The organism is Streptomyces bungoensis (assembly GCF_001514215.1).
GTDB lineage: Bacteria > Actinomycetota > Actinomycetes > Streptomycetales > Streptomycetaceae > Streptomyces > Streptomyces bungoensis.
Map to the genome: position 1 here is coordinate 157710 of NZ_KQ948855.1, position 57671 is coordinate 215380.

General features: G+C 74.1%; 46 protein-coding genes, 1 pseudogene and 1 riboswitch. Of the genes and pseudogenes, 18 read left to right on the forward strand and 29 right to left on the reverse strand.

Annotation, left to right across the window (positions count from 1 at the left end; translation table 11 throughout):
- Positions 1-268: 268 nt before the first annotated feature.
- Entirely contained in the window at positions 269-1657 is a 1389-nt protein-coding gene (gene pdxR / locus AQJ66_RS13220) for a MocR-like pyridoxine biosynthesis transcription factor PdxR (RefSeq protein WP_061920489.1), read from the reverse strand.
- Between the two features lie 46 nt (positions 1658-1703).
- Between pdxR and AQJ66_RS13225 the strand changes: the two genes are divergently transcribed.
- From AQJ66_RS13225 to AQJ66_RS13235, 3 genes are read left to right on the forward strand one after another with little or no spacing between them, the layout of a single operon-like run.
- A complete protein-coding gene (locus AQJ66_RS13225; RefSeq protein ID WP_061920491.1) occupies positions 1704-2204 on the forward strand; it encodes a carboxymuconolactone decarboxylase family protein in 501 nt (166 codons plus the stop codon).
- Positions 2201-2674 carry a carboxymuconolactone decarboxylase family protein gene (locus AQJ66_RS13230; protein ID WP_244162815.1) on the forward strand — a complete coding sequence of 158 codons (474 nt, stop codon included), beginning with the start codon at positions 2201-2203 and terminating at the stop codon, positions 2672-2674. The genes AQJ66_RS13225 and AQJ66_RS13230 overlap by 4 nt, the downstream gene beginning before the upstream one ends.
- On the forward strand, positions 2671-3390 hold the full coding sequence (locus AQJ66_RS13235; RefSeq protein WP_061920493.1) for an isocitrate lyase/PEP mutase family protein: 720 nt from the start codon (positions 2671-2673) through the stop codon (positions 3388-3390). Before AQJ66_RS13230 ends, AQJ66_RS13235 begins: the two co-directional genes overlap by 4 nt.
- Before the next feature lie 6 nt (positions 3391-3396).
- Here AQJ66_RS13235 and AQJ66_RS13240 read toward each other — a convergent pair whose 3' ends face one another.
- From AQJ66_RS13240 to AQJ66_RS13285, 10 genes are all read right to left on the reverse strand, one after another.
- On the reverse strand, positions 3397-4344 hold the full coding sequence (locus tag AQJ66_RS13240) for an ABC transporter substrate-binding protein (RefSeq protein WP_061920495.1): 948 nt from the start codon (positions 4342-4344) through the stop codon (positions 3397-3399).
- A 1-nt stretch (position 4345) separates the two neighbouring features.
- Entirely contained in the window at positions 4346-6292 is a 1947-nt protein-coding gene (locus tag AQJ66_RS13245; protein ID WP_061920497.1) for an ABC transporter permease, read from the reverse strand.
- Positions 6292-7572, reverse strand: coding sequence for a quaternary amine ABC transporter ATP-binding protein (locus tag AQJ66_RS13250; RefSeq protein WP_061920499.1), 1281 nt, complete (start codon positions 7570-7572; stop codon positions 6292-6294). The genes AQJ66_RS13245 and AQJ66_RS13250 overlap by 1 nt, the downstream gene beginning before the upstream one ends.
- A complete protein-coding gene (locus AQJ66_RS13255) occupies positions 7569-9101 on the reverse strand; it encodes a GMC family oxidoreductase (RefSeq protein WP_061920501.1) in 1533 nt (510 codons plus the stop codon). The genes AQJ66_RS13250 and AQJ66_RS13255 overlap by 4 nt, the downstream gene beginning before the upstream one ends.
- Positions 9102-9281: 180 nt before the next feature.
- Positions 9282-10802, reverse strand: a complete 1521-nt coding sequence (locus AQJ66_RS13260) for an aldehyde dehydrogenase family protein (RefSeq protein ID WP_061920503.1) — start codon at positions 10800-10802, stop codon at positions 9282-9284.
- 774 nt (positions 10803-11576) lie between these two features.
- Positions 11577-12536: a hypothetical protein gene (locus tag AQJ66_RS13265; RefSeq protein WP_061920504.1), complete on the reverse strand. Its 960-nt coding sequence runs from the start codon at positions 12534-12536 to the stop codon at positions 11577-11579.
- Positions 12537-12665: 129 nt separating this feature from the next.
- Positions 12666-13655, reverse strand: a complete 990-nt coding sequence (locus AQJ66_RS13270; RefSeq protein WP_061920506.1) for a malate dehydrogenase — start codon at positions 13653-13655, stop codon at positions 12666-12668.
- A 365-nt stretch (positions 13656-14020) separates the two neighbouring features.
- Positions 14021-15208: a DUF2690 domain-containing protein gene (locus AQJ66_RS13275; protein ID WP_061920508.1), complete on the reverse strand. Its 1188-nt coding sequence runs from the start codon at positions 15206-15208 to the stop codon at positions 14021-14023.
- Between the two features lie 444 nt (positions 15209-15652).
- A complete protein-coding gene (locus AQJ66_RS13280; protein ID WP_061920510.1) occupies positions 15653-16126 on the reverse strand; it encodes a DUF3017 domain-containing protein in 474 nt (157 codons plus the stop codon).
- The gene (locus AQJ66_RS13285) at positions 16116-16970 is read right to left on the reverse strand and encodes a bifunctional methylenetetrahydrofolate dehydrogenase/methenyltetrahydrofolate cyclohydrolase (RefSeq protein WP_061920512.1); all 855 of its coding nucleotides are present in this window, start codon (positions 16968-16970) and stop codon (positions 16116-16118) included. The genes AQJ66_RS13280 and AQJ66_RS13285 overlap by 11 nt, the downstream gene beginning before the upstream one ends.
- 264 nt (positions 16971-17234) lie before the next feature.
- On the opposite strand from AQJ66_RS13285, the gene AQJ66_RS13290 reads away from it, so the two are divergent.
- A complete protein-coding gene (locus AQJ66_RS13290) occupies positions 17235-17852 on the forward strand; it encodes an RDD family protein (RefSeq protein WP_061920515.1) in 618 nt (205 codons plus the stop codon).
- A 108-nt stretch (positions 17853-17960) separates the two neighbouring features.
- On the opposite strand, the gene purH is transcribed toward AQJ66_RS13290, so the two are convergent.
- On the reverse strand, positions 17961-19541 hold the full coding sequence (gene purH / locus AQJ66_RS13295; protein WP_061920516.1) for a bifunctional phosphoribosylaminoimidazolecarboxamide formyltransferase/IMP cyclohydrolase: 1581 nt from the start codon (positions 19539-19541) through the stop codon (positions 17961-17963).
- The gene (gene purN / locus AQJ66_RS13300) at positions 19538-20176 is read right to left on the reverse strand and encodes a phosphoribosylglycinamide formyltransferase (protein WP_061920518.1); all 639 of its coding nucleotides are present in this window, start codon (positions 20174-20176) and stop codon (positions 19538-19540) included. Before purN ends, purH begins: the two co-directional genes overlap by 4 nt.
- A gap of 291 nt (positions 20177-20467) precedes the next feature.
- Between purN and AQJ66_RS13305 the strand changes: the two genes are divergently transcribed.
- Entirely contained in the window at positions 20468-21259 is a 792-nt protein-coding gene (locus AQJ66_RS13305; protein ID WP_061920521.1) for a hypothetical protein, read from the forward strand.
- Positions 21260-21376: 117 nt separating this feature from the next.
- Here AQJ66_RS13305 and AQJ66_RS13310 read toward each other — a convergent pair whose 3' ends face one another.
- The gene (locus AQJ66_RS13310; RefSeq protein WP_079060223.1) at positions 21377-23071 is read right to left on the reverse strand and encodes a cell division protein PerM; all 1695 of its coding nucleotides are present in this window, start codon (positions 23069-23071) and stop codon (positions 21377-21379) included.
- Positions 23072-23184: 113 nt separating this feature from the next.
- Between AQJ66_RS13310 and AQJ66_RS13315 the strand changes: the two are divergent.
- Positions 23185-24051 (forward strand): annotated as a pseudogene (locus AQJ66_RS13315) (RNA polymerase sigma factor); the annotation flags it as partial.
- Between the two features lie 73 nt (positions 24052-24124).
- Here the strand turns inward: AQJ66_RS13315 and sucD are convergent.
- The 7 genes from sucD to AQJ66_RS13350 all read right to left on the reverse strand — a co-directional run bounded on the left by sucD (position 24125) and on the right by AQJ66_RS13350 (position 34569).
- The gene (gene sucD, locus AQJ66_RS13320) at positions 24125-25009 is read right to left on the reverse strand and encodes a succinate--CoA ligase subunit alpha (protein ID WP_061920525.1); all 885 of its coding nucleotides are present in this window, start codon (positions 25007-25009) and stop codon (positions 24125-24127) included.
- Between the two features lie 27 nt (positions 25010-25036).
- The gene (sucC, locus tag AQJ66_RS13325) at positions 25037-26218 is read right to left on the reverse strand and encodes an ADP-forming succinate--CoA ligase subunit beta (protein WP_061920526.1); all 1182 of its coding nucleotides are present in this window, start codon (positions 26216-26218) and stop codon (positions 25037-25039) included.
- 433 nt (positions 26219-26651) lie between these two features.
- On the reverse strand, positions 26652-28727 hold the full coding sequence (locus AQJ66_RS13330; protein WP_061920528.1) for a hypothetical protein: 2076 nt from the start codon (positions 28725-28727) through the stop codon (positions 26652-26654).
- 140 nt (positions 28728-28867) lie between these two features.
- Entirely contained in the window at positions 28868-29707 is an 840-nt protein-coding gene (locus AQJ66_RS13335) for a hypothetical protein (RefSeq protein ID WP_159052559.1), read from the reverse strand.
- Between the two features lie 163 nt (positions 29708-29870).
- Positions 29871-31061: a VWA domain-containing protein gene (locus tag AQJ66_RS13340; RefSeq protein WP_244162816.1), complete on the reverse strand. Its 1191-nt coding sequence runs from the start codon at positions 31059-31061 to the stop codon at positions 29871-29873.
- The gene (locus AQJ66_RS13345; RefSeq protein ID WP_061920531.1) at positions 31058-33454 is read right to left on the reverse strand and encodes a DUF5682 family protein; all 2397 of its coding nucleotides are present in this window, start codon (positions 33452-33454) and stop codon (positions 31058-31060) included. The genes AQJ66_RS13340 and AQJ66_RS13345 overlap by 4 nt, the downstream gene beginning before the upstream one ends.
- Positions 33451-34569 (reverse strand): ATP-binding protein, encoded by a 1119-nt coding sequence (locus AQJ66_RS13350; RefSeq protein WP_061920532.1) that lies wholly within the window; start codon positions 34567-34569, stop codon positions 33451-33453. The genes AQJ66_RS13345 and AQJ66_RS13350 overlap by 4 nt, the downstream gene beginning before the upstream one ends.
- 133 nt (positions 34570-34702) lie before the next feature.
- Here AQJ66_RS13350 and AQJ66_RS13355 point away from each other — a divergent pair, with 133 nt between their 5' ends.
- Together AQJ66_RS13355 and AQJ66_RS13360 are read left to right on the forward strand one after the other, a co-directional pair.
- Entirely contained in the window at positions 34703-36073 is a 1371-nt protein-coding gene (locus AQJ66_RS13355; protein WP_061920533.1) for an SWIM zinc finger family protein, read from the forward strand.
- A gap of 106 nt (positions 36074-36179) precedes the next feature.
- Positions 36180-37808 (forward strand): DUF5691 domain-containing protein, encoded by a 1629-nt coding sequence (locus AQJ66_RS13360; protein WP_061920534.1) that lies wholly within the window; start codon positions 36180-36182, stop codon positions 37806-37808.
- Positions 37809-37900: 92 nt separating this feature from the next.
- Here the strand turns inward: AQJ66_RS13360 and icmB are convergent, their stop codons facing one another.
- Positions 37901-38317: a coenzyme B12-dependent isobutyryl CoA mutase small subunit gene (gene icmB / locus AQJ66_RS13365; RefSeq protein ID WP_061920535.1), complete on the reverse strand. Its 417-nt coding sequence runs from the start codon at positions 38315-38317 to the stop codon at positions 37901-37903.
- A 222-nt stretch (positions 38318-38539) separates the two neighbouring features.
- On the opposite strand from icmB, the gene AQJ66_RS13370 reads away from it, so the two are divergent.
- Together AQJ66_RS13370 and AQJ66_RS13375 are read left to right on the forward strand one after the other, a co-directional pair.
- A complete protein-coding gene (locus AQJ66_RS13370; RefSeq protein WP_061920536.1) occupies positions 38540-39391 on the forward strand; it encodes an esterase/lipase family protein in 852 nt (283 codons plus the stop codon).
- A 241-nt stretch (positions 39392-39632) separates the two neighbouring features.
- Positions 39633-41090, forward strand: coding sequence for a M23 family metallopeptidase (locus AQJ66_RS13375; protein WP_061920539.1), 1458 nt, complete (start codon positions 39633-39635; stop codon positions 41088-41090).
- 55 nt (positions 41091-41145) lie between these two features.
- Here the strand turns inward: AQJ66_RS13375 and pcrA are convergent, their stop codons facing one another.
- Positions 41146-43629, reverse strand: coding sequence for a DNA helicase PcrA (pcrA, locus tag AQJ66_RS13380; protein WP_061920541.1), 2484 nt, complete (start codon positions 43627-43629; stop codon positions 41146-41148).
- Between the two features lie 261 nt (positions 43630-43890).
- A riboswitch (cyclic di-AMP (ydaO/yuaA leader) is annotated at positions 43891-44060 on the forward strand.
- Positions 44061-44068: 8 nt separating this feature from the next.
- Between pcrA and AQJ66_RS13385 the strand changes: the two genes are divergently transcribed.
- Together AQJ66_RS13385 and AQJ66_RS13390 are read left to right on the forward strand one after the other, a co-directional pair.
- Positions 44069-45199: an NlpC/P60 family protein gene (locus AQJ66_RS13385; protein ID WP_061920543.1), complete on the forward strand. Its 1131-nt coding sequence runs from the start codon at positions 44069-44071 to the stop codon at positions 45197-45199.
- 79 nt (positions 45200-45278) lie between these two features.
- The gene (locus tag AQJ66_RS13390) at positions 45279-46247 is read left to right on the forward strand and encodes a tellurite resistance/C4-dicarboxylate transporter family protein (RefSeq protein WP_061920545.1); all 969 of its coding nucleotides are present in this window, start codon (positions 45279-45281) and stop codon (positions 46245-46247) included.
- A 27-nt stretch (positions 46248-46274) separates the two neighbouring features.
- Here AQJ66_RS13390 and AQJ66_RS13395 read toward each other — a convergent pair whose 3' ends face one another.
- A complete protein-coding gene (locus AQJ66_RS13395; RefSeq protein WP_061920546.1) occupies positions 46275-46628 on the reverse strand; it encodes a hypothetical protein in 354 nt (117 codons plus the stop codon).
- Between the two features lie 430 nt (positions 46629-47058).
- Here AQJ66_RS13395 and AQJ66_RS13400 point away from each other — a divergent pair, with 430 nt between their 5' ends.
- Positions 47059-48123: a C40 family peptidase gene (locus AQJ66_RS13400; RefSeq protein ID WP_061920894.1), complete on the forward strand. Its 1065-nt coding sequence runs from the start codon at positions 47059-47061 to the stop codon at positions 48121-48123.
- Positions 48124-48130: 7 nt separating this feature from the next.
- Here AQJ66_RS13400 and AQJ66_RS13405 read toward each other — a convergent pair whose 3' ends face one another.
- Both AQJ66_RS13405 and AQJ66_RS13410 read right to left on the reverse strand, forming a co-directional pair.
- A complete protein-coding gene (locus AQJ66_RS13405; protein WP_061920548.1) occupies positions 48131-48862 on the reverse strand; it encodes a LuxR C-terminal-related transcriptional regulator in 732 nt (243 codons plus the stop codon).
- Entirely contained in the window at positions 48859-50148 is a 1290-nt protein-coding gene (locus AQJ66_RS13410; protein ID WP_061920896.1) for an ATP-binding protein, read from the reverse strand. The genes AQJ66_RS13405 and AQJ66_RS13410 overlap by 4 nt, the downstream gene beginning before the upstream one ends.
- 220 nt (positions 50149-50368) lie before the next feature.
- Here AQJ66_RS13410 and AQJ66_RS13415 point away from each other — a divergent pair, with 220 nt between their 5' ends.
- Together AQJ66_RS13415 and AQJ66_RS13420 are read left to right on the forward strand one after the other, a co-directional pair.
- Positions 50369-51802: a PspC domain-containing protein gene (locus tag AQJ66_RS13415; protein ID WP_061920550.1), complete on the forward strand. Its 1434-nt coding sequence runs from the start codon at positions 50369-50371 to the stop codon at positions 51800-51802.
- Positions 51789-52016, forward strand: coding sequence for a hypothetical protein (locus AQJ66_RS13420; RefSeq protein ID WP_061920552.1), 228 nt, complete (start codon positions 51789-51791; stop codon positions 52014-52016). Before AQJ66_RS13415 ends, AQJ66_RS13420 begins: the two co-directional genes overlap by 14 nt.
- A gap of 46 nt (positions 52017-52062) precedes the next feature.
- Here the strand turns inward: AQJ66_RS13420 and AQJ66_RS13425 are convergent, their stop codons facing one another.
- Entirely contained in the window at positions 52063-52593 is a 531-nt protein-coding gene (locus AQJ66_RS13425; protein ID WP_061920554.1) for a DoxX family membrane protein, read from the reverse strand.
- Between the two features lie 269 nt (positions 52594-52862).
- Between AQJ66_RS13425 and AQJ66_RS13430 the strand changes: the two genes are divergently transcribed.
- Positions 52863-53750: a DUF4429 domain-containing protein gene (locus tag AQJ66_RS13430; RefSeq protein WP_061920556.1), complete on the forward strand. Its 888-nt coding sequence runs from the start codon at positions 52863-52865 to the stop codon at positions 53748-53750.
- 6 nt (positions 53751-53756) lie between these two features.
- Here the strand turns inward: AQJ66_RS13430 and AQJ66_RS13435 are convergent, their stop codons facing one another.
- Positions 53757-54551, reverse strand: a complete 795-nt coding sequence (locus tag AQJ66_RS13435; RefSeq protein WP_061920558.1) for a class II aldolase/adducin family protein — start codon at positions 54549-54551, stop codon at positions 53757-53759.
- 140 nt (positions 54552-54691) lie between these two features.
- Between AQJ66_RS13435 and AQJ66_RS13440 the strand changes: the two genes are divergently transcribed.
- Positions 54692-55207, forward strand: coding sequence for a pyridoxamine 5'-phosphate oxidase family protein (locus AQJ66_RS13440; protein WP_061920559.1), 516 nt, complete (start codon positions 54692-54694; stop codon positions 55205-55207).
- 3 nt (positions 55208-55210) lie between these two features.
- Here the strand turns inward: AQJ66_RS13440 and guaA are convergent, their stop codons facing one another.
- Positions 55211-56791, reverse strand: coding sequence for a glutamine-hydrolyzing GMP synthase (guaA, locus tag AQJ66_RS13445; protein ID WP_061920560.1), 1581 nt, complete (start codon positions 56789-56791; stop codon positions 55211-55213).
- A gap of 294 nt (positions 56792-57085) precedes the next feature.
- On the opposite strand from guaA, the gene AQJ66_RS13450 reads away from it, so the two are divergent.
- The gene (locus AQJ66_RS13450) at positions 57086-57343 is read left to right on the forward strand and encodes a chorismate mutase (RefSeq protein WP_061920562.1); all 258 of its coding nucleotides are present in this window, start codon (positions 57086-57088) and stop codon (positions 57341-57343) included.
- Positions 57344-57671 lie beyond the last annotated feature (328 nt).

Genomic DNA, 57671 nt, shown 5'->3' on the forward strand with positions numbered 1-57671 from the left:
GCGCGGCTCCCCTCCGCCCTCGCGTGACCGCTGGAACTGCGGCGGGGAGGAGGAGCGGGAAGGGCAGGGGCGTGCCTTGTTCCGCGCCGCGCCGCCCCTGCACTGCACCCCCGCTTGCCCGCCCCCGCTGTCCGAGCCGGACGGCCCGTGAGCCCCGCCCCCGTTGGCTCCCGGCTCCCCCCTCAAGCCACCCTCGCGTCACCGCCGCCACTCCGGTGGAGACGAGGCGGCGCGGGATGCAGGGAGGAGCGCAATTCCCGGCCCTCCCTCACGGCAGGACCCGGCACAGTGCCTCCAGGGCTCCCGTCCAGGCGCCGTCCGGGGGTGTTCCGTAGCCGACGACCAGGGCGTCCAGTGGGTCGGTGGCGGCCTCGGGGTGGCGGTGGAGGGACAGGCCGTGCAGGGCCAGGCCCTGCCAGGCGGCCGCCTGGACCACCGGTTGTTCGGTGCCGGGCGGCAGTCGCAGCACCGCGTGGAGGCCGGCCGCGATGCCGGTGACCCGGACGTCCGGCGCGCGGTCGGCCACGGCCGCCGCCAGGGCGTCCCGGCGGCGGCGGTAGCGCAGGCGGGCGGCGCGGACGTGGCGGTCGTAGGCGCCGGACGCCATGAACTCGGCCAGGGTGAGCTGGTCTAGGACGCCCACCGTGTCGGCGTGGCCCTTGGCCGCGGTCGCCTCCTCCACCAGGGACGGCGGGAGCACCATCCAGCCCAGGCGCAGTCCGGGGGCGAGGGACTTGCTGGCGGTGCCGAGGTGGACGACCCGGTCGGGGTCCAGGCCCTGGAGGGCGCCGACGGGCTGGCGGTCGTAGCGGAACTCCCCGTCGTAGTCGTCCTCCAGGACCAGCCCGCCGGTGCGCCGCGCCCAGTCGACGACGGCCGTCCGCCGGTCGGGGTGCAGCGCGGTGCCCATCGGGAACTGGTGGGCGGCGGTGAGCAGGACGGCGCCCTCGCTACCCAACGGACGGGTGTCCGTGCCCAGTTCGTCGTACGGGAGGGCCGGGGTGGCTAGGCCCGCGTCGCGCAGGAGCGCCCGGTGGACGTCCAGGCCGTAGGACTCCACGGCCACCGTGCGCACCCCGCGGGCCCGCAGCACCGTGCCGAGGATCCGCAGGGCGTGGGAGAAGCCCGCGGTGACGACGATCGCCTCGGGGTCGGTGCGCACCCCCCGGGCGCGGGCCAGGTAGCCCGCGAGGGCGGCGCGCAGCTCGGGGCGGCCGCGCGGGTCGCCGTAGCCGAGCGCCTGGAAGGGCGCGCCCGCCAGCGCGCGGCGGGCGGCCTTGAGCCACTCGGCGCGGGGGAAGGAGGCGAGGTCGGGGATGCCCGCGACGAGGCTGTAGGTGGGGCCGCCCGGTGCGCGGCGCCGGGGGGCGGCGGCCGCGGGCGGGGGCACGGCGCGCTCGGCCACCCGGGTCCCGGAGCCCTGGCGGGCGGTGAGCCAGCCCTCGGCGACCAGGTCGGCGTAGGCCTCGGCGACGGTGTTGCGGGCGATGCCGAGGTCGGCGGCCAGGGCGCGGGAGGAGGGCAGCCGGGTGCCCGGGGCGAGGCGGCCGGTGCGGACGGCGTCCCGCAGCGCGTCGGTCAGGCCGCGGCGCAGGCCGCTGGACCCGGCCGGTTCCAGGTGCAGGTCCACGCCCAGAGTGGCCCATGATTTCGCCATGGAAATGGACCATACTCCTGGGCTGCCCGGCTCCTAGGGTCGAAGCATGACCACAGCAGAGGAAACCGTCGAGTACGCCGCCGAACACGCACCGCGACTGGAGTGGGCCAAGCACGCCCCCGAGGTCTACAAGGCGATGATCCGCCTGGACGCCGCGGCCCGGCGGGGCCTGGACCCCAAGCTGGGCGAGCTGGTGAAGATCCGCGCCTCGCAGCTCAACCACTGCGCCTTCTGCCTCGACATGCACACCAAGGACGCCCTCGCGGCCGGCGAGACCGTGGAGCGGATCGTGCAGCTCGGCGCCTGGGAGGAGTCCCGGCATTTCTACACGGAGAAGGAGCTCGCCGCGATCGAGCTGACCGAGGCGGTCACCGTGCTCACCGACGGCTTCGTGCCCGACGAGGTGTACGAGCGGGCAGCCGAGCACTTCGAGGAGGCGGAGCTGGCGCAGCTGATCGCCGCGATCACCGTGATCAACGCCTGGAACCGGTTCGGCGTGACGTGCCGGCTGGCGCCGGGCCACTACCAGCCGGGGCAGCACGGGTGAGCCGTACCCAGGTGCTGGACCGGCAGGTCGGCGCGGCGATGTCCGCGCTGAGCCCGGCCGCGAAGCGAGGGCTCGGCGATCCGGTCCTCGCCGAGCTGGTGACGGTCCGCGCCTCGCAGCTCGACCACTGCGCCTTCTGCCTGGACATGCACCTGCGCCTGGCCCGCGAGCAGGGGGTGGGCGAGCAGCGGCTCGGGCTCCTCGACGCCTGGGAGGAGGCCGGGGACCTCTGCAGCGAGCGGGAGCGGGCCGCGCCGGCACTGACCGAGGCGGTGACCGTGCTCGCTGGGGGCGCCTCCCAGGCTTTCGGCTCCGGGGGAGGATTCGTGCCCGACGAGGTGTACGAGAAGGCCGCCGAGCACTTCGGCGAGGCCGAACTCGCCCATCCGACCGGCCTGATCGCCGCCGTCAACGGCTGGAACCGGATCATGGTCAGCCGCCGTGTCGCACCCGGGGGGTACCAGCCGTGAACCACGTGGACACGTTCCGCGCCCTGCACCACCGGCGCGCGCCCGGCGACCCGCTGGTCCTGCCCGGCCCCTGGGACGCGGCCAGTGCCCGGGTGCTGGCGGACGCCGGCCACCCGGCGCTCGCCACGCCGAGCGCGGGCGTCGCCGCCAGTCTCGGGTACGCGGACGGGGCGACCCCGGCCGGTGAGATGTTCGCGGCCGTGGCCCGGATCGCCCGGGCGGTGGACGTGCCGGTGTCGGCCGACGTCGAGGACGGCTACGGGCTCGCGCCGAAGGAGCTGGTGGAGCGGCTGCTGGAGGCGGGGGCCGTCGGCTGCAACCTGGAGGACTCGGCCGGGGGCGTCCTCAAGGACCCCCGCCGGCACGCCGAGTTCCTCGCCGAGGTGCGCTCGGCCGCGGGCCGCCAGTTGTTCGTCAACGCCCGCGTCGACACCTTCGTCCACGGTGACGGCGACCCCGAGAGGGCCATCGAGCGGGCGGCGCTGTACGTGGCCGCCGGCGCCGACTGCGTGTACCCGATCCTCGCCCCGGTGGACGTGCTGCCGCTGCTGCGGTCCGGGATCCGGGGCCCGCTGAACGTGCTGGCCCGCCTGGACGGCGAGGGCCCCTCGCCCGCCGCGCTCGGCGAACTCGGGGCCACCCGCGTCACGTTCGGTCCGGGACTCCAGCGGCGGGCCGCGGCGGCGCTGCGGGAGATCGCCGCCGGGCTCGGCTGAACCGGCTCAGGACAGCCACTTCTTCCAGACGTCGGGGTGGCTGTCCACCCACTTCTTCGCCGCGTCCTCGGGGCTCAGCTTCTGGTCGGCGATCATCAGCGAGACCTCGTTCTGGTCCTCGGTCGTCCACCGGAACCTCTTCAGGAACGCGGCCGCCTCGCCGCCCGACTTCGCGAAGCCGGCGTTGAGGTACTTCTGCAGCGGGGTGTGCGGGTAGGCGCAGGCGACCTTGGCCGCGTCGGCGTCGCAGCCGTCCTTGTACGGCGGCAGCTTCACCTCCGTCATCGGAACCTTCTTGAACAGCCACTGCGGCGCGTACCAGTACGTCAGGAACGGCTTCTTCTCCTTGGCGAACTGCTTCATCTGGGTGATCTGCGCCGCCTCGGACCCGGCGAAGACGACCTGGTAGTCGAGCTTCAGGTTCTTCACCAGGGCCTTGTCGTTGGTGACGTAGGACGGGGAGCCGTCCATGAGCTGGCCCTTGCCGCCGCTCTCCGCGGTGCGGAAGAGGGAGGCGTACTTGTTCAGGTTCCGCCAGTCGGTGATGTCGGGGTGCTGCTTGGCGAGGTACGTCGGCACGAACCAGCCGATGTGCCCGGTGACCCCGAGCCCCCCGGCGCGCCGGATCGTCCTCTTGTCGTCGACGTACCGCTTCTCCTGGTCGGGGTGGCCCCAGTCCTCCAGGATGGCGTCGACCCGGCCCTGGCTGAGCGCGTCCCAGGCGGGGACCTCGTCCACCTGGACGGTGTCGACGCGGTAGCCGAGCTTGTGCTCGAGCAGGTACTGGGCGACGGCCACGTTGGACTGCGCGCCCACCCAGGACTGCACGGACAGGGTGACCGTCTTCGCACCCTGCGCGTGGGCGAACGGGCTGGCCTGCTTGGTCATGTCGGCGGCGCCGCAGCCGGTGAGCAGCACGAGCGAGCTCGCCGCGGCGATGGTACGGAGGCGCATGTCAGGCTCCCTTCCCCGGGCGGCGTGCGGTGGGCTGGGTCACCCGGTCGAGCATCAGGCCCAGGCAGACGATGGCGGCACCGGCCACCAGGCCGGTCGCCAGGTCGCCCTGGGCGAGGCCGAACGCCACGTCGTAGCCGAGGGCGCCGCCGCCGACCAGGCCGCCGATGATGACGACGGCGAGGACCAGGACGACGCCCTGGTTGACGGCGAGCAGCAGCGCACGCCGGGCGAGCGGGAGCTGCACCTGCCACAGCTGCTGGCGGCCGGTCGCGCCGAGCGAGCGCGCGGACTCCAGCGCGGCCGGGTCGACCTGGCGCAGGCCCTGCGCGGTGATCCGGACGACGGCGGGCAGGGCGTAGACGACGGCCGCGGCGACGGCCGGGGCGCGGCCCACGCCGAACAGGGCGACGACGGGGATCAGGTACACGAACTGCGGCATGGTCTGGAAGACGTCCAGGACGGGGCGCAGCGCGCGTTCGACGCGGTCGCTGCGGGCCGCGGCGATGCCGGTGGCGAAGCCCAGGACGAGGGTGACGGCGACGGCGGCGAGCACCTGCGAGAGCGTGTCGAGCGCCGGCGACCACACGCCGAGCACACCGATCGCGGCCATGGCGAGGACGGCGGTCAGCGCGGTGCGCCAGGTGCCGATCAGCCAGGCCAGGGCGGCCACCACGAGCAGCACCGACCACCAGGGCAGCCACTGCAGGCCGCCGCGGACCGGGTCCAGGACCCAGGTGGTGAAGTGACCGGCCCAGTCGGCGGTGCCGCCGACGACGGGGACGCCGGAGTAGAGGTGGGCGGTCATCCAGTCGACGGCGTGGTTGACCGGTTCGGCGATGTTCAGGCTCCAGGAGGCGGGCCAGTCCAGGCGGCCGAGGAGGCGGGCGGCCAGGGCCGCGGCGACGGTGACGGCGAGGGCGTACGGCCAGCCGATCGTCCGGGGGCGGTCGGCCGCGCCGGTGGCCTGGCCCGCCGCGGCGGTCACCCGGTCCAGGACGACGGCGAGCAGCACGATCGGGATGCCGGCCGCGAGCGCCGCGCCGACGTCGACGGAGGCGAGGGCCTGGTAGACGCGGTCGCCGAGGCCGCCGGCGCCGATGACCGAGGCGATGACGGCCATGGACAGCGCCATCATGATCGTCTGGTTGAGGCCGAGCAGCAGTTCCTTGCGGGCCAGCGGGATCCGGGCGGTCAGCAGCCGCTGGCGGCGGGTGGCGCCGAGCGACTCCACGGCCTCCAGGACCTCGGGGTCGGCGCCGCGCAGGCCGAGCGCGGTGAGGCGGGCCATCGGCGGGGCGGCGTACACGACGGTGGCGAGGACGGCCGCGGGGACGCCGATGCCGAAGACCAGGACGACGGGGAGGAGGTAGGCGAACGCCGGGAGCACCTGCATGGTGTCCAGCACCGGGCGCAGGGCGCGGTCCAGGCGGTCGGAGAGCCCGGCGGCGAGCCCGAGGAGGGTGCCGACGAGCACGGACGCGAGGACGGCGACGACCATGAGGGCCAGCGTCTGCATGGTCGGCACCCACATGCCGAGCACGCCGCAGGCCAGGAACGCCGCGGCCGTGCCCGCGGCCAGCCGGACGCCGGCGAAGCGCCAGGCCAGCAGGGCGCCGAACACCGTGACGCCGGCCCAGCCCGCCGCGAGGAGGGTGAGGTAGACGGCGCGCACGGAGAGGACCACCGCGTTGCTGACGTAGCCGAAGAAGTAGAGGAAGAGGGGGTGGCTGTCGCGGTTGTCGATGACCCAGTTGCTGGCCGCGGAGAGCGGCTTGTCCAGGCCGACGGTGAGGGCGTGCGGCCAGCTGCCGCTGCCCCAGCGGCTGTCGAGCAGCGGCACGAGGACCGCGGCGGCCAGGGCGAGCAGGGCGAGTTTGCCGGCGGCGCGGTGCCGGAGGACGCCGGGGAGCGTCGCGCGGGAGGTGGGGGCGGTGATCGTGGCCATCAGACGCCCTCCGTGCGGGGACGGGGCCGGCCCGCCGGGCGGTGCCGGCCGGGGGCCGCGGGTGCGCCGGCGCCCGTGGCCGGGCCGGTGCCGGCGGCGGGGGCCGGGCCGGTGCCGGCGGCGGGGGCCGCGGGTGCGTCGGCGTCGGCGCGCGCGGGGGTGGCGGTGTCGGCGTCGGTGGCCGCGGTCCCGGTGGCGGGACGGTCGGTGTCGGTCACGCCGGCCACCACGCCCAGCAGGTGGGCGTGGTCGACGACGCCGACGCACCGGCCCTGGTCCATCACGCGGGCCGGGGCGCCCGCGCGGGCCACCGCCTCGATGGCCTCGGAGACCGTGGCGCCGGGGCGTACCGCGGGACCGGTGGAGGTCTCGTCGGCGGTGGCGGGGCGCATGGCCGTGCGCACGGTCAGGACCTGCTCGCGGGGGACGTCGCGGACGAACTCGCGGACGTAGTCGTCGGCCGGGGAGGCGACGATCTCCTCGGGGGTGCCGAGCTGGACGACACGGCCGTCGCGCATGAGGGCGATGCGGTCGCCGAGTTTGAGGGCCTCGGAGAGGTCGTGGGTGATGAACACCATCGTGCGGCCCTCCTCGCCGTGCAGGCGGGCCACCTCGTCCTGCATGTCGCGCCGGATGAGCGGGTCCAGGGCGCTGAACGGTTCGTCGAACAGCAGCACCTCGGGGTCGACGGCCAGGGCGCGGGCCAGGCCGACGCGCTGGCGCTGGCCGCCGGAGAGCTGGCCGGGGCGGCGCTTCTCCATGCCCTCGAGGCCCACCTTGGCGATGAAGTCGGCGGCGCGCTCGCGGCGTTCGGACCTGCCGACGCCCTGGATCTCCAGGCCGTAGGCGACGTTGTCGAGGACCGTGCGGTGCGGGAGCAGGCCGAAGTGCTGGAAGACCATCGCGGCGCGGTGCCGGCGCAGTTCGCGCAGGCGGCCCTTGTCCATCGCGCGGACGTCCTCGCCGTCGATGGCGATGGTGCCGGCGGTCGGCTCGATCAGCCGGGTCAGGCAGCGGACCAGGGTGGACTTGCCGGAGCCGGACAGGCCCATGACGACGAAGACCTCGCCCTTGCGCACGTCGAAGGAGACGTCCCGGACGGCGGCCGTGCAGCCGGTGCGCGAGCGCAGCTCGGCCGGCTCCAGCGCGCTGAGTTCCGGGTCGGCCGGGACGCGGTCCGGCTTGGGGCCGAAGACCTTCCACAGGCCGTCGACGGAGAAGACGGGCGTGTCGGCGGTGTCGTTGGTGGGCGGCTTGCGGGTGGGGACGGTGAGGGTCATCGGCTCTCGCCTCCGATCAGGTCGACGGCCTTCTCCCCGACCATGAGCACCCCGATCATCGGGTTGACCGCGGTCATGGTCGGGAAGACGGAGGCGTCGGCGATGCGGATGCCGTCGAGGCCGCGGATGCGCAGCTCCGGGTCCACTACGGCGAGTTCGTCGTCGGCGGCGCCCATCCTGCAGGTGCCGGCGGGGTGGTAGACGGTGTGGGCGACCTTGCGGGCGTACTCGCTCAGTTCGGCGTCGCCGCTGATCTCCGGGCCCGGGCAGACCTCGCGCTTGAGCCAGCCCGCGAGCGGCTCCGTCCGCGCGATCTCGCGGGCGATGCGGATGCCGTCGACCAGGGTGCGGGCGTCGTAGTCCTCCTCGTCGGTGAAGTAGCGGAAGTCGAGGGCGGGCTTCACGGACGGGTCGGCGCTGGTCAGGTACAGCCGGCCGCGGGACCTCGGCTTGGGGATGTTCGGGGTCATCGACACGCCGTACTGCGGGCGTTCGTAGCCCAGGCGCTCCGGGTTGTCCGTGAACGGGATCTGGTAGAAGTGGAACATCAGGTCCGGGCCCGCGCCGCCGGGGTCGCGGCGGACGAACAGGCCCGCGTCGGAGTCCATCGCGGAGTTCTCCGGGATCGGCCCGTGGGTCTCCCAGACGATGACCGACTCGGGGTGGTCGAGCAGGTTCTCGCCGACACCCGGCAGGTCGTGGACGACCGGGATGCCGAGGGCCTCGAGGTCCTGGCGCGGTCCGATGCCCGAGTGCAGCAGCAGCCGCGGGGAGTCGACGGCGCCGGCGCACAGCACGACCTCCTGCCGGGCCCGTATCAGCAGCTCCTCGCCGTCCTTGGTGCGCACGTGGACGCCCTCGGCGCGGGTGCCGTCCAGTTCCAGCCGGTGGGCCCAGGTCTCCAGGTAGATGCGGAGGTTGGGGCGCTCCTCCATCACCGGGTGCAGGTAGGCGACGGAGGCGGAGGAACGTTTGTTGTCCTCGGGGTGGTAGGCGAGGTCGAAGAAGCCGACGCCCTCGGTGAACGGCTCGGCGTTGAAGCCCTCGACGCGGGGCACCCCGGTCGCGGCCTGCGCGGCGTCGACGAAGTCACGGGCGATGGCGTTCCGGTCGTTCTCGTCGACCGGGACGATGTTGTTGAGGAGGCGGGCGTAGTAGGCCTCCATGGGGACGGCGCCCCAGCCCTTGGCGCCGGCCTCCTCCCACTCGTCCCAGTCGGAGGGGAGCGGCTTGAAGGAGATGAGGGTGTTGTGCGAGGAGCAGCCGCCGAGGACGCGGGCGCGGCTGTGCCGGATGTGGGAGTTGCCGCGGGGCTGCTCGGTGGTCGGGTAGTCGTAGTCGAGTTCGCCGCCGAGCAGGCCCATCCAGCGGCGCAGGGTCAGCACGTCGTCGCGGCCGACGTCGCTGGGGCCGCCCTCGATGACGGCGACGGTGACGTCCGGGTTCTCCGTCAGCCGGGAGGCGATGACGGATCCGGCGGTGCCGCCGCCGATGACGACGTAGTCGAAATCGTGGGTGTGATCGGGCATCGGGTGGTTACTCCAGTGGGGTGGGAGGTCGAACGGGGTGCGGCAGCGGGTCCGCCGGCGGTGCTGTGGGGGTTCCGCCGGCGGGCCCGCTCTCCGGGCTTCGGGGGGTCGGCCGGTGAGTGACGGGGCGGGCGCCCGGCCCGGCGTGGGCCGGTGGCGCCGCGCCGGGGTCCCGGACGGTCATCCGGCGAACCAGCGCACCGGCTTCGGAGCGAGGTTCTGGTAGACGTGCTTGGTCTCGCGGTACTCGGCGAGACCGGCCGGCCCCAGCTCGCGGCCCGTGCCGCTCCTGCCGAAGCCGCCCCACTCCGCCTGCGGCAGGTAGGGGTGGAAGTCGTTGATCCAGACGGTGCCGTGGCGCAGCCGTGCGGCGACGCGCCGGGCCCGGCCGGGATCGGCGGTCCACACACCGCCGGCGAGGCCGTACTCGGTGTCGTTGGCGAGGAACACCGCCTCGTCCTCGGTGCGGAAGGTCTCGACGGTGAGGACCGGCCCGAAGACCTCCTCGCGTACGACCTTCATCTCGCGGTGGCAGGCGTCGAGGACGGTCGGCTCGTAGAACCAGCCGGACTCCGGGCGGACCCCGCTCGGCTCGGGCCGCTTGCCGCCGCAGCGCAGCACCGCGCCCTCGGCGAGGGCGGAGGCGACGTACGACTCGACCTTGGCGCGCTGCTGTTCGGAGACGAGGGGGCCGCACTCGACGCCGTCCTCGGTGCCCCGGCCGAGCCTGATCCGCTGGGCGCGGCGGGCGAGTTCGGCGACGAAGCGGTCCCGGACCGACTCCTCGACGATGAGCCGGGAACCGGCCGAGCAGACCTGGCCGCTGTGGATGAAGGCGGCGTTGAGGGCCTGGTCGACGGCCGTGTCGAAGCCCTCCTCGGTGGCGCAGGCGTCGGCGAAGACCACGTTGGGGTTCTTGCCGCCGAGTTCGAGGGCGACCTTCTTCACGGTCGGGGCGGCGGCCTGGGCGACCTTGGTGCCGCTGACCAGGCCGCCGGTGAAGGAGACCAGGTCGACGTCGGGGTGTTCGGCGAGCCGGGCGCCGACGGTGTGGCCGGGGCCGGTGACGAGGTTGGCGACGCCCGCGGGCAGGCCCGCCTCGGTCAGCAGGTCGATCAGCGCGATGGTGGTCATCGGGGTGATCTCGCTGGGCTTGACGACGAAGGTGTTGCCGGCGGCGAGCGCCGGGGCGATCTTCCAACTCGCCTGGAGCAGGGGGTAGTTCCAGGGAGTGATCAGGGCGCAGACGCCGACCGGTTCGTGCACGACGACGCTGTGGACGTCGGGTGAGCCGGCGTCGACGACCCGGCCCGGGGCCTCGGCGGCGACCAGGTCGGCGAAGTAGCGGAAGGCGTCGGCGACGCAGTCGATGTCGACGCGGCCCTCCTCGACGGTCTTACCCGCGTCGCGGCTCTCCAGGAGGCCGAGTTCTTCACGGTCGCGCACGAGGAGGTCGGCGACCCGGCGCAGCAGGGCGGCCCGTTCGGCGGCCGGGGTGCGGGGCCAGGGGCCGTCGTCGAACGCCTGCCGCGCGGCGGCCACCGCGCGTTCCGCGTCCTTCTCGTCACCCTCCGCGACCAGGGCGAACGGCCGGGCGTCCGCGGGGTCGAGGATCTCGCGCGTCGCGCCGGAGACCGCTTCCAGCCACTCGCCCCCCGCGTGGATCGTCGCCTGGGTAGGTCGTTCCGTTCTGTCCGCCATGATCGGTATTGCCTTCCGTTCCTGTTCGGTACCCCTGTGTCACACGGATGCCACGCTCGGGGACCGCCAACGCCTGCCCGCGACACACGGATTGCATGCGCAATCGGTAACGGAAAGTGCGCCGGGTCACTGAAACCACGGCCGAAAACGGACAAATCCGGGCAATGGGAGGGCTGGTGAGTGGTTCGCTGCGGCAACTACCGCCGGTCCGGACGCCGGCGCCGGCTCCGGTGCGTCGGCGCGCAGCCGGACAGGGACCGCCGGGGGCCCCTCGAGCCCCGCTTGCGTACGGGGCGTGCGCCGCGCCACCGCACCGGGTGGCCCGACCGTGACACGCGGCATCACGGGCACGAGGCCGCCGGCACGCATCCCCTCACCGGCGCCTGCCACCGGCGCACGCGACATGTTCGGCAAAGCGGCGCCCGTACGCGCAGGCCGCGTCCATCGGACCCCGCTGCGGGTCCATCGCACCGCCGCCCCACCCGGTCCGGCCACGGCGCGCCGCACCCGTTACCCGCCCCGCACAACACCGCACGCTAGTGCGCAGACCACGTCCACCGGGCCCCGCCCCACCGCACCGCACCCCCGGGGCACCCCACCGCCCCTCCACTCCCCGACACCCACCGCAGGCACGCGTTACCCGCCCCGCACAACACCGCACGCTTGCGCGCAGGCCGCGCCCACCGGGCCCCGCCCCACCGCACCGCACCCCCGGGGCACCCCACCGCCCCTCCACTCCCCGACACCCACCCCCGCCCCCGAAGCGCCGCAGGCCTAAGCGCAGGTCGTGTCCGTCGGGCAGAAGGTCGTCAGGGCCGTGGTGAGGAGGGCACGGACTCGGGTGGCGGGCAGGTGTTCCGGGCCGCTGGCGCGGATCGCGTACAGGGTGCCGTCGGGTGCCTGGAAGCGGTGGTCGACGACCCTGCGGGCGCCCTTGTCGGGGTCGTCGTAGCGGTATGTCAGTTCGGCCCAGGTGTCGCCGGAGCGGCGGGACAGGGCCTGGTAGCCGGGCTCGCGGGAGTACCCGTAGCCGGGGTCGTTCTCGGCGAGGTCCAGGGACTCGGTCACGGTGGCCTCGGCCAGCCGGAAGATCTGCAGCCGGCGGCCGTCGGACGGGGAGTCGTAGAACACGACGGCCGCCTTCTCGCCCTGCTCCTCCCGCCGGGTCCAGCCCCGCGGGACGGCGATCGCGTAGCCGACGGAGTCGTGGACGAGGCGGTAGCCCGCGGGAGTGCCCTGCGACGGGGGCGGGGACGACGAGGGGGTGGGGGCCGGGGACCCGGAGGGACTGTCCGGTGGGGCGGCGGTGGAGACGGTGACCGCCGTGGCCGGCGCGGAGGCCTGCGGGGAGCCGCCGCTCCCCCGGTCCCGGCCGACGTACCAGACACCCAGACCCGTGCCCGTACCCACCAGGACCATGGCGGCCACCAGTGCGATCAGCCGGCCGCCGCGGAAGGGCCGCTGGACAGGAGCGGGCCCGTGGGAGGGCGTGGGGACCGGGCCGTACGACGACGGCGGCGGCGGTACGGGTGGGGCGCCCGCCCGGGTGTGCGCCGTGGCCCAGGGGGGCGGCGGGGGCGGCGGCACCTCGCCGGCGCCGGGGGCCGGAGCCGTCCGGGTCTCCTCGTACGCCCAGGGAGGCGGCGCACCCGGCGACCAGGCCGCGCCGCCTCTGTCCTCACCGGACCCGGAGCCGGCCCCCTCCTCGCCGCCCTGTCCGCTCCAGCCGCTCATCCCGACCCCCCGAATCAGCCGTCCTCACCCTGCTTTCGACAGTAGCGGCGAAAACGGGCGCGGGCCCCGCTCCGGACGAAACCGGAACGGGGCCCGTGCGAGGCTGCGCGCGCGGGGCAGCCGGAAGCCCTAGATGAGGCCGAGGCCGCGGACCGCCTCGCGCTCCTCCTCGAGCTCCTTGACGGAGGCGTCGATGCGGGCGCGGGAGAACTCGTTGATGTCCAGGCCCTGGACGATCTCGTACTGGCCGTCCTTGGTGGTGACCGGGAAGGAGGAGATCAGGCCCTCCGGGACGCCGTAGGAGCCGTCCGACGGGATGCCCATGGAGGTCCAGTCGCCCTCGGCGGTGCCGTTGACCCACGTGTGCACGTGGTCGATGGCGGCGTTGGCGGCGGAGGCGGCCGACGAGGCGCCACGGGCCTCGATGATCGCGGCACCGCGCTTGGCGACGGTCGGGATGAAGTCCTCGGCCAGCCACTTCTCGTCGTTCACGACCTCGGCGGCGTTCTTGCCGGCGACCGTGGCGTGGAAGATGTCCGGGTACTGGGTGGCGGAGTGGTTGCCCCAGATGGTCAGGCGCTTGATGTCGGCGACCGTCGAGCCGGTCTTCTTCGCGAGCTGGGTCAGCGCGCGGTTGTGGTCCAGGCGGGTCATCGCGGTGAAGCGCTCGGCCGGGACGTCCGGCGCGGCGGCCTGCGCGATGAGCGCGTTGGTGTTGGCCGGGTTGCCGACGACCAGGACCTTGATGTCGTCCGCCGCGTGGTCGTTGATCGCCTTGCCCTGCGGCTTGAAGATGCCGCCGTTGGCCTCGAGCAGGTCGCCGCGCTCCATGCCCTTGGTGCGCGGGCGGGCGCCCACGAGGAGGGCCACGTTGGCACCGTCGAACGCGACGTTCGGGTCGTCCGAGATGTCGATGCCCTGCAGGAGCGGGAACGCGCAGTCGTCCAGCTCCATGGCCGTGCCCTCGGCCGCCTTCAGCGCCGGGGTGATCTCGAGCAGACGCAGGCGGACCGGGACGTCCGCGCCCAGCAGCTGGCCGGAGGCGATGCGGAAGAGCAGGGCGTAACCGATCTGGCCGGCCGCGCCGGTGACGGTGACGTTCACGGGAGTGCGGGTCATGGCGTTCTCCGTATGACAGCTGGCGGTGGGGCGTCACTGCCCCGGCGGATGATCGATCTCTTGGCGTCAAGAGAATCCAGCGGTCAGGCTATCGCGCATCCGGCATGCGAGACGTCCGGGGCCGTGTGGCTCAGCCCACAGGTCGCCGACGGGCGCTCGATTCCGGACTCCAAGGGTCGGCGTGGCTCACGAAGGGGCGGCCGCCCGTCCGGGAGAGGGGGACGGGGGGGCCGCCGATGGGGGTACCGGTTCTCCGGACTCCCGTGGGGGTACGGATCGCGTGCCCAGGATCAGGCGGCTCATGCGGCCCGCACCGAAATTGCACCCGAACGGGTGCACCGGGCCGATCTAGCTTGCCCGGTCGCCTACTTCGTGCATCCTGTGCGCCCCGAGGCGAGACTCGCGCACGCCCTGGCCTCGGCCGCGTCCTTCACGGCGACCATCGGGGTGTAGGCGATGGTGTCCCCGGGGGTGGTGATGTCGCCCGAGGTGCGGGACTTGCCCGCGGTGACCTGGACCTTGTCGCCCTGGGCGCCCCCGGTGATCCGCCCCCAGGCCGCGCCGCAGGTCTTGCTGTAGCGGACCTCCAGGGTGACGGTGCCGACGGTGGCGGTCTTCGCGGTGGTCACCAGGTCGCCGGTGCAGCCCATGGCCTCCGCGTCCTTGCCCGTGCAGGCGGCGCCGCCGCACTTGACGCCCGCGGGCAGGCGCGGCGCGGTGCTGGCGGATGGGGAGGGCGAGCCGGCCGCGCCGTGGTGCCTGCCGCCGCCGCGCTGGGTGGTGAAGTAGAAGACGGCTCCCACGACCAGGAGGGCACCGACGAGGCCCGCCAGGAACATGGTCAGCCGCTGCCTGCCGCGGGAGTCCCCGGCAGCCGGAGCCTGGTCGGCCGGCCGCGGCGCCTGAGGCTGCGCGCCGTACGGGTTCGGGGTGGTGGGGGTCCATCCGGCGGGGCCGGCCGGCGGGATCGAGGGCCGGGCTCCGGCGCCGGGGCGTCCGCTCGCCCGCGACGGTCCCTGATAGCCCGCGAGTCCCCAGGAGTTGGGCCCGGAGGCCGCCTCGCCGTCCGCGTTCCCGGGGTCCGCGTCGCGGCCGTCGGCGCCGGACGCCGTCGGCTGCGGCGGGATGGCCGGTGAGACGCCGGCGGGTCCGGCGATGCCCGTGGTCGCGGTGGCGCCACCGCCCTTGCGGGGCTGCGCGGCGCCGTTCACCTGCTCGGCCTCGGCCGCCCCGAACTCCCCGAGCGCGGCCCGCGCCTGGGCTATGCGGATCTGCTCCATGGTCCGGTCGTGGCGCATCTCCGCCTTGCTCCAGGCGCGTTCGGCCAGCTCCCACATGGTGGTGAGATGGACCGGGCTGGTGCCGGTGACCTCGGCGAGCGCGACGACCGCGCCCTTGGGCGCGAGCAGCCGGCCGCTCAGGTAACGCTCCCAGGACGTCTTGCTGTAGCCGGTCCGGTCGGCCAGCGCCGCGATGCTCAGGCCACTGCGGTCCACGAGGCCACGTACCTGGCTCGTGAACTCCTTGATCTGCGGATCCAGATCGTCCGGCAAGGCTTTCCATCGAGGCATGGCTTCCCCCTCTTCCCCCCGGTCGGTGCTGTTCGTTCCCGCGCCGTCCCCGCACGCGGCCGAGCCGGCCGGGCCGACGCCCACCAGGGCTCCGCTCCGGCACCCGTTCTGGCTACCCACAGGGATGCGCTGACCAAGGATCCCAGTTCCCGCGGTGGGGGCGCACGGGGGCATCCGCGTGGCCGGCCGTGCCCCGGCCGCCGTCCCGGGGTGCTCGCCCCGGGCCCACGGTTCGCCGCGGGCCGGCACGGTGACAACCGTGCGGCAGTGCGCGGACACCGTAGCGGAACGGTCACTTCCGTGCCACAGCGGGCGGACAGCCGTTGAACAGGCGGTTCCCGGCGGGAAGGCTGGTTCCCGACGGCGGCCCGTCCTTGCTCGGGGGAGGGGACGGGCCGCCGTTCCCGAAGCCGGCTCCCGGCGGCGCTACTTGGTGAGCGTGAAGTGCAGGGTGTCCTTCAGGAACGGGATCTGCAGCAGGGGATTCGGCTGCGCCATCAGCGCCAGCAGGACGATGGCGAGGCCCAGGACGCCGTAGGTCACGATGTCCGTGAAGCGCGAGCGGACGGCGAGCATGCCGACCCGGGGCAGCACCCAGCGCATGGCCGCCGCGCCCAGCAGCGCGGCGCCGACCACCAGCGTGCCGTAGCGGAACACGTCCAGCGCGGTCAGCAGCAGGCCGAGCGCCACCGCGGACAGCACCACGAGCATGGGCCACTGCCGGGCCGGTGCCGGTGCGTCACCGGGCGCGGCGCGGCCGCCGCCCTCGGGACGGGCGGTGTCCTTGGTGAACAGCGGGAAGCGCCGGGTGACGCGCCGCGGGCGCCCCTCGGCGTCGGGGGCGCTGATCGCGTCGCGGACCGTCGGCTCCGGCTCGGTGCGCTGTTCCTCAGCCGGCACTGCGCTCCGCCGCCTCGACCACGTTGACCAGCAGCTGCGCCCGGGTCATCGGGCCGACGCCGCCGGGGTTCGGGGAGATCCAGCCGGCCACCTCGAGCACGTCCGGGTGGACGTCGCCGACGATCTTGCCCTCGGCGTTGCGGGAGACGCCGACGTCGAGCACGGCCGCGCCCGGCTTGACGTCCTCGGCGCGGATCAGGTGCGGGGAGCCCGCCGCCGCGATGACGATGTCGGCCCGCTTCAGGTGGGCGGACAGGTCGCGGGTGCCGGTGTGGCACTGGGTCACGGTGGCGTTCTCGCTGCGCCGGGTGAGCAGCAGCGGCATCGGGCGGCCGATGGTCACGCCGCGGCCGACGACCACGACCTCGGCGCCCTTGATCTCCACGCCGTGCGCGCGCAGCAGGGAGAGGATGCCGTTGGGGGTGCAGGGCAGCGGGGCCGGCTCGTTGAGGACGAGGCGGCCGAGGTTCATCGGGTGCAGGCCGTCGGCGTCCTTGGCCGGGTCCATCAGCTCCAGGATGCGGTTCTCGTCGATGCCCCTGGGCAGCGGCAGCTGGACGATGTAGCCGGTGCAGGCCGGGTCCTCGTTCAGCTCGCGGACGACCGCCTCGATCTCCTCCTGGGTGGCCGTGGCGGGCAGTTCGCGCTGGATGGAGGCGATGCCGACCTGCGCGCAGTCGCGGTGCTTGCCGGCGACGTACTTCTGGCTGCCGGGGTCCTCCCCGACCAGGATCGTGCCGAGGCCGGGCGTGACGCCCTTCTCCTTCAGCGCCGCCACGCGGGCGGTCAGGTCGGACTTGATCGCGGCTGCGGTGGCCTTGCCATCGAGAATCTGGGCGGTCATGCCTCCCATCCTTGCCGATGACCGCCCCCGGGTTCCAATCCGGGTGCCTCACGGTCCGGGCGCCGGGCGCGGCCCGGCCGCACGCCCTTGATCGACGATGTTGCACTTGCACAACACCTGGTGAAAGCGGCTGGACAAGAATCCGCCTCTCCCACGACGATGACGGCGCAGTATCGCGGTCCGGTTGGGGGGCAAACCGCTCAGATCCTGACGTACCTCCGTTCCTTCCGCGTCGTCCCCGCATGTCAACGGAGGAATCCCGCCATGAGTTTCGGCTCGCCCAACAACCCCTACGGTCAGCCCCCGCAGAACCCGCAGCAGCCCTACGGTTACCCGCAGGGCCAGCCCGGTTACCCGCAGGCGCCGCAGGGCCAGCCCGGCTACCCGCAGGCCCCGCAGGGCGTGCCCCCGCAGCAGGGTTACGGCTACCCCCAGGCGCCGCAGGGCGGATACCCCGGCTACCCGCAGCAGGGCGGGTACGGCATGCAGCCCACGTACGCGAACTGGGGCCAGCGCTTCCTGAGCCGGCTGCTCGACACGCTGCTGTACGCCGTGCCGTACGCCGTGGTCATCGCGGGCTCCAAGAGCACCCCGATCCTGTCGGCCATCGGCTTCCTCGCTCTGATCGCGCTGTTCGTGTGGCAGGTGATCATGGAGGGCAAGACCGGGCAGACCGTCGGCAAGAAGGCGGTCGGCATCCGCACGCTCAAGGAGGACACCGGCCAGCCGCTCGGCGGCGGCATGGCGTTCGTGCGCCAGCTCGCCCACATCCTGGACGGCCTGCCCTGCTACCTCGGCTACCTGTGGCCGGCCTGGGACGCCAAGCGCCAGTGCTTCGCCGACAAGGTGTGCGGCTCGATCGTGATCCGCACCAACCCGTGAGCTGAACCGGCTCCATCGAGCAGCGAAGCGGCCTCCGGCTCCCCTCGCGGGAACCGGAGGCCGCTTTGCTTGTGCGTGCGGGGAAACCGGGGCCGGCCCCGGCGCGCCTCAGTGGAAGAAGTGGCGCGTGCCCGTGAAGTACATGGTCACGCCGGCCTTCTGGGCGGCCTCCACCACGAGTTCGTCGCGGATCGAGCCGCCCGGCTGGACGATGGCCTTCACGCCGGCCGCGATGAGGATCTCGGGGCCGTCGGGGAAGGGGAAGAAGGCGTCGGACGCGGCGTAGGAGCCGCGGGCCCGCTCCTCGCCGGCCCGCTCGACGGCGAGCTTGCAGGAGTCGACGCGGTTGACCTGGCCCATGCCGACGCCGACCGAGGCGCCGTCCTTGGCGAGCAGGATCGCGTTGGACTTCACCGCGCGGCACGCCTTCCAGGCGAAGGCCAGCTCGGCCAGCTCCGCCTCGGACAGGGCCTCGCCGCTGGCGAGCGTCCAGGTGGCCGGGTCGTCGCCCTCGGCCTGCAGCCGGTCGGTCTCCTGCAGCAGCACGCCGCCGTCGACCGCCTTGACCTCCACCGGGGCGGCGGGGGCGCCCGGGGCCTTCAGGACCCGGATGTTCTTCTTCCGGGCGAGGGCCTCCAGGGCCCCCTCCTCGTAGTCCGGCGCCACGACGACCTCGGTGAAGATCTCCGCGACCTGCTCGGCCATCTCCTTGCTGACCGGCCGGTTCACGGCGATCACGCCGCCGTACGCGGAGACCGGGTCACAGGCGTGCGCCTTGCGGTGCGCCTCGGCGACGTCCGCGCCGATCGCGATGCCGCACGGGTTGGCGTGCTTGATGATCGCCACGCACGGCTCGTCGTGGTCGTACGCGGCACGGCGGGCGGCGTCCGTGTCCGTGTAGTTGTTGTACGACATCTCCTTGCCGTGCAGCTGCTCGGCCGAGGCCAGGCCGGCCTCGCCGGAGGTGTAGAGCGCGGCCGGCTGGTGCGGGTTCTCGCCGTAGCGCAGGGTGTGCGCGCGCTCCCAGGTGGCGCCGAGGAAGTCGGGGAACGGGGACTCGTCGACGGGGGCGTAGGAGGAGGCGAACCAGGAGGCGACGGCCACGTCGTAGGCGGCCGTGTGCTGGAAGGCCTCGGCGGCCAGCCGCTTGCGGGCGGAGAGGTCGAAGCCGCCGTCCTTGACGGCCGAGAGCACGTCGGCGTACCGGCGCGGACTGGTGACGACGGCGACGGAGGGGTGGTTCTTGGCGGCCGCACGGACCATGGAGGGGCCGCCGATGTCGATCTGCTCCACGCACTCGTCGTCCGAGGCGCCGGAGGCGACCGTCTCGCGGAACGGGTAGAGGTTGACGACGACCAGGTCGAAGGGCTCCACGCCCAGCTCGGCGAGCTGCTCGCGGTGGCTGTCCAGCCGCAGGTCGGCGAGGATGCCCGCGTGCACCTTCGGGTGCAGGGTCTTGACGCGGCCGTCCAGGCACTCCGGGAAGCCGGTCAGCTCCTCGACCTTGGTGACGGGGACGCCGGCGGCGGCGATGCGGGAGGCCGTGGAGCCGGTGGACACCAGCTGGACGCCGGCCTCGTGCAGCCCGCGGGCCAGCTCTTCCAGCCCGGTCTTGTCGTAGACGCTGACGAGCGCGCGGCGGATGGCCCGCTTGCCGCTCTCGGCCGTGACTGTGCTCTCGGCGGTCACTGGATAACTACCTTTCGTCCCTCAATGCGATAGCCGTTGCGGGCGAGCCGCCCCACGACCTCGACGAGCAGCCTTCGCTCGACTTCCTTGATGCGCTCGTGCAGCGCGCTCTCGTCGTCCTCGTCCCGGACCTCGACCACGCCCTGGGCGATGATCGGGCCGGTGTCGACGCCGTCGTCGACGAAGTGGACGGTGCAGCCGGTGACCCGGGCGCCGTACGCGAGCGCGTCGCGGACACCGTGGGCCCCGGGAAAACTGGGCAGCAGGGCGGGGTGCGTGTTGACGAACCGCCCGCCGAACCGGTCGAGGAATTCCTTCCCCACGATCTTCATGAACCCGGCGGAGACGACCAGGTCGGGCTCGTACGCGGCCACGGCCTCGGCGAGGGCGGCGTCCCACTCGTCCCGCGTGGCGTAGTCCTTGACCTTCCGCACGAAGGTCGGCAGCCCAGCCCGCTCGGCGCGGGCGAGCCCCTCGACACCGGCGCGGTCGGCCCCGACGGCGACGATCCGCGCGCCGTACTCCTCGGCTCCGGTGCGCTCGATCTCGTCCAGGAGCGCCTGCAGGTTGGTGCCGGATCCGGAGACCAGCACGACGAGGCGCTTGACCGCTGGGCCAGCGGAGGTGGCGGCCACGGTGGGGCCCTTTCTCGGGGAAGCGGTGTGTGTCCGGCCGGTTTGTACAGTCGTACGAATGCATCGCGCCCCGGGATACGGGGAAGTCTACGAAGCGGCCGACCGTCAGCAACGATACCGGCACTCCGGACGGCCCCCACGGGACGGGGGCGTGGCCGGAAGGTAGCGTTCGCAGGGAATCCAGAAGGGGCTGCCTCGGGAACGCGGTCGTCGTGCGGTGCGTTCACGGGGTGGAAGCTCTGGAAGCTCACCTCGGACAGCCGTATCCACCTAGGGGAAGACGCTCTTTTGATGCCCGACCGCAGCCTGCGACTCCTCACGTTCCCGCCGCTCCCGGTCCAGGGGGGCGAGCGGGGCGCCGTGCTGCTGCGGGAGCGGCCGTCCTCGCCGCCGGAGTCGGCACCGGAGTCGGCGCCGCCCGGCGGGCGGGACGGCGAGAACCAGGACCGGGGCGGCAAGGGCCAGGACGACAACCCGTTCGCGCCGCCGCCGGAAGGCACCCCCGACCGGCCGTGGCAGCCGCGGCACCCCGAGGGCTCCGGAGGCGGATCGCCGTGGGGCAGCCAGTGGAGCGGCCGGCAGCCCGGACGCGGCCCCGGCGGCTTCGGCGAACGTCCCGGCCGCGGCCCCGAGGGTCCGGCCGGCCCGGGCGGCCCGGGTGGCTCCAACATGCGCTGGGACCCGCTGGACCCGGCGCAGCGCCGCGCGCGCTACGCACTGCTGTCGGGGATGTGGGCCGTCTTCTTCGCCCTGTTCAGCTGGACCTACGTGGCCCTGCTGCTGGGTGCGCTGGCCCTGTACTGGGGCATCAGCGCGCTGCGGGCCAAGCCCCGCACCCCCGGTCCCGACAACCCGGCCCCGACGCCGGCGCCGGGCGCCCGCCCCCAGGCCACGGCGGCCATCAGCGGCCTGGTCACCGCCTCCCTCGCCCTGGCCCTGGTCGGCACGACCTTCGCGGTCCAGGTCGTCTACCGCGACTACTACACGTGCGTCTCCGACGCCCTCACCCACGAGGCCAAGCAGTCCTGCGACCAGCTCCTGCCGAAGGAGCTGCGGGGGGTGCTGGGGACGGGGAGCAGCTAGGGGGCTCCGCTTCCCGCCGGGTCGCGGTCGGGTGCGGCACCGCGCCGGTGTGGCGATCGCCGGTTGCCGCCGGTGCGCGCGAGCCATTCCGTCGTCCTCGGGGAGCCGGTCCTGCCGTCAGCCGGTTTCTTCCGGTGGGGCGGAGTCGCCGGACGGTGGCTGCTGCCGGGGCGGTCCGGTCGGTGGAGTCGGTGACTCCGGTTCGGCGTCCGGCTTCCGGGGTGCGGGGGGTGCGGGTGCCTGGGGAGCCGCCGAGGCCTCCGTGAGGGCTGCCCAGCGGGAGGTGCGGGAGAGGTCGTCGGGCTCCCAGGCCGAGGGAAAGGGATCGGTGGCGGGGAGGACGTCGTAGCGCTCGTCCTCGGCCGGGTCCACGGGGCCGCCCACCGTGAGCGCGGGCGGCTTCGCCTCCCTGCGGGGCTTCGCCGGCGTCCCCGGGTTGTGCCGTGCCGTGGTCCTGGCGGGCCCGGCGGCGGTCGCGCCCCGGGCCGGGCCGGTGTCCTGGTTCGGCCGCCGCCTCCACAGCCGCCACAGCCGTACGACCAGCGCCACCGGCATCCCGGTGACCGCCGTCCAGAGGGCCGCGGCCGCGCCGGTCTCCCGGGCCACGGGACCGAACCGGGCCAGGGCGGCCGCGCCGAGGGGGCCGCCGGACAGGTCGGCGAGGACGGCGAGCAGCGCGCCGCACAGCAGCGCCGCCAGGAGCAGGGCCCCGGCGGTCCGCCCGGCCGGCCAGCACCCCTGCGGCGGCGCCTCCCCTTCCCCGCCCTGGGGCACGGCTCCCCGGGCCACGAACCACCCCACCGTGGCCCCGGCGGCGACCGCCACCAGTCCCGTGGCCCAGTTCAGCGGTGTGCCGGGGCCCGCGTCCGGTACCGCCGCGAGCAGCGGGAACGGGGGCAGCAGCGGGGCGGGGTCGGAGGCGAGGGGGGCGACCAGGTGCCCGGTGCCGAGGGTGAAGCCGGGGCCGAGGGCGTAGGAGGCCGCCCAGAGCGCGGCGTTGGGGACGAGCGCGATGCCGAGCAGCAGGACGGCGAACCGTCCGGTCCAGCCCTCCGTCAGCTGGAGGAAGGACGCCCGCGCGGTGTCCCCGTGCAGCACCAGGGAGATCCCGGCCAGCAGCGCCCCGCCCCCGCACAGCACCGCCGCACCGGCCCCGGCCGCGCGGACGGCCGTGGCCAGCCGTGCCCACGCGTCCGTCCCGAGCAGCAGCCGCCGCACCGGTTCCGGCAGCACTCGCAGCGGGCCCAGCACGGGCTCGGGCGGGCGGCCGTGCCCCGACCAGACCCCGACCGCCGCCGCGCAGGCCACCACGCACGGCAGACACACCGTCACCCCGCTCCAGGAAGGGCGGAGATCGGCGCCGGAGCAGTAGACGGCGGCCGCAGCGCCGACGCCGACGTACCCGGCGACCACTCCCGTCCAGGCCGTGCGCGCCGGGACCGGCGGCGGCCCCTCGGGGTCGGCGGACGCGTCGGTGGCGTCCCGCGCCGCCCGGTACACCAGCCACACCGGCAGCGCGAGGAGGAGCAGCGGGGTCACGCCGACCGGCTGGGGCGCGCCGGAGAGCGTCTCGGTGCGGACCAGTTCGACGCCGTGCCCGAGCAGCCACAGCGCGGCGGCCACGTGCAGGGCGCCGCCCGGCCCGCTGTCGGGGTAGGGCGAGCTGACCCACAGGGCCAGCACGAGCACGGCGAGCGTGCCGAGCCCGAGCCCGGCGGCCACCGCGCCGCCGAGCAGGCTCGCGCCGAGCCCGGGCGGGCGGTCGCGCATCCGGTGCAGCAGGGGTGCCAGCGACGGGCGGCGAGCGGTCATCAGGGTCACCCCGCCATGCTGCCAACGACACGCCCTTTCCCGTCGTAACGGGGCAAACACCGATGTGTCGCTCAATATATGATTATCTACTTTTTCGTACGGAAGGGTGATGTCCCGTGCCGGAGAGCCTCGCCAACCCCCTGCCGCCGCCGACGAGCCACCGACACCTGGAGGACTCCGGCTCGCTGACGCCCGATCAGGCCTTCGACGCGCTGTACGCCTGCTGCGCTCCCGCCCTCGTACGGCAGACCTACCTGCTCACCGGCCGCCGCGAACTGGCCCGGGAAGCCGTCGAGCAGGCGTTCCAACTCGCCTGGCAGCGCTGGCCGGAGGTGGCCCGGGACCGCGATCCGGGGGGCTGGGTGCGGGCGATGGCGTACGAGTGCGCCCTCTCCCCCTGGCACCGGTTCCGCCCCCGCCACCGGCACCCCGACCCCCCTCCGGCGGACCCCGCCGACCGCGCGCTGCGGGACGCCCTGCTCGCGCTGCCGCCGTCGTACCGGCGCACGCTCGTGCTGTACGACGGCGTCGGACTCGACCTGCCGGAGACCGCCGCGGAGACCGAGGCGAGCACCCCGGCGGCGGCCGGCCGGCTCTCCCGCGCACGCGAGGCCGTCGCCGCGCGGGTCCCGGAGCTGGCCGACCCCGCCGCGCTGCGCCGGCGCCTGGAGCAGCTCGCCGCCACGGAGCGCCTGGCGCCCGCCAAGGCGACCGCGGTACGGGCCTGCGGTGAGCGCCGCAACGTGTTCTGGACGCGCTCGGCCATCGCCTTCACCTGCACGATCATCGGCGCGACGACGCTGACGCTGCGGACGGCGCCGACGCACTACGAGCCTCCCGTGGCACCGGCGCAGGCGGTGGAGGGCGTCCCGCCGCCCCCCGCCATGGGCCCGCTGTCCCGGGAGGCACAGGCCCTGCGCGCGAAGCTGCGCCGGGCGGCGGCGCGGGGTCCGGAGCGGCTGGTGCCGGACACCCGGTGAGCGGGGTGCGGCGAAACGGCGGCAGGCCCGCCCCGGGGAACGGGGCGGGCCTGCCGGCAGCGGGTGGGGAAGCTCAGGCGCTCAGGATCTCCCGGGCCAGCTTCGCCGTCTCGGTCGGCGTCTTGCCGACCTTGACGCCGGCGGCCTCGAGGGCCTCCTTCTTCGCCTGGGCGGTGCCGGACGAACCGGAGACGATGGCGCCCGCGTGGCCCATGGTCTTGCCCTCGGGCGCGGTGAAGCCCGCGACGTAGCCGACGACCGGCTTCGTCACGTTCTCCTTGATGAACGCCGCCGCGCGCTCCTCCGCGTCGCCGCCGATCTCGCCGATCATGACGATCAGGTCGGTGTCGGGGTCGTTCTGGAACGCGGCGAGGGCGTCGATGTGGGTGGTGCCGATGATCGGGTCGCCACCGATGCCGACGGCCGTCGAGAAGCCGATGTCACGCAGCTCGTACATCATCTGGTACGTCAGCGTGCCGGACTTCGACACCAGGCCGATGCGGCCCGGCTTGGTGATGTCGCCCGGGATGATGCCGACGTTCGACTGGCCCGGGGTGATGATGCCGGGGCAGTTCGGGCCGATGATGCGGGTCTTGTTGCCCTTCTTGCCGGCGTACGACCAGAAGGCGGCCGTGTCGTGCACGGCGATGCCCTCGGTGATCACGACGGCCAGCGGGATCTCGGCGTCGATGGCCTCGACGACCGCGTCCTTGGTGAACTTCTCCGGCACGAAGATGACGGAGACGTTCGCGCCGGTCTTCTCGATGGCCTCCTTGACGGTGCCGAAGACCGGTACCTCGGTGCCGTCGAAGTCCACGGACTGACCCGCCTTGCGCGGGTTCACGCCGCCCACGACCTGGGTGCCGTCGCCGAGCATGAGCTTGGTGTGCTTCATGCCGGTGGAGCCGGTCATGCCCTGGACGATGACCTTGCTGTCCTTGTTGAGCCAGATAGCCATGGTGTGTTCTGTCCTCGTCCTGAGTGCTTACTTGGCGGCGTGGGCCAGCTCGGCGGCCTTGTCGGCCGCGCCGTCCATGGTGTCGACGCGCTGCACCAGCGGGTGGTTGGCGTCGGTGAGGATCTGCCGGCCCAGCTCGGCGTTGTTGCCGTCGAGGCGGACGACGAGCGGCTTCTCGACCTTCTCGCCGCGGTCCTCCAGGAGCTTCAGGGCCTGCACGATGCCGTTGGCGACCTCGTCGCAGGCGGTGATGCCACCGAAGACGTTGACGAACACGGACTTGACGTCCGGGTCGCCCAGGATGATCTCCAGGCCGTTGGCCATGACCTGGGCGGAGGCGCCACCGCCGATGTCCAGGAAGTTGGCGGGCTTGACGTTGCCGTGCTTCTCGCCGGCGTACGCGACGACGTCCAGGGTGCTCATGACGAGACCGGCGCCGTTGCCGATGATGCCGACCTCACCGTCGAGCTTGACGTAGTTGAGGTTCTTCTCCTTGGCGGCGGCCTCGAGCGGGTTGGCCGCGGCCTTGTCGTGGAGCTCCTCGTACTCGGGGTGACGGAACTCGGCGTTGTCGTCGAGCGACACCTTGCCGTCGAGCGCGATGACCTCGCCGGAGGCGACCTTCGCGAGCGGGTTGACCTCGACCAGGAGGGCGTCCGACTTGATGAAGGTGTCCCACAGCTTGACGAGGACGTTCACGACCTTGTCCGCGACCTCGGCCGGGAACTGGGCGGCCTCGACGATCTCGCGGGCCTTGGCCTCGTCCACACCGTCGATCGGGTCGATCGCGGTCTTCGCGACGGCCTCCGGACGGGTGGCCGCCACCTCCTCGATCTCCATGCCGCCCTCGACGGAGGCGATGGAGAGGAAGGTGCGGTTGGCACGGTCGAGGAGGAAGGAGACGTAGTACTCCTCGAGGATCTCCGGGGCGGTCTCGGCGATCATGACCTTGTGGACCGTGTGGCCCTTGATGTCCATGCCGAGGATGTCCGTCGCACGGGCGACGGCCTCGTCCGCGGAGGCGGCCAGCTTGACGCCACCGGCCTTGCCGCGACCACCGACCTTCACCTGCGCCTTGACGACGGACTTGCCGCCCAGCCGCTCGGTGATCTCGCGCGCCGCCTCAGGCGTGTCGATGACTTCACCGGCCAGCACCGGTACATCGTGCTTGGCGAAGAGGTCCCTCGCCTGGTACTCGAACAGGTCCACGCGCTTCCGTCCCTATCAGTGATCTCGCGGTTCGTTGGATGCGTGGGCGTGCCGCGAAGGGCAACGTGACGTCCGCTGTGTCACAAGGGAAGCGCACACGGTGTCCGAGCGCGCGGCATGTCCGTCTCGCAGGTTATCGCCGCTTGCGGGGGCGCCCTAAATCGAGGGTCACACCTGAGCGGTGATACCTGTCACATGATGCCGCGTTCGCTGACACGCCGTGCCGCAGCTTGGTGGCATCCGGGCGATGTGCGAGGCCTCACCGGGCTGGGGTTGACCCGGTGAGGCCTCTGAGCGGGCCCCGAAGGGCCCCGGACGGTTGATCCCCACCCCAATGGGGACCACCCGCCCCTGGCCGCGGGGGTCGGGCCGGACGGTCCGACGGCGTTCGGCCGTCCGGGTCCGCTCGCCCCCGCGGAGTCTCGCGGGCCGCTCAGCCCTGCTGCGGTGCGTGACCGGGGTACAGGTCCTGCGCATACCCCGGCGTGACGGATCCGGCGACCCCCTCGACGCCGGACGCGGCGTGCGCGGCCAGCGGACCGCCGGTGCTCCGCACGGTCCCCGCCAGGTCGTACGCGAACGGCCCGGCCTGCCGCGTGACGGGCCCGGTCTCGCCCACGGCACCGCCCGCGAAGAGCCCGGCCTGGCCGGCCACGCCGTACGCCAGGCCGGCCGTGCTGCCGCCGACGCCGCCCACGGCCGGCCGGACGGTCGCGTCGACGGTGCCGGTCACCGTGCCGGTGAGGGTGTCGGCCACCGGCCGCACGGTCGCGGTGACGGTGTCCGCGACCGCGTGAACCGTGCCGGTGGCGGTGTCCGCGACCGCGTGGACCGTGCCGGTGGCGGTGTCCGAGACCGGCCGGAGCGCGTGGGTCGCCCCGGCCGCGAACGGCGGCACCTGACCGGTCACGCCCTGCGCGAAGGTGCCGGTCCGCCCGGTCACGCCGTGGACGGCCGGCGGTACGGCGTCCACGGCGCCGCCCGCGAAGGGCCGGACGTCGCCGGCCACCCCGTACGCGAGCGTCCCCGCGTCCGCCACGGCCTGCCCGGCGACCGGGACGACCCCGTGCACGGCGGTTCCGGCGACGGGCGGCAGCACGGCGTCGGCGGTGCCGTGCGCGGTCTGGCCGGCCAGACCGGTGGCGTACGGCGGCACGCCGGCGAGGACGCCGGAGGCGGTCCCGTGGACGTCGGTGAGCGCGCTCCCGGCGACCGGGTAGGCGTCGGCGACGGCGTCCGTGACCGTGCCCCGGGCGCCGGTTCCGGTGCCGCGGGCCACCTGGTGGACGCCCGTCACCGCGCGCCCGCCCACCCCGGACACGTCGCCCACCGCGCCGGTGGTGACTCCGTGCACGCCGGCGACGGCGTCCGTCGCCAGTCCGCGCGCCCGGTCGACGGCGTCCGCGGCGGTACCCCGCACACCGGTCACCGCTGCGGTGCCGGTGCCCTGGACGCCCTGGACCGCGCCGGAGGCGGTGCCGTCGACGCTCGCGACCGCGTACCCGGCCGTCGGGACGGCGTCCCCCACGGCCCCCGCGGCGGTGCCGTGGACACCGGTCACCGCGTCCCCGGCCACCGGCCGGACGCCCGCGAGCGCCCGGCCCGCGAGCGGCACCACGCCGTCCACGGCGGCCGAGGCCACCGGCGGGACGGCCGCCGCGGTCGTCGCGTCCACGACCGGGGTCACCGTGCCCGGCACCGACCGCACCGTGCCGGCCACCCACTGCTCGACACCCGCGGCCACGCCGCTGACGTGCGCGGGCACCGCGGCGGCGGTGGCCCCGGCGGCGCCGCCCGCCCGGTCCGCCTCACCGCGTGCGACGGCCGACGTACCGGCGGTGCGGCCCCGCGCGGCGGCCACGGTCTGCTGAGCCGTCGTCCTTACGGCGCCCTCGGCCCGGGCACGGGCCGCCTGCTGAGCGGCCTGCAGTTTGGTCTGGGCGGCGGCCAGGGCTTCCTCCACCTCGGGGGCGAAGGAGGCGAGAGGGCCGAAGAGGTAGTCGATCCCGTCCTGCGGGGAGGGCGTGGAGAGGTGGGCGACCGGGGTGCGGGTCGTGGCGTGGTGTGCGGCGTGGTGTGCGAGGCGGTCGGCGGTGCGCGCGGCCTCGGCCTCGGCGCCGGCCGCGTGGGAGTGCGCCTGCGTACGGGCCGCACGGGCACCCTGGATGGCCCGGGCGCCCCGGATCGCCGTGGCGGGCGCCGTGGCATCGCCGTGGCGGCGAGCCTGGTCGGCGCCGGTGCCCACGGTGCTCCACGCCTTCTGCTGCACCGCGGTCGAGGCGGCGGAGGCGGTGGACGTGGCCGTGCCGGTCAGGCCGGAGACGGTGTCCTGGACATCGCCGACGGCGCCGTCGAGGGTGCCGGTGAGCGTGCCGGCCGCGCTGTCGGTGTCCGGCACCGAGACCGCCGGGGTGGGCAGTTCGTCGGCGCTGGCCACGGCCGAGCCGAGCGCCCAGGCGCCGGTGACGCCTGCGGCTATCGCGATCGAGCGGCGGATGTTCTTGTTCATACGTGCGTCAGTCCTTCGGAAACGGCTGGGGGTTCTCCGTCCGGAGTGCGCCGGGATGGGCCGGCGGCTCCGGCGGAACGGGCAGACCTTGTGGCGCCCCCGCGCGACACGTCGCGTGACGGGGAGGCCGGTCCTGGGCCCTAGCCGGGAAAGACGGGGATGTCGCGGTGCCGTTCGCGGATCCGGGGCGCGTCGGCGTGCGCGGCGGTGCCGGGCAGCAGACGCAGGGGCGCCCGGCCGTCGAGGGTGACGGCGTGCGGGTCGCCGTGGCGGGACGCGGTGCCGTCGGCCGCCTGCTTGCCGAGCGTGCCGTCCGGGTCCCCGGAGGGCGCGGGCGCGGCCGGGGCCTCGGCGGGTACGGCGGTGTGGCGGGCGGCCGGTGCGGGCGCCGGAGCGTGGGGGGCGAGGCCGCCGGGGACGGCGTCCGGTCCATAGGCGGTGGCCGACGGGCGGGCGGGTGCGGCGGTGCGGGACTCGGCGCGGACGTGACCGCCCTCGGCCTGAGCCGGGTGTGGTGCGGGCGCGGGGGCCGTGGTGCCGGGAAGGTGGGGCCGGGGCCGCGCGGGCGTGGGCAGCGGGTTCACGGGCAGCGGCTGCGTGGGCAACGGCTCGGTGGTTTCCGGGAGTTCCGGCAGGTCCACGGAGGGCGGCCGCGTCTGCGTCTGCACCTGTGTCCCCACCTGCCGCAGGGTCCGGGTCGCGGTGTCCACCACGTCCCGTACCGGCGTGACGACCCGCTCGGCGACCTGCCGTACCGCGTCCCGCTGCCCGGCCGGCAGCAGCCCGGTCGAGGTCGCCTGTACCGTCGAGGTCACCGCTCCCGCCGACGTCACCGGGGCCGCCGAGGTGGTCGCGGCCGCCGGTGTCCGCTCGGCCGCGTGCGCCTGCTCACCGCAGAGGAACCCGAGCAGGAGCAGTCCGCCGACCAGCAGCGCCAGTTGCAGGGCACGCCGTCCCGCCGCCGTACGCAGTACGCGCACGGCGGAACCGAACGGGGCGGCAGACAGGGTCAACGGGCGAGCGCTTCCTCGGCTGGGTACGGCTCGGGCGCCGTCGATCCTCGCACGGCGGACCCGAGGTAACGCAAGCCCCCTGTTACCGATGGGTAGCCATGTCCCCTTCCCGCGTCTTTCCGACGCTCCGTCACACGGTGTCCGGTATCGGCAGCGGCCGCTTCTCGATCGCCGCCGCCATCACCTCGGGGAACAGGTCGGGTGTGCAGGCGAAGGCCGGTGCGCCGAGGGCCGCGAGCGCCGCCGCGTGCTCCCGGTCGTACGCGGGCGCCCCCTCGTCCGACAGCGCGAGCAGGGCCACGAACTGCACCCCGGACGCCTTCATCGCCGCGACCCGCTTGAGCATCTCGGCGCGTATGCCGCCCTCGTACAGGTCGCTGATCAGCACGACCACGGTCTCGGCGGGCCGGGTGATCTGCGCCTGGCAGTAGGCGAGCGCCCGGTTGATGTCCGTGCCGCCGCCGAGCTGGGTGCCGAAGAGCACGTCGACCGGGTCGTCGAGCTGGTCGGTGAGGTCCACGACCGCCGTGTCGAACACGACCAGCCGGGTGCTGATCGACCGCATGGAGGCGAGCACCGCCCCGAACACCGAGGCGTAGACGACCGACGCGGCCATCGACCCCGACTGGTCGATGCAGAGGACCACCTCCTTCTTCACCGACTGCGCCGCCCGCCCGTAGCCGATGAGCCGTTCCGGCACCACCGTGCGGTACTCGGGCAGGTAGTGCTTGAGGTTGGCCGCGATCGTGCGGTTCCAGTCGATGTCGTGGTGGCGGGGGCGGCTGACCCGGGCGCTGCGGTCGAGGGCGCCGCCGAGGGTGGCCCGCGTGCGGGTGGCGAGCCGCTTCTCCAGGTCCTCGACGACCTTGCGGACGACGGCCCGTGCCGTCTCCTTCGTCGTCTCCGGCATCGCCCGGTGCAGCGAGAGCAGCGTCCCGACCAGGTGCACGTCGGCCTCGACCGCCTCCAGCATCTCCGGCTCCAGCAGCAGCGAGGCGAGCCCCAGCCGGTCGATCGCGTCGCGCTGCATGACCTGGACGACGGAGGAGGGGAAGTAGGTGCGGATGTCCCCGAGCCAGCGCGCCACCGACGGCGCCGAGGCGCCGAGGCCCGCGGAGCGCTCCCGGCCCGTCTGCGGTCGGTCCCCCTTGCCGTACAGCGCGGCGAGGGCGCCGTCCATCGCCGCGTCCCGGCCGGACAGCGCGCATCCGGTGCCGTCGGCCTGGTCGCCGCCGAGCACCAGCCGCCAGCGCCGCAGCCGCTCGCGCGCGGGGTCGCCCGCGTCGTCGCCGGCGTCCCGTGTCATCGGTTCGGTCGTCATGTCCCCACCCCCGCGAGGCTGTTGTGGTCGGACGTCCCCGGGTGCTCCGTGTCCGGGCCGAGCAGCAGCCGCAGCACCGGGAGCACGGCGTCCGCCCGCCGGAGGTCCAGGTCGGCGGCGAACCCCGGTGTGTCGCCCGCCCGGGCGTCCGGGCCCCGGGTGGTGCCCGGGCCGCGCCGCACCAGTTCTCCGAGGGTTCTGCGCACCCCGGGCTCGTACACCGAGAACGTGCGCCGCAGCAGCGGCAGTACGTCCGTGAACGCCTCCGCGGACACCCCGGTCAGCCAGGTGTCGACCAGGCCGAGCAGCCGCTCGTCGTGGACCAGGAGCATGCCGCCCCCGCCGCCGGCGAAGCCCTCGATCCACGCGGCCGCGTCGGCGGGCGGTGTCCCCGGCGAGAGCACGAGCCCCATCAGGCGTGCCGCCTCGCCGGGTTCCAGCGCGCCGTCGTCCAGCAGCAGCCGCAGGGCCCGCCCCCGTACGACGCCGGCCACGGCGTCCCGCAGCGCCAGGGCGCGCAGCACGGAGCGCCAGCGGCCGCGCAGGTCGCCGTGCGCGTCGGCCGCGGTGCCGGTCAGGGTCTCCGCCAGGAGTCCCACCGCCGTGTGCACGGCGTCGACATGGCCCCGCATCTCCTCCGCCGCGTCCGCGTCCAGGGCGGCGCAGGCCGGCGGGAGGCCCACGAAGACCCGCTCGGCGAGGCCCGCCGCGACCTCGGCCAGGGCGCCGGTGTCGGTGCCGCGCACGTCGCCGTAGCGCAGGGAGCGGACCAGCGCGGGCAGGGCCTGGGCGAGGTGGCCGGCGTCCGTGTCCAGCGCGGCCCGGTCGGCGAGCACCCGCATCACCACCGGCAGCGCGTCGGGCAGCCCGGCGAGCAGACAGTGCTCGGCGAGCGCGGTGACCTCGGCGAGGGCGCCGGCGGTGGTCGCGTCGGACTCGGCCCGGGCCGTCGCGGCCGCGAGGACGGTCGTCCCCCACACGCCCGCCTCGGCGACCCGCACGGACAGCTCCGGTTCCCAGCGCAGCCGCCAGGTCTCCCGGAAGGTGCCCGTGCTCCCCCGCGAGTGGGCCGGCTCGCCCCAGCCGACACCCAGCAGCCGCAGCCGGTGCAGCAGTCTGCTGCGGCCGGCGTCGGTGTCCTTGCGCAGATCGAGCTCCAGCTCGCGCTCCAGCGCCTCCGGCTTCAGCCGCAGCCGGCGCTGCTCGCGGGCCAGGTCCCGCTGCAGGGGCACCGCCGGTGCGGACTCGGGCACCTCGCCCAGCACGTCCCCGACCACCAGCCGGTCGTGCACCAGCGCCAGCGGGACGTCCGAGCCGTCGCACATCACCGCGCGCACGGCCTCGGTGGTCTCGCCGAGGCCGGGCAGCGGTCGGCCGCGCAGGGCGGCCAGGGTCCCGGCGAGCCGTACCGCCTCGATGACGTGCGCGGAGGACACGATCCGGTCCTCCTCGCGCAGCAGCCCCGCCACCTTGGTCAGCCAGCGCTCGACCGGCCGGTCCGGCACCCGGAACAGGTGCCCGTACCAGCCGGGCGATTCGATACCCGCGCCGTAGCCGCTCGAGCGGGCCAGTCTGCGGTGCGTCCAGGGCACCCAGGTCAGGTCGGCCTTGACCTTGGGCAGCCCCTTCAGCAGGGCCCGGTCGGCGGCGACGGCGGACCTGTGCCGCAGCGCGGGCACGTGCCAGGCCCCGCACACCACGGCCACCGCGTCCCCGAACTCCCGCCGCGCGGCCCGGACCTGGAGCCGCATGTGGGCCTCGCGCACCAGGTCGCGGGGGCGCCCGCCGGCGCCGTACCGCTCCCGCAGCGCGCCCATCGCCTCCTCCAGCGCGGCGAAGGGCGCGAACGGGTCCGCCGCTCCCGGCCCCCGGTGCTCGACGACGTCCTCCCACCACCGCTCCGGATCGTCGTACCCGGCGGTCCCGGCGAGTACGGCGAGGGGATCGACCCGGATCCGGTCGGCCTCGGTGCCCTCGCCGCCCGCGCCGTCCTTGCCGTCCGCGTCGCCCGGTCCCGGCCCGGGGGGTGCCTCCTCGTCCTGCCAGGCCAGGGTGTGCGTGGCCGGCAGGTCGATGAACCGGGCCGGAACCCCCTGTTCCAGGGCCCAGCGGATCGCCACCCACTCGGGGCTGAACTCGGCGAACGGCCAGAAGGCCGAGCGGCCGGGCTCGTCCACCGCGTGGGCGAGCAGGGCGACCGGGGGCCGCAGCCCCGGGTCGGCTGCCAGTGGGATCAGCGGGTCGGCCTCGGGCGGGCCCTCGATCAGGACCACCCCGGGCCGGGCGGCGTCCAGGGCGGCCCGCACGGCGCGCGCGGAGCCGGGCCCGTGGTGGCGCACCCCGAGCAGCAGCGCCCCGGAGGCGAACGCCCCTCCCCCAGCGGAGTCGCTCACACGCTCACCTCCCGGCAGGCCCGGTAGAAGTCCTTCCAGCCGTCGCGCTCGCGGACGACCGTCTCCAGGTACTCCTGCCAGATCACGCGGTCGGCCGCGGGGTCGCGGACGACGGCGCCCAGGATGCCGGCGGCGACGTCGCCCGGGCGCAGCACGCCGTCGCCGAAGTGCGCGGCCAGGGCGAGGCCGCTCGTGACGACGGAGATCGCCTCCGCGGTGGACAGCGTGCCGCTGGGCGACTTCAGCTTCGTCCGCCCGTCGGCGGTGATGCCGTCGCGCAGCTCGCGGAAGACGGTCACGACGCGGTGGATCTCCTCGATGCCGTCGGGCGCGGCGGGCAGGTCCAGGGAGCGGCCGATCTGCTCGACGCGGCGGGTGACGATGTCGACCTCGGCGTCGGCGCTCTCCGGCAGCGGCAGCACCACCGTGTTGAAGCGGCGGCGCAGGGCGCTGGAGAGGTCGTTGACGCCGCGGTCGCGGTCGTTGGCGGTGGCGATGAGGTTGAAGCCGCGGACCGCCTGCACCTCCTGGCCCAGTTCCGGTATCGGCAGGGTCTTCTCGGACAGGATCGTGATCAGCGTGTCCTGGACGTCGGCCGGGATGCGGGTCAGCTCCTCTACCCGGGCCGTCATGCCCTCGGCCATGGCCCGCATGACGGGGCTGGGCACCAGGGCGTCGCGGCTCGGACCGTGCGCGAGCAGCCGCGCGTAGTTCCAGCCGTAGCGGATCGCCTCTTCCGGTGTGCCGGCCGTGCCCTGCACCAGCAGGGTGGAGTCGCCGCTGACGGCGGCCGCCAGGTGCTCCGACACCCAGGTCTTGGCGGTGCCGGGCACGCCGAGCAGGAGCAGGGCGCGGTCGGTGGCGAGCGTGGTGACGGCGACCTCGACGATGCGGCGCGGGCCGACGTACTTGGGCGTGATCACCGTGCCGTCCGGCAGGGTGCCGCCCAGCAGGTACGTCGCCACCGCCCACGGTGACAGCTTCCAGCGGGCCGGGCGCGGCCGGTCGTCCTGGGCGGCCAGCGCCGCGAGTTCGGCGGCGAAGGCGTGCTCGGCGTGCGGACGCAGGGCGCTCCCGCTCGCTTCGACGGGTGTGGCGTCCACGGACACAGACATGGCTGAGGCCCCCTCCAGCTCGGCCGGGTTCGGATCTGGGACCAACCGTGCACCACACCACTGACAATCACTCTGACCTGCGAAGACACCTATCCAGGGCCGATTGTCAGTGGCGGGACCTACCGTCGGTGGCATGACTGAGCAGGGGGTGCGCTGGACCGCGGAGCAGGTGCTGGCACTGGCGCCTGACGCCGCGTCACGCAAGGCGGGCAGCAGGCTGGGCACGGCCGGTCCGTGGTCGGAGGCGGGCAGCGGAGAGGGGACGGTGTGGGGGCTGTGCAAGGGCAGTGGCAGCCGGCCGTACCAGACGGTGGTGGACCTGGCGGACGCGGCGGGGCCGGCGTACAAGTGCAGTTGTCCGAGCCGGAAGTTCCCGTGCAAGCACGCCCTCGGACTGCTGCTGCTGTGGGCGGACGGCGAGGGCGCGGGCGGCGCCGTGCCGGCGGCGGCCGAGCCGCCGGACTGGGCCGGGCAGTGGCTCGCGGGCCGGCGCAGGCGGGTGGAGCAGAGGCAGGAGGAGGGCGGCGGTCCGGCGGCGTCCGGGTCCGCTGATCCGGAGGCGGCGCGGCGGCGGGCGGAGCGCCGGGCCGAGCGGGTCACGGCGGGGGCGACGGAGCTGGAGCGGCGCCTGGCGGACCTGCTGCGCGGCGGCCTGGCCGCGGCCGAACAGACGGGATACGGCCTGTGGGAGGAGACGGCCGCCCGCATGGTCGACGCGCAGGCGCCGGGACTGGCCGCGCGGGCGCGGGAGCTGGGCGCGATACCGGCCTCCGGGCCGGGCTGGCCGGCCCGGCTGCTGGAGGAGTGCGCCCTGCTGCACCTCCTCGACCAGGGCTGGCTGCGCCGGGAGCGGCTGCCGGACGCGCTCGCGGCCACCGTCCGCTCCCGGCTCGGCCTGCCCGCCTCGGCGGAGGGGCCACCGGTGCGCGACCAGTGGCTGGTGCTGGCGCAGTACGACACGGTCGACTCGAAGCTGACGACGCGCCGGATCTGGCTGCACGGCGCCGGGTCGGGCCACACCCGGCTGCTGCTGTCCTACGGCGCGGCCGGCCGGGCACCGGAGCTGTCGCTGCCGGTCGGGCTGGCGCTGGAGGCCGATCTGTCCGTGTTCCCCGGGGCCGGTCAGTCCCGGGCGGCGCTGGGCGCGCAGCACGCCCCGCCCGCGCCGACCGCGCTGCGTCCCCCGGGCGTGACCACGGCCGAGGCGGCGGCCCGTTACGGCGAGGCGCTGTGCGCGGACCCCTGGCTGGACTCGGTCCCGGTCACGCTGGACCGCGTCGTACCGGCGCCGGACGGGGAGCGGGGCGGCTGGCAGCTGGCCGACGCGGACACGGACTCGGCGCTGCCGCTGACCCCGGCCGCCCGTTCCCGTCCGGGCCTGTGGCGGCTGGCCGCGCTGTCCGGCGGCGCACCGGTCACGGTCTTCGGCGAGTGCGGCCACCGCGGCTTCACCCCGCTGACGGCGTGGCCGCAGGGTCCGGGCGCTCCGGTGACGCTGTGCTGACCGGGCAGGCCCCCGCCTCGACCGGGGGAAGCCGGCGGAAGGGCGACCAGAGGAAGAAGGACCGGAATGGGCGACCCGAATGGGCGGACGTGAGGAAGGCAGCGCCATGAGCGGCATCTCCCCCACCCAGGACACCGCGGCTGCCGCGAGTTCCTGGGACGACCTCGTCACCACCGCGCTCCTCGGCACCGACCGGCGGCCTCCGGCGGAGGCCGCGCCCGGCCGCGAGGCCCCGGTGGCGCTGCTGGACGCCGCCGCCGTGGCGACCGTGCGGCGGCGGGCCGGGCTGCTGCCGGGGCGGGCCGCGCCCCGGCCGGAGCCCGCGCCCGGGGATCCGCGTCCGGCACTGCCGGCCGCCGCGGCCCGCAGGCTCGCGCTGCTGCTGGCCGACCGTTCCGGCGGGGGCGGCGGCCGGCGGGGCAGCTCGCCCGACCTGACGGAGCTGCTCCCGCAGTGGCTGGCGGCGGCCAACGCCCACGGCTACGCGGCGCCCCCGCAGGCGCTGCCGGCCCTGCTGGACGCCGCCCGGGGCCGCACGGACCTGCGCCCGGCGGCGCTGGCGTTCGCCGGGCCCCGGGCACTGTGGCTGGCCCGGCTGAACCCGGACTGGCGGTTCGCGCTGCGCGCGGCTCCGGGCGGCGGCGCGACCCTGCCCGGCGCCGGGGACGGCGAGGCGGTGCGCCGGGTCTGGGAGGAGGGGCTGTTCGCCGAGCGGGTCGCCCTGCTGGGCGCGCTGCGGGCCCGTACGCCCGGCCGCGCACGGGAGCTGCTGGAGGAGACCTGGCGGAAGGAGCGGGCGGAGGACCGCCTGATGTTTCTCGACTCGCTGCGCACCGGCCTGTGCGCCGAGGACGAGCCGTTCCTCGAGCAGGCCCTGGGCGACCGCAGCCGCAACGTCCGGGCGACGGCGGCGGAGCTGCTGTCCGCGCTCCCGGGCTCCGCGCTGGCCGGACGCATGGCGGCGCGGGCGGCGGCATGTGTGGCGATCGACCATACGGGGAACTCGGCCGGAATCGTCGTGGAGGCGCCGCTCGAGTGCGATCCGAGCATGGAGCGCGACGGTGTGGCGGCCAGACCTCCCGCGGGCAGAGGAGAACGGTCGTGGTGGCTGGGTCAGCTGGTCGAGGCGGCACCGCTCGGTATGTGGCCGGGCCGGCTCGGCGGACGTACGCCTCGGGAGATCGTGGCGCTGCCGGTGGCCGACGGCTGGCAGGGCGAGCTGCACGCGGCCTGGAGCCGGGCGGCGGTGCGGCAGCGGGACGCGGAGTGGTCCCGGGCGCTGCTCGGGGCGCCGTCGGCCCCGGAGGCGGGCGGCCCCGGGGCGGTGTCGCTGGCGGAGCGGGCGAAGCTGCTGGCGGCGCTGGAGCCCGGGGAGCGGGCCGCCTGGGTGGCGGGGTTCATCGCGGCGCACGGCCTGTCGGAGGCGTTCCAGCTGCTCGGGGTGTGCGCGGTCCCCTGGGCGGCGCCGCTCGGCCGGGCGGTGGTGGACGCCCTGGACATCGCGCGGGACGCGGGCAGTTACCCCTGGAGTTTCAGCGGGGTGATGGGCCTCGCCGAGCGCTGTCTGGACCCGGCTCAGGCCGCGTACCTGGACGGTCTGCTGGCGATACCCGACGAGCGGGAGGACGCGGCCCCCGGGTCCGGCGGCTACTGGGCGGAGGCGTTCCAGCGGCTGGTCGGCACCTTGCGGCTGCGCGCGGCGATGGCCGCCGAACTGGAGCCGGACACGCCCTGACGCCGGCCGCGGCACGGCCGCGCACCGCCGTCGCCGCGGCCGGGCCAGGGCCTTCCGTCTGGACCAGCCCGGCAGGATCCGAGCGGGAGGCCCTAGGCCCCGGCGGGCTGGCGCACGTTCTGCCGCACCCACTCCACGATCGACGCGGTGGTCGCGCCCGGGGTGAAGATCTCCGCGACGCCCTTCTCCTTCAGCGGCGGAATGTCCTCCTCGGGGATGATGCCGCCGCCGAAGACGAGGATGTCCTCTGCGTCGCGCTCCTTGAGGAGGTCGATGACGGCGGCGAAGAGGGTGTTGTGGGCGCCCGAGAGGATGGACAGGCCGATCGCGTCGGCGTCCTCCTGGATGGCCGTGTCCACGATCTGCTCCGGCGTCTGGTGGAGGCCGGTGTAGATGACCTCCATGCCGGCGTCGCGCAGCGCCCGCGCGATGACCTTGGCCCCGCGATCGTGGCCGTCGAGCCCCGGCTTGGCGACCACCACGCGGATCGGACCGGCTGCCACACCCATCACTGCCTCCATCAAGCGACCACGGAAGCGTTCGCTTCCGCCTCTCACGACAAGTACCGCACTTTTGGCGCGTCCCGCCACCGTCGCGAAGTGAACGAACGTTATCTCCAGCATCCCGCAACCGGCGGTTTTACGGTGTGGAGCGAGGGGGAAATCACACGGTGGGACATGAGGGCACACGGGGGACGACGCCGTCGCCCGCGTGCCGACAGGAGGTCGGCCATGAAGGTCACCGGTGTACTGCCACTCTTCCTCCCGTTCTACCGGCGCCTGTGGCCGGAGAGGCTGGCCGGCCTGTCGGTCGCGCTGGTCAAGGCGACCGCGCTGGAGGCGGCCATCCTGGCCGGGCACCTGCTGCTGTACCCGACCGGCCTCATCCAGGAGCGCCGCGCGCCCGTGATCCCCGCCCAGGAGGGCGCCACACCGCTGCCGGGCAGGACCGGCCCGCCGGTCGTGCTCCTGCACGGTTTCATCGACAACCGATCGGTGTTCGTGCTGCTGCGCCGCAGCCTCGCCCGGGACGGCAGGCAGCGCATCGTGTCCCTGAACTACTCACCGCTCACCTGCGACATCCGGACGGCCGCCGAACTGCTGGGCCGCCACGTCGAGGAGGTCTGCGAGCGCACGGGCAGCGGCCAGGTCGACATCGTGGGGCACAGCCTCGGCGGCCTGATCGCGCGGTACTACGTCCAGTGCCTGGGCGGCGACCTGCGGGTGCGCACGCTCGTCACGCTGGGCACACCGCACTCCGGGACCAAGGCCATACCGCTGGCCAGCGCCCATCCGATCGTGCGGCAGATGCGGCCCGGCTCGGAGGTGATCGAGGAGCTGGCCGGCCCCGCGCCCGGCTGCCGCACCCGGTTCGTCAGCTTCTGGAGCGACCTGGACTCCATGATGGACCCGCTGGAGACGGCCTGCGTGGACCATCCGGACCTGGAGACGCGCAACGTCCGGGTGACCGGCATCGGTCATCTCGCGCTGCCGGTGCATCCCACCGTGGCGGCCGGGATACGCGAGGTCCTGGAGTCCGCCCCCGTCGAGGACCGGGTCGAGGGCGGTCTGACGGTGGCCTGAGCGCCTTCCACAGGGGTTCCACGGCGGTTCCGGAGCGGTTTCGCTGCGCTGTCACCGTGGAAAAACATCGAACGTTTCTCGAACACAAGGCCAAACTCGCGTCCGCCGTCCCCCGAAACACGGCCGGTTGCCCGTTTCCGGCCCACGTGAAACCAGCCGAAGATTGTCGCGCCCGCGTACCGCCGGGTACAGTCGCCGCACTGCTCTGGCAGCCCCTGTTGTCGAGGCGAAAGAGAAGTTGGTGAACGACCGTCACCCGTCGGGGACCATGACCACCCCGGCCCCGGCTTCCGACGCCTCCACCGCGCCCTACGCGGCGTACGGAGCGCAGGAAGCCCCCTGCGACGACCTCACCACGTACGGCGGCTACGACGCCACCGGTTTCGCGGCCGGCACCACGGGCTCCTTCGCGGCCGACCCGCTCTTCGGCAGCCTTCCGGGCGACGGGCAGCACACCGGCGGGTACGACGCCACGCAGTGGCAGACCGGCACCGGCCAGGTCCTCACCCACGACCCGTACGCGGCCCAGCACCACGCCTACGACACGGGCGCGTACGACACCACCGCCTGGACGGTACCCCCGCAGACCAGGGGCAACGACGCCGGCGGCCAGTGGGACACGAACGCCTGGACCCAGTCCGACCCGTACGCCGCCGCCGACCCCACCCAGCAGTGGGACTGGGGCACCCAGAGCTTCGACACGGGCGCGTACGACGCCACGCAGTGGAACTCCGACGGCCCGTCCGTGCCGCACCAGCAGGTCGCCGAACCGTTCGACCAGCAGGCCACGGCCACGTTCGAGCAGGTGCCGTTCGAGGACGCCTCCTACGACGAGCCCGGTGAGATCCCCGACGTGGACGAGGAGTCGGGCGACACGGGCGAACTGCCCGCCGTCGCGCCCCTGCTCGACGACCAGGAGGAGGCCGCCCCGGCTCCGGCGACCCGTGCGGGTTCCCGCAGCGGGGCGCGTTCCCGGCGCCGTACGCCCCCCAAGCGCTCCGCGCTGCTGACCGTCGCCGTGCCCTCGGCCTGCGTGATGGGGGTCGCCGGGATCGCCGTCGCCTCCGTCGGCACGTTCACCGACGACGGCAGCACCACCGCCTCCGCCTCGGACGCCCAGTCCGTGAAGCCGTCCGTCGCCAACAGCAAGCTGGACACCCAGCTCAGGACGCTCGCCGCGGGCGCCGACGACTTCGCCGACCGGGCGAGCCGTACGCAGGAGCGCATCGACCTCAAGAACCAGCAGGAGCTGCAGCAGAAGAAGGCGGCCGCGGAGGCCGCCCTCAAGGAGCGGCTGCGCCCGAAGTTCGCCCTGCCGGTCACGCAGCACGGACTCAGCGCCTACTTCGGCCAGGCCGGGGTGAACTGGATGTCCGTGCACACGGGCATCGACTTCCCCGTCTCCTACGGCACCACGGTGATGGCCGCCACCGACGGCGTCGTCTCCACGAAGTGGAACAGCGCCTACGGCAACATGCTGATCGTGACGGCGAAGGACGGCACGGAGACCTGGTACTGCCACCTCTCCAGCTACCGCGTCTCCGCCGGTACGACCGTCAAGGCCGGCCAGCCCGTCGCCTACTCCGGCAACTCCGGCAACTCCACGGGCCCGCACCTGCACTTCGAGGTGCGGCCGGCGGGCGGCGCCGCCATAGACCCGCTGCCGTGGCTGCGCAGCCACGGGCTCGACCCGACCTGAGTCCTCGACGAGGAGGAGCCCCACCCTGCCGGGTGGGGCTCCTTCTCGCAGTGGGTTACAGCTTCTCCACCGGCGCGTACCGCAGCAGCAGCCGCTTCGGCTTGGTGTCGCCGAAGTCGATCGTCGCCTCCGCGTTGCCCCCCGTGCCCTTGACGGCGACCACCGTGCCCAGGCCGAACTGGTCGTGCGTGACGCGGTCTCCGACGGCCAGGGCGACCACCGGCTTCTCCGCGGTGCGCCGCGTGGCGAAGCCGGACGCGCCGGACGCCGAGGAACGGGAGCGGGACGAGGACAGCGAGGCCGCGATGCCGGCCGCGGGACCGGAGGACACCGGCGCCGTCGCACCCGTCCGCTTCCACTCCACGTGGGTGGGCGGGATCTCCTCCAGGAAGCGGGAGGGCGGGTTGTACGACGGCTGGCCCCAGGCGCTGCGCATCGCCGACCGCGTGAGGTACAGCCGCTCCCGCGCGCGTGTGATGCCCACGTACGCCAGGCGCCGCTCCTCCTCCAGCTCCTTGGTCTGGCCGAGGGCGCGCATGTGCGGGAAGACCCCGTCCTCCATGCCGGTCAGGAAGACGACCGGGAACTCCAGGCCCTTGGCGGTGTGCAGGGTCATCAGGGTGATGACGCCGTCGCCGTCCTCCTCGTCCGGGATCTGGTCGGAGTCGGCGACCAGGGCGACGCGCTCCAGGAAGTCGGCGAGCCCGGCGGACTGTTCGCCCTCACCCGACTCCTGCTCGAACTCCAGCGCCACGGCCGCGAGTTCCTGCAGGTTCTCGATACGGGTCTCGTCCTGCGGGTCGGTGGAGGCCTGCAACTCCGCGAGGTATCCGGTGCGTTCGAGCACCGCCTCCAGCACCGTCGCCGGTCCGGCGCCGGACTCGACGATCGTACGGAGGTCCTCCATCAGCGTGTTGAACCGCTTGACCGCGTTGGTGGACCGCGCGGCCATGCCGTAGGCCTCCTCGACGCGCTTGAGCGCCTGCGGGAAGCTGATCTTCTCGCGCTGGGCGAGGGCGTCGATCATCGCCTCGGCGCGGTCGCCGATGCCCCGCTTGGGCACGTTGAGAATGCGGCGCAGCGGCACCGCGTCCTCGGGGTTGGCCAGCACGCGCAGGTAGGCCAGGACGTCCCGGACCTCCTTGCGCTCGTAGAAGCGGACGCCGCCGACGACCTTGTAGGGCAGGCCGACGCGGATGAAGACCTCTTCGAAGACACGGGACTGGGCGTTGGTGCGGTAGAAGACGGCGACGTCACCGGCGCGCGCCTCGCCCGCGTCCGTCAGGCGGTCTATCTCGTCGGCGACGAACTGGGCCTCGTCGTGCTCGGTGTCCGCCACGTAGCCGGTGATCCGGGCGCCCTGGCCGGCGTTGGTCCACAGGTTCTTCGGGCGGCGGGACTCGTTGCGCTCGATGACCGCGTTGGCCGCGGAGAGGATGGTCTGCGTGGAGCGGTAGTTCTGCTCCAGCAGGATCGTCGTGGCGTTCGGGTAGTCCTCCTCGAACTGGAGGATGTTGCGGATGGTCGCGCCCCGGAAGGCGTAGATCGACTGGTCCGCGTCACCCACGACGCACAGCTCGGCGGGCGGCAGGTCGTACTCGCCCGGGGGCACGTCCTCGTCGTGGGCACCGGTCCCGACGAGTTCCCGTACGAGCGCGTATTGGGCGTGGTTGGTGTCCTGGTACTCGTCCACCAGGACGTGCCGGAAGCGGCGGCGGTAGTGCTCGGCGACGTCCGGGAAGGCGCGCAGCAGGTTGACCGTCGTCATGATCAGGTCGTCGAAGTCGAGCGCGTTGGCCTCGCGCAGCCGCGACTGGTAGAGCGCGTAGGCCTGGGCGAGGGTCTTCTCGAAGCCGTCGGTGGCCTGGGCGGCGAAGTCCTCCTCGTCGATCAGCTCGTTCTTCAGATTACTGATCTTGGCGCTGAAGGACTTGGGCGGGAACCGCTTGGGGTCCAGGTCCAGGTCCCGGCAGACCAGAGCCATCAGCCGCTTGCTGTCGGCGGCGTCGTAGATCGAGAACGACGACGTGAAGCCGAGCTTCTTCGACTCCCGGCGCAGGATGCGCACGCACGCGCTGTGGAAGGTCATCACCCACATCGCGTTCGCGCGCGGGCCGACGAGCTGCTCGACGCGCTCCTTCATCTCGCCCGCGGCCTTGTTGGTGAAGGTGATCGCGAGGATCTGGCCCGGGTGCACGTGCCGCTCGCCGAGCAGGTGGGCGATGCGGTGGGTGAGCACCCGGGTCTTGCCGGAGCCGGCGCCGGCGACGATGAGCAGGGGGGAGCCGGCGTGGACGACCGCGGCGCGCTGGTTCTCGTTCAGCCCCTCCAGGAGTGCCGCCGCGTCGATCGCGGGGCGCGGGGCGCCGTCGCGGTAGTGGGTGTCCCGGTCCGGCGGCGCGTCGAACTTCCCGCCGAACAGGTCGTCCGGAAGCGACTCCGGAGCGTGCTCGTCCTCGGGCGGTGGCGGGGGTTCCTCGTCGTGCCCGCGCGGGGGGCGGAGGTCCGCCAGGAAGCTGTCGTCAAAGAGGCTGCTCATCGCTCTCCGAGTCTAGGGCGCCGCACCGACAACCGGTCGGCGACCCGGAAACCCGGCCGGTTCCACGGAGGAGTCGATCAGCGCCCGGCAGGTGCCGCACCCCGCTCACGCTGCGGAGGCGTGCGTTCACGGCGGTGTGAAAAATGTCTTCGGTCACGAAAACGTATCGGACATATGCCGCTCCAACCTTCACAGAAGTCACACCAGTTGGCTAGGTTTCCGTCAGGCCGCACGACCCCCCTCCGGCGAACCCGCCGGGCCGCGCGGCCTCCGCCGAGTCCGGCACGCCGCAGGGCGTCCGGAGCCGGGGACCCACCGAATCCTGGGGTGAATCGGCCGACTCCCGCCCGGGACGACGCCGTAGGGCAACCCTTCCGAACCACCCGCCCGAACCCGACAGCTAACCCGGTAGGCGGCACATTGGAAGGAGTCGCCTCCCTTGGCGTCGCACCGCAAGCCGCGCCCCGGCGCAGCCCTCGGACCGGGTCTGCGGACCCCGGCCCTCGCCACCGCCGCCTTCACCTCCGTGGCCGTCCTGTCCCAGACGGCCGAGGCCGCCGTTCCCGCGCGTGACGGCAGGCCGAGCATGGAGGAGATCGAGAAGAAGATCGACGAGCTCTACCGCCGGGCCGACTCGGCCGCCGCGGAGGACGCGTCGGCCACGCGCGCGCCGGCCACGCGCCCGGTGATCCGGCAGCAGGCGCGCGTGGAGGTCCCGCGCCAGGAGGACGCCCGGCGCCCCGGCAGGCGCGCCAAGGCCCTGGAGGGGCTGGCTCCGTTCACCGCCGCCCCGGACCCGGCCGCCTCGCTCCTCGCGGAGTACCCGGAGGACCACTTCGCCCAGAACCGGGTGATGAACCGGCTCGCCTCGCGCGTGAAGGACGCGGCGGAGCGGGGGAAGGGCACGGCCGAGCGCGGGAGGGGCGCTGCCGGGCAGGCGAGCGCCCCCGGGACCCCGGAGACGCCGGCCGCCGCGCAGTACGACGTGAAGACCGCCAAGGCCGCCGTGCAGCGCAAGCTCGCCGCCGCGCGGGAGCTGCTGTCCCGGGCGACCACTGCTCCGGCGATGTCCCCGGCGGCCTTCGCAACGGCAACCCAGGAGACGGCACACCCCGTGGCGCAAGCGGTGCCGGGACCGGTGGCCCCGTCGGCGGCACCCCCGGTGGCCGGGCGGGGGCGGCACCGGGTCCGGCTCCCGGCGGGTTCGAACGCCACCAGGGCCGAGCAGGCCGTCGCCTTCGCCCGCGCCCAGATCGGCAAGCCGTACGTCAGCGGCGCCAGCGGGCCCGGCTCCTACGACTGCGCCGGACTCACGTGGGCCGCCTGGAAGGCCGCCGGTGTCACCCTGCCGCGCACCTCCTCCGCCCAGGCCGCCGTGGGCACCCCCGTCCCCCTCGCCGACGCGCGCGCGGGCGACCTGGTCTTCTTCCACGAGGACGCCCGCCATGTGGGCCTGTGCACGGGCGACGGCATGATGATCCACGCCCCGCGGCCGGGCGCCTACGTGTGCGAGGAGTCCGTCCACCACTGGGGCGATTCGGTGATCCACCGCGTGGTGCGGCCGGCCTGAGTCCTGAGTCTCGTCTTTTCGAGCCCCACGCGCGCGTGGCCTCCGGGCGAGGGCCGCGCCGGTCCCTAGCATCGGGCGCATGCCCGGCATCTCAGGCCTGCTCACGTGGTGGGCGCAGCGTCCGCCGGCGGCCGGAGCCGCCGTGATGGCGACCGGCATCGTGTCCGTCGGCCTCCACCAGACGGGCGCCGAGACGCTGTCCCGGGTGTTCCTGGCAGTCGCCTGCGTGCTGTGGCTCGCGCTGGCCGCCGACTTCGCCGTACGGCTGCTGGCGAAGCCGCGGCGGTGGGCGGCCGAGGCGCGCAGTCCCGGCGGACTCACCGCGGTGGCCGCCACCGCGGTGCTCGGCACTCGTTTCTCGGCGCTCGGTCCGCGGGCCCTGGCCGAGGCGCTGCTGGCCCTGGCGGCGGTGCTCTGGGTGGTCCTGCTGTTCCTCGTGCTGCGGCACTGGGGGCCGCGCATGCCGGGAACGGTGTTCCTGGCCTGCGTGGCCACACAGGAACTCGCGGTGCTGGCGGCCACCCTGGCGGCGGCCGGATCGACGGTGTGGCTCGCGCGCGCGGCGATGGTGCTGTTCTGGCTGGGCCTGATCCTGTACGGCCTCGCCCTCGCCCACTTCGACCCCCGTCAGCTGCTCGAGGGTGCCGGGGACCACTGGATCCTGGGCGGTGCGCTCGCCAACTCGGCGCTGTGCGGGGCGAAGCTGCTCGCCGCGAACAGCGCGCGGATGTACCTGTGGAACGACGACGACCGGTACGTGCTGCGCAACGTCACGGTCGTGCTGCTCGTGCTCGACCTGACCGGGTACGCCGTCCTGGTGGCGGCCGAGGCCCTGCGGCCTCGGCTGCGCTACGACGAGTGCCGGTGGTCGACGGTGTTCCCGATGGGGATGTCGGCGGTGTCGACGCTGTCGGTCGCCGCGGCCCTGGGCATCGGGTGGCTGAACCCGCCGGGGCGGGCGCTGGTGTGGGTCGCGGTGGCGGCGTGGCTGGTGGTCGCGGCGGGCGCGGTCCTCACGGCGCGCGCCGGGGCAGCCGAGGCGCGCTGAGCGCCCCGTGCGCGCGGCGTCCGGACGTCACGTCCACAGCACGGCGATGAAGATGTTCACCATGGTCAGCAGGCCGACCAGCCCGAAGAGGGGCTTGTCCACCCGCTCCTCGTCGCGCTTCACGTAGACCAGGCCGAGGATCACGATCAGCACGGCCAGTTTCACGCCGATCTTGATGTTGTTGACGTGGTGGCCGTCCGCCTCGTTGAGGCCGACCAGGGCCACCCCGGTGACGAGCATGGTGAACGCCCCGTGCAGCATCCCGGGGACGAAGCGGGCCGTGCCCTGGCCCATCGCCTTCATCTGGGTCAGGAAACCGCCGAGCAGCGCGGCGATGCCGATGATGTGCAGGCCGACGAAGAGATGGATGAGTACGTCCATGGGCCCGGAGCCTATGGGGCCCTCCCTAGGCGCCCGTCACCGCCCCCGGCTCCGACCCGGCACCGGCCCGTGTTGGATCGCATATATGCGCCTCATAGCACCCCATGGCTCCCCGGTGTCACGCATTGCGCACTTCGGTCATCACGCAGCGTGAAGGTGGCGACTCACGCCGGGTGATGCGGTCACCATCGGCCACATTCGACCCGTCGGCGCCAGTTCCGCACACCGCGTTACCAGACCGTCACACGGGGGCCTACCGTCCTCCCCCAGGTGACCGGCTCCCCATCGCCGCCCGGGCCAGGGGCGGCCGCCGGCCACCACCGCCGAGAAAGGTCCGGCGGTGGCCCGTCCCCCCTGTGCGGACCGCCGCCGGACGCTCCGACCGCTCACGCGGTCGCGGCGGTCCCAAGGGAAGGACGTGACGGTCGAGGTGGCAGCGCACCGCAGGCCCCGACAGCGCTCACTGGGCGGCAGCACGGCCCGTACGGCCGCGACCCTCGTCCTGGCGGGCGCGGCCACCGCCACCGCCTTCGACGGCACCGGCAACGCCGAGCCGCGGCTGACACCGGCGCAGGTGAAGGCCGAGGTGGACAAGCTGTACCAGGAGGCGGAGGCCACGACCGAGACGTACGACGGGACCAGGGAGAAGGCGGACGCGGCCCAGCGGCGGCTGAACGCGCTGCGCGACGAGGCCGCCCGCCGGCAGCAGCGGCTCAACACGGCCCGGGAGGCGCTGGGCACGTTCGCGGCGGCGCAGTACCGCGCCGGGGGCATCGACCCCTCCTGGCAGCTCGCGCTGTCCAGCGACCCGGAGCGCTACCTGGACGGCGCCGCGTTCGCCGAGCGGGCCGGTGAGCGGCGGGAAGGGGCGGTGGCGCGGGTGCGCGGGCAGCTGCGGGAGATCGAGCAGTTGCGCGGCGCGGCCCGCGTCGAGCTGGCCTCGCTGCGGTCACGGCAGGCGGAGCTGAAGCGGCAGAAGCGGACCATCACCGGCAAGCTCGCGCAGGCGCGCGACCTGCTGGAGCGGCTCTCCCCCCGGGAGCGGGCGCAGGTCACCGGCGACGTCAGCGCGCCGGGAGACGCCTCGGGACCCGGGGCGGACACCGGGACGGCCTCGGCACAGGCCGGCTCCGTCGCCGCCCCCGACGCCCGCGCCGCCGCCGCCGTCGCCTACGCCTACCGGAAGCTCGGCAGCCCGTACGTGTGGGGCGCGAGCGGCCCGGACGCCTTCGACTGCTCGGGCCTGGCACAGGCCGCCTACCGGTCCGCCGGGATCTCCCTGCCGCGCACCACCTACCAGCAGATCAACGCGGGCCGACGCGTCTCCCGCTCTCAACTTCAGCCCGGTGACCTGGTGTTCTTCTACTCCGGCATCAGCCACGTGGGCATCTACGTCGGCAACGGCCGGATGATCCACGCCCCGAACCCCTCGGCCCCGGTCCGCCTGGCCCCCGTCGACGAGATGCCGTTCGCGGGGGCGGCCCGGGTGGCGTGAACGTGTCTCAGACCAGCCGGCGGGCCGTCGCCCAGCGGGTCAGTTCGTGCCGGTTGGACAGCTGGAGTTTGCGCAGGACCGCCGAGACGTGGGACTCGACCGTCTTCACCGAGATGAAGAGCTGCTTGGCGATCTCCTTGTAGGCGTAGCCGCGGGCGATCAGGCGCAGTACCTCGCGTTCGCGCTGGGTGAGGCGGTCCAGGTCCTCGTCGACCGGCGGGGCGTCGGTGGAGGCGAAGGCGTCGAGGACGAAGCCGGCCAGGCGCGGGGAGAAGACGGCGTCGCCCTCCTGGACACGGAAGATCGAGTCGACGAGGTCGGTGCCGGTGATGGTCTTGGTGACGTAGCCGCGGGCGCCGCCGCGGATCACGCCGATCACGTCCTCCGCCGCGTCCGAGACCGACAGGGCGAGGAAGCGGACCGGCCGCTCGGGGTCGGCCATCAACGCCGAGCAGCGGCGCAGCACTTCGACCCCGCCGCCACCGGGGAGGTGCACGTCGAGGAGGACCACCTCGGGCCGGGTCGCGGTGATGACCGTGACCGCCTGGTCGACGTCGGCCGCCTCGCCGACCACCTCGACGCCGGTCTCGGCGGTCTGCCCGATCTCGGCCTGGACGCCGGTGCGGAACATCCGGTGGTCGTCCACCAGCACCACGCGCACGTGCCGCTGTCCGGTGGGGCCGGACCCGGCCGCCTCCGCCGCTCCCGCCGTGCCGTTCGCCTCGGTCGCGTCGCTCATGACGTCCTCTCCGCCCTCTCCATCTCCAGCTCGACCTCCGTGCCGCCGCCGGGCACCGCCCGCAGCCGGGCCGTACCGCCGTTGCGCTCCATGCGGCCGATGATCGATTCTCTGACACCCATGCGGTCGGCGGGTATCGAGTCGAGGTCGAAACCGGGACCGCGGTCGCGCACGGACACGAAGACCGCCCTCCCCTCGACTTCGGCGTAGACCTGTACGGCACCGCCCTCGCCACCGTACTTGGCGGCGTTGACCATCGCCTCGCGCGCGGCCTGCATCTGCGCGCTCGTCCGCTCGTCGAGCGGGCAGTCGCCGACCACGACCACCTCGATGGGCACGCCGTGCTTGTCCTCCACCTCGGCGGCGTTGCGCCGCACCGCCTCGGCGACCGTGTCCGGCTCGTCCTCCTCGTCCTTGCCCGTTCCCTCGGGCTTGTACAGCCACGTGCGCAGGTCGCGCTCCTGGGCGCGGGCCAGGCGGCGCACCTCGCCCGCGTTGTCGGCGTTGCGCTGGATCAGGGTGAGGGTGTGCAGCACGGAGTCGTGGACGTGCGCGGCGACCTCGGCGCGCTCCTGGGCGCGGATGCGCATCAGCCGTTCCTCGGACAGGTCCTGGGTCATGCGGACCAGGTAGGGACCGGCCAGCAGCGTGATGCCGACGAGGACGGCGAGGGCAGCCTGGAGCACCGCTCCGAGGTGGGCGGCCGAGCCCTGCAGGACGAAGATGGCGGAGACACCGGCCGTGACCAGCAGGACGCCGACGCCCGCCCGGAGCAGGGTGAGGGTGCGCCGGCGGCTGCCGACCTCGACCCAGCGGGCCCGGCGGGCGTTGTCCGCCTGGCGCCAGACCAGGGCGACACCGGCCGCGACCAGGACGGCGGGCAGCAGGTAGGCCTTGGCCGCGCTGGTCAGGTTGACACTGCCCACGAAGACCATGGACACGACGACCATGAGGAGCAGGGCGACGATCTGCCCCTTGTCCGGCTTGCGGGCCACCAGTCTGCGGCGGCCGTCCGCAGATGCCTCGGTGCCCACCAGCGACGGCTTGTGGTCCCCGACGCCGCCGACGCCGAGCGGGACGAAGAACCAGAAGGCCGCGTACAGCAGCGCGCCGAGTCCGTTGGCCATGAACAGGCCGACGAAGGCGAGCCGGACCCAGATCACGGGCAGCCCGAGGTGCCCGGCGAGGCCCCGCGCCACCCCGCCGAGCCAGCGGCCGTCGCTGCTGCGGTAGAGCTTGCGCGGCGGCCGCGGGTCGTCGAGGGGCAGTGCTGCGGCTTCCGGCATGGCATCGATGGTCACACGGCCGCCGGGGCCGGGCATCAGGGTCGGCCCCCTAGACTCCCCTGATCTTCCCGCCGGCCGGCCGGAATCGGCTGGAACCGGCCGGAACCGGCCGGGCGGCCGGCGTTCGAACACCTCCCCGTCCCGCGTCAGGGCCGATCTCAGGGTCGGCCCAGGGTCATCCCCGCTCCCGCCCGGCCTGGCGGGCCGTCACCATGGACGCATGACGGATCACGAGCACGCCGCGACGGGTCCGGGACCCGGCCCCGGCCCGGACCCGGCCCCGGGCACCGGACCGGCGGATGCCGCGTCCGCCGGGACGGGCCGGCCGGGAGCGGCCGGTGCGGGCACAGCGGTCGCGGACGACGAGCAGGGCGGCGCCGAGGCGCCCCTCCGCTTCCGGCGCGACCGCCGGCACAAGATGATCGGCGGGGTGTGCGCCGGACTCGGGCGGCAGACCGACATGGACCCGGTGATCTTCCGGATCACGCTGGCGGTGCTGGCCGCGACCGGCGGCATCGGGCTGATCTTCTACGGCTTCGCCTGGCTGCTCGTGCCGTACGAGGGGGAAGAGGAGAACGAGGTCCGCAAGCTGCTGACCGGGCGGGTCGACGGCCAGGCCCTGGCCGCGGTCCTGTTCGCGCTGGTCGGCTGCGGGATCCTGCTGAGCATGGTGCGCAACGGCGGGGTGCTGACCTTCGCCGTGGTGCTCTCCCTGCTGCTGGGCGGATCCGGGTACTGGTCGCGGCGGCGCGGCGCCCCCGACCCCGACCCGCTCGCCGCGCAGGCCGCCGCCGACGCTCCACCGGAGGCCCAGGCGCCACCGGTCGGCATCGCCTACCCGTCCTGGTGGCGGGACCCGATCGTCAAGGACGGCACGCATGTCGGCGGCACCGGCTATCTGTGGGGCCCGGGCGACACCGGCCACCGGGACCTCGGCCCGGCCCTCGACGTCGGCCTGGCCATGCCCTGGATCCACGACGGCTCCATACCCCCGTCGCGCCCGGCGGCCCCGCGCCCGCGCGGCCCCCGCTGGATCGGCGGCTGGGTGTTCCTGCTCGCGCTGCTGGCGGGCGGCCTGGGCTCCGGGCTGACCTGGAACACCCAGCCCCTGGGCACCAGCCTGCAGACGGGCCTGGCCTGTGCGCTCCTGGTCCTCGGCCTGGGCATCGCGCTCAGCGCCTTCCTGGGGCGGACGGGGGCCGGGTCGGTGTTCGTGGCGATCGTCACGGCCGCGCTGCTCGCGGGCGCCTCGGCCATGCCCAGGGACATCACGACCCACTGGAAGGAGACCTCCTGGAAGCCGGCCGCGACGGCGGACGTGCGGTCCGCCTACACGGTCGGCACCGGCGTCGGCACCCTGGACCTGAGACGGGTGCACCCCGGCAGGGGACAGTCGGTGTCCACCGACGCGGAGGTGGGCGCGGGACAGCTGAAGGTGATCGTGCCGGCGGACGCGACGGTCCGGCTGAGCATCGACGTGGGGGTGGGCGACATCCGGTTGCCCGGTGACGACAGGAAGGACGTGGACGTGAAACCGGGCAGGCACAAGGAGGTCACGCTGGCGCCGGTCAAGGGCGGCAAGGACGCCGGCACGCTGGAGCTCGGCCTGCGGGTGGGCGCCGGACAGGTGGAGGTGCGCCGTGCTGCGTCATGAGTTCCAGCCCGGGAAGCTGGTCGCCGGGCTCTTCCTCACCGCCGCCGGAGCCGTCTACGCCGGTGACGCCACCGGGCGGTGGCACACCCCGTGGTTCGTGATCGTCCCGCTGGTGACGGCCGGGCTCTGCCTGGCCGGGGTCACCGCGGCCGTGGCGCGAGGCATACGGAGACGGCACCGCGCCGAGAGCGGCCGGGGCGGGGCCGACATATAGCCGCGCGGCCGGCGGGCTTCCGGCAGCCGGGCAGCCGGCAGCCGCTCTAGCGGTACACGCTCCCCCGCTGTCGTCGACGGGCGCGCAGGGCCGCGTCGAGTGACAGGTAGGGCGCTCCGGCGAGGACGAGGGGCAGCCAGGCCATCAGGTAGGCGAGGTCGTTGCCGTAGTAGTACGGGGTCGTGGCCCAGCTCACGGTGAGCCACAGGCTGAGCGAGACCAGGGCGCCGCCGAGGGCGGCCAAGCGGCCGAGCAGGCCGAGCAGGGTGCCGATGCCGACGGCCAGCTCGCCGAGGGCGATGGCGGTGCCGAAGCCGACGGGGTTCTTCAGCGCCATGTCGATCAGACCCGGGAAGGCGGCGGAGTCGCGGGCCGCGCGCATCGTGTCGCCGATGGAGCCCGCGCCGCCGGACTTCAGGAAGGCGCTGTCGGTGAGTTTGTTGAGGCCGGCGTAGGCGAAGGTGACGCCGAGGAAGATCCGGAGCGGAAGGAGCGCGTAACGAGCGGCGGAGTCCCGCCAGTCGCGGGCACCGTTCAGGTGGGAGGTGTGTGTGTCCGTCCGAATACCGTGAGTCATCGCTGCCAGCCGCCTCTCGCCCACCGTGCCAGACCCCTCACGTGACCATACGTATGACGGACGCGACGGGTTCAATCCTCTTCCGGGCGTTTTTCCCCGATTCCCCATGGGCCGCTTGTCGGCACGGTTCGCGGACCGCTGCCGGGCACGGCCACCGCGGCCCGCACGGTGCACGCCGTGCGCAGCCGCGGCCGCAGCCGCCCGAGCCACGCCTCGGCGGGTGCACCCGGCGACCGTGTCGACCCGGCCGCGGCTGGGAGAATCGCGGCATGGCCGAGATCATCCAGCGGGACGGTGCCTGGGCGTTCGACGGCGGCACGATCCGGATCACCCCGGGACTGCACCGCCGCGTGGCGCTGTTCCGGCAGGCGTACGGGGAGATCGCGGTTCCGCTGGAGGCGGTCCGCGGTGTGGTCTGCGAAGCCGGGCGCGGGCGGGGCCGGCTCGGGCTGCGGCTGCGCGAGGGCGCCGATCCGCTGCTGCAGGCCACGGGCGGCCGACTGCCGGCCGCGGCCGACCCCTACCGGCTGGAGGTGGACGCGGACCGCGGCGGGACGGCCGAGTACGTCGCCGAGGAGATCCGGCGGGCGCTGCTGCTCGACCGGGTGCCGCGGGAGCCCACGACGGCCTATCTGCTGCCGGGTCCGCCGGTGCCGGTGTCGGTGCGGTCCTCCGACGGCACCGTCTCCTTCGACGGCACCCGGGTGCGCATCGACTGGGCCGACACCTCCGGCCGGGCCAAGCGCGCGGCCGGCCCGCGGATCATCGCCCTCGGCGACCTGGCCGGGGTCGAGTGGCTGCCCAACTCGGGCCACGGGGAAGGCTTCCTGCGGTTCGTGACCCGGGAGGCGGTGTTCTCCGGGTTCTCCGGGCTGCCGCCCGAGCGGGACCCGCACGCCCTGGACCTGTGGGGCAGCGTCCGCCGCGACCTGCTGACCGCGCTGGTCGCGGCGGCGGTCACCGCCCGGCTGCCGCATCCCTCGACCCGCGCCGGCGGAGCGCCCGCGGTCCCCGGCCCGGCGCGGGACGAGTGCGGGGACGGCCGGCACGACGTCCTCCTGCGGCGGCTGCGGGAGCTGGGCGATCTGCACCGGGACGGGGTGCTCACGGAGGAGGAGTTCGCGAGGACGAAGGCGGCCGTCCTGGGCCGGTTCTGACCGGCTTCAGCTCAGCAGGTCGGGTTCGCCGCGGGTGATGTCCTGCCACAGGGGCTGGTAGTTGATCCAGGCCACCAGGTCGCCGCCGAGCTGTTCGCGGGTGGCCACGGCCTGCTTGTGGTCGATGAGGACCGGCCGGCCGGCCGCCTTGGCCATCAGCTGCACCTGGCAGGAGCGCTCCAGGGACAGGAACCACCAGGCGGCCGCGTCGACCGAGTCCCCGACGGTCAGCAGTCCGTGGTTGCGCAGCACGAGCGCCTTGCGGGAGCCGAGGGCCGCGGCGATGCGGCGGCCCTCGCCGGCGTCGACGGTGACGCCGGTGTAGGTGTCGTAGAGCGCCAGGTCCTCGTAGAAGGCGCAGCTCTCCTGGGTGATGGGGTCGATGAGGTCGCCGAGCGCGGCGACGGCGCGGCCGTGCACGGAGTGGCAGTGGGCGACGGCGACGACGTCGGGGCGGGCGGCGTGCACCTGGGCGTGCACGGTGAACGCCGCCTGGTTGACGTGGTAGCGGCCCTCGACCACCTGCCCGTCCTGGTTGGCGAGGACCAGGTCGCTGACGGTGACGTGCTTGAACGGCATCCCGAAGGGGTTGACCCAGAAGCAGTCGCTGAACTCCGGGTCGCGAGCGGTGATGTGTCCGGAGACCCCGTCCTCGAAGCCGTTGCGCCCGAAGATGCGCAGGGCACCCGCGAGCCGCTCCTTGCGGTGCCGGCGTTCGTCCTCGACCGACTCGTGCATCGGCGGCATGGCGAACTGCAACCGGTCGGTGGGCAGCGGCAGGGGCGGGTTGGGCCCGTGCATAGGTCCTCCTGCGGGGGGATGGCGGTACGGGCCGGAAGTTACCGCCGGTCAGCGCAAAAGGGCAGGGCTGTTGAGTAAAGATGACGCACGCGGCGAATAGGCGACAGAGGTTGTCGGGTTTCCCCGGCAGACTCGCCCGCATGAACTGGGCATCCTTCAGCGCCATCGAACCCGGGCTCGCCGCGACCGTCGAGCAGCGCTTCCGCGCCTTCCGCCACCACGTCCTCGCCACCCTCCGCAAGGACGGCTCGCCGCGCACGTCCGGACTCGAGGCCGACTTCCGCGCGGGCGAGCTGTGGCTCGGCATGATGGGGGGCTCGCTGAAAGCCCTCGACCTGCGCCGCGACCCGCGCTTCGCGCTCCAGGCGAACCCCGGCGAGGGGACGGACATGGGCGGCGGGGACGTGCGGATCAGCGGACGGGCGTACGAGGTCGGGAGCGAGGGCGGAGAGACGGGCACCGGGGCGGACGGCGAGCGGGACGGCGGCGCGGCGACCAAGGCCTGGTACACGGAAGAGGTGAAACCGCCGGAGCCGTTCCACCTCTTCCGTACCGAGCTGACCGAGGTCGTGCGGACCTGGGTCGAGGACGACGCGTACCTGGTCGTCCAGGTCTGGCAGCCCGGTGAGCCCCTGCGCACGATCAGGCGCAGGTAGCGGTCACTCCCACTCGATGGTGCCCGGCGGCTTCGAGGTCACGTCGAGGACGACCCGGTTGACGTCCCGGACCTCGTTGGTGATCCGGGTCGAGATGCGGGCGAGGACGTCGTACGGCAGCCGGGACCAGTCGGCGGTCATGGCGTCCTCGGAGGAGACCGGGCGCAGGACGATCGGGTGGCCGTAGGTGCGGCCGTCGCCCTGGACGCCGACCGAGCGGACGTCCGCGAGCAGGACCACCGGGCACTGCCAGATGTCCCGGTCGAGACCGGCCGCGGTCAGTTCCTCGCGGGCGATGGCGTCGGCGTCGCGCAGCAGGTCCAGACGCTCCTTGGTGACCTCGCCGACGATGCGGATGCCGAGGCCGGGGCCGGGGAACGGCTGGCGCTGGACGATCTCCTCGGGCAGGCCCAGCTCCTGGCCGACCATCCGGACCTCGTCCTTGAACAGCTTGCGCAGCGGCTCGATCAGCCGGAACTCCAGGTCCTCGGGCAGGCCGCCGACGTTGTGGTGCGACTTGATGTTCGCGGTGCCGGTGCCGCCGCCGGACTCGACCACGTCCGGGTACAGCGTGCCCTGGACCAGGAACTCCACGGCCGGGCCCTCGTCGGCGATGATCTCGGCCTGCGCCTGCTCGAAGACGCGGATGAACTCACGGCCGATGATCTTGCGCTTCTCCTCCGGGTCGGAGACGCCCTTGAGCGCGTTCAGGAAGCGCTCCTCGGCGTCCACGACGACCAGCTTGACGCCGGTCGCGGCCACGAAGTCCTTCTCGACCTGCTCGGTCTCGCCCTTGCGCATCAGGCCGTGGTCGACGTACACGCAGGTCAGCTGGTCGCCGATGGCGCGGGCGACGAGGGCGGCGGCGACGGCGGAGTCCACGCCGCCGGACAGGCCGCAGATCGCGCGCTTGTCACCGACCTGCTCGCGGATGGCCTCGACCTGCTCCTCGATCACGTTGCCCGTGGTCCAGGTCGGCTTCAGGCCCGCGCCCCGGTACAGGAAGTGCTCGAGCACTTGCTGGCCGTGCGTGGAGTGCATGACCTCGGGGTGGTACTGGACGCCGTACAGCTTCTTGTCGTCGTTCTCGAAGGCGGCGACCGGGACGACGTCCGTGGAGGCCGTCACCGTGAAGCCCTCGGGGGCCGCGGAGCAGGCGTCGCCGTGCGACATCCACACGTGCTGCTCGGCCGGGGTGCCCTCGAAGAGGGTGGACGACGCGCGGGAGACGTGCAGGTCGGTACGGCCGTACTCGCGGGCGCCGGTGTTGTCGACGGTGCCGCCGAGGACCTGTGCCATCAGCTGGAAGCCGTAGCACATGCCGAAGACGGGGACGCCGGCCTCGAAGATCTCGCGGCCGAGTCGGGGAGCGCCCTCCTCGTACACCGACGAGGGGCCTCCGGAGAGGATGATCGCCGCGGGGTTCTTGGCGAGCATCTCAGGGACCGGCATGGTGCTCGGCACGATCTCGCTGTAGACCCGCGCCTCGCGGACACGACGGGCGATGAGCTGGGCGTACTGCGCGCCGAAGTCGACGACCAGGACGGTGTCGGGGGCGGCGGCAGACTGGGTCGCTGATGACACGGGTGCCTTCCGGCGGTGGGGCGGGGGCTTGTGCCTACCGATTCTAGCCGGGTGGGCGCCGGAGGCCTCGCCGTGCCCGGGAAGGGGCCGTGGCATACTGGGCCCCATGCTTCAGCACTCGACCTTCGTCTTTACCTATGGCACCGGGCCCGCCGGCTGCCATGGTCGTGCTGCTTGAGCGCAGTGCCAAGCGACTTACCAGGCGCCCCGGGCCGACAAGGCCCGGGGCGCCTGACGTTTTCCGGGTCCTGCCGTTCCGGGGCATCCACCAGCCACCTCACCAGGAGCCCCGACATGACGACCCTCACCGCGGAACAGACCATCGCCGACGCCCGGGAGCGCATCGACGCGCTCGACGACCGGATCCTGGCGCTCATCCAGGAGCGGATGGCCGTGTCCACCGTCGTGCAGCAGACCCGGATCGCCGCCGGCGGCCGCCGGTTGAACCTGTCCCGGGAGATGGAGATCCTCGGCCGCTACCGCGAGGCCCTCGGCCGGCCCGGCACCGCCCTCGCCATGACCCTGCTGGAGCTGTGCCGGGGTCGCATCTGAGTGCGAACGCCGTCTCACCCGTACGGCGCGTGACCGGGCCCCGCCCCGCTTCGTTGAGACGGGTGTCCGTGCCAGCCAGGGGCGGGCCCGACAGAACCACGCGTGGCTCACCGGAGCGATGAGGCGGACGGGGCGTCCCGTGCGCCGTGGGACCTCGCTCCGGAGACGTGACCGGACGGCAGGGGACAGCAGCCCGGTCACCCAAGAGAACGGCCGGCTCCGGGGACGCCCGGGGCCGACCGGCGGAACATCACAGGCCAGGCGGCGCACCCCCCGGCGCCGCTCCCCGGCACCCGCGCTCCCCCGACGCCGGTGCCGACGAGAGAAG

Coding starts and splice junctions, on each gene's coding strand:
- AQJ66_RS13290 (WP_061920515.1), top strand. CDS start 17,235: ATGAGTTTCGGCTCGCCCAACAACCCCTACGGTCAGCCCCCGCAGAAC.
- AQJ66_RS13250 (WP_061920499.1), bottom strand. CDS start 7,572: ATGACCCTCACCGTCCCCACCCGCAAGCCGCCCACCAACGACACCGCC.
- AQJ66_RS13255 (WP_061920501.1), bottom strand. CDS start 9,101: ATGCCCGATCACACCCACGATTTCGACTACGTCGTCATCGGCGGCGGC.
- AQJ66_RS13310 (WP_079060223.1), bottom strand. CDS start 23,071: ATGACCGCTCGCCGCCCGTCGCTGGCACCCCTGCTGCACCGGATGCGC.
- AQJ66_RS13390 (WP_061920545.1), top strand. CDS start 45,279: ATGCCCGGCATCTCAGGCCTGCTCACGTGGTGGGCGCAGCGTCCGCCG.
- AQJ66_RS13270 (WP_061920506.1), bottom strand. CDS start 13,655: ATGACCCGCACTCCCGTGAACGTCACCGTCACCGGCGCGGCCGGCCAG.
- AQJ66_RS13360 (WP_061920534.1), top strand. CDS start 36,180: ATGAGCGGCATCTCCCCCACCCAGGACACCGCGGCTGCCGCGAGTTCC.
- AQJ66_RS13410 (WP_061920896.1), bottom strand. CDS start 50,148: ATGCCGGAAGCCGCAGCACTGCCCCTCGACGACCCGCGGCCGCCGCGC.
- AQJ66_RS13245 (WP_061920497.1), bottom strand. CDS start 6,292: ATGGCCACGATCACCGCCCCCACCTCCCGCGCGACGCTCCCCGGCGTC.
- AQJ66_RS13260 (WP_061920503.1), bottom strand. CDS start 10,802: ATGGCGGACAGAACGGAACGACCTACCCAGGCGACGATCCACGCGGGG.
- AQJ66_RS13425 (WP_061920554.1), bottom strand. CDS start 52,593: ATGACTCACGGTATTCGGACGGACACACACACCTCCCACCTGAACGGT.
- sucD (WP_061920525.1), bottom strand. CDS start 25,009: ATGGCTATCTGGCTCAACAAGGACAGCAAGGTCATCGTCCAGGGCATG.
- AQJ66_RS13340 (WP_244162816.1), bottom strand. CDS start 31,061: ATGACGACCGAACCGATGACACGGGACGCCGGCGACGACGCGGGCGAC.
- icmB (WP_061920535.1), bottom strand. CDS start 38,317: ATGGGTGTGGCAGCCGGTCCGATCCGCGTGGTGGTCGCCAAGCCGGGG.
- AQJ66_RS13355 (WP_061920533.1), top strand. CDS start 34,703: ATGACTGAGCAGGGGGTGCGCTGGACCGCGGAGCAGGTGCTGGCACTG.
- AQJ66_RS13370 (WP_061920536.1), top strand. CDS start 38,540: ATGAAGGTCACCGGTGTACTGCCACTCTTCCTCCCGTTCTACCGGCGC.
- AQJ66_RS13395 (WP_061920546.1), bottom strand. CDS start 46,628: ATGGACGTACTCATCCATCTCTTCGTCGGCCTGCACATCATCGGCATC.
- AQJ66_RS13440 (WP_061920559.1), top strand. CDS start 54,692: ATGAACTGGGCATCCTTCAGCGCCATCGAACCCGGGCTCGCCGCGACC.
- AQJ66_RS13225 (WP_061920491.1), top strand. CDS start 1,704: ATGACCACAGCAGAGGAAACCGTCGAGTACGCCGCCGAACACGCACCG.
- pdxR (WP_061920489.1), bottom strand. CDS start 1,657: ATGGCGAAATCATGGGCCACTCTGGGCGTGGACCTGCACCTGGAACCG.
- AQJ66_RS13330 (WP_061920528.1), bottom strand. CDS start 28,727: ATGAACAAGAACATCCGCCGCTCGATCGCGATAGCCGCAGGCGTCACC.
- AQJ66_RS13415 (WP_061920550.1), top strand. CDS start 50,369: ATGACGGATCACGAGCACGCCGCGACGGGTCCGGGACCCGGCCCCGGC.
- AQJ66_RS13265 (WP_061920504.1), bottom strand. CDS start 12,536: ATGAGCGGCTGGAGCGGACAGGGCGGCGAGGAGGGGGCCGGCTCCGGG.
- AQJ66_RS13350 (WP_061920532.1), bottom strand. CDS start 34,569: ATGTCTGTGTCCGTGGACGCCACACCCGTCGAAGCGAGCGGGAGCGCC.
- AQJ66_RS13450 (WP_061920562.1), top strand. CDS start 57,086: ATGACGACCCTCACCGCGGAACAGACCATCGCCGACGCCCGGGAGCGC.
- AQJ66_RS13430 (WP_061920556.1), top strand. CDS start 52,863: ATGGCCGAGATCATCCAGCGGGACGGTGCCTGGGCGTTCGACGGCGGC.
- AQJ66_RS13305 (WP_061920521.1), top strand. CDS start 20,468: ATGCCCGACCGCAGCCTGCGACTCCTCACGTTCCCGCCGCTCCCGGTC.
- AQJ66_RS13435 (WP_061920558.1), bottom strand. CDS start 54,551: ATGCACGGGCCCAACCCGCCCCTGCCGCTGCCCACCGACCGGTTGCAG.
- AQJ66_RS13285 (WP_061920512.1), bottom strand. CDS start 16,970: ATGACCGCCCAGATTCTCGATGGCAAGGCCACCGCAGCCGCGATCAAG.
- AQJ66_RS13240 (WP_061920495.1), bottom strand. CDS start 4,344: ATGCGCCTCCGTACCATCGCCGCGGCGAGCTCGCTCGTGCTGCTCACC.
- AQJ66_RS13405 (WP_061920548.1), bottom strand. CDS start 48,862: ATGAGCGACGCGACCGAGGCGAACGGCACGGCGGGAGCGGCGGAGGCG.
- pcrA (WP_061920541.1), bottom strand. CDS start 43,629: ATGAGCAGCCTCTTTGACGACAGCTTCCTGGCGGACCTCCGCCCCCCG.